This window comes from Winogradskyella sp. SM1960, assembly GCF_020179375.1.
In the GTDB taxonomy this organism is placed as follows: domain Bacteria; phylum Bacteroidota; class Bacteroidia; order Flavobacteriales; family Flavobacteriaceae; genus Winogradskyella; species Winogradskyella marina.
Genome location: NZ_JAICBG010000002.1, coordinates 188,374 through 246,044 on the forward strand (window position 1 = coordinate 188,374; position 57,671 = coordinate 246,044).

49 protein-coding genes (1 of these 49 running past the window's edge) are annotated in these 57,671 nt (G+C 34.0%); 29 read left to right on the forward strand and 20 right to left on the reverse strand.

The features are described 5' to 3' along the window. The first annotated feature begins 45 nt into the window (after positions 1-45). The 4 genes from K1X16_RS06775 (at position 46) to yidC (ending at position 4,860) form a co-directional block, all read left to right on the forward strand. Positions 46-588: a DUF922 domain-containing protein gene (locus K1X16_RS06775; protein ID WP_225035519.1), complete on the forward strand. Its 543-nt coding sequence runs from the start codon at positions 46-48 to the stop codon at positions 586-588. Between the two features lie 78 nt (positions 589-666). Further along, on the forward strand, positions 667-894 hold the full coding sequence (locus K1X16_RS06780) for a DUF3820 family protein (RefSeq protein WP_178984662.1): 228 nt from the start codon (positions 667-669) through the stop codon (positions 892-894). A 311-nt stretch (positions 895-1,205) separates the two neighbouring features. Beyond that, positions 1,206-2,831, forward strand: a complete 1,626-nt coding sequence (locus tag K1X16_RS06785; RefSeq protein WP_225035520.1) for a CTP synthase — start codon at positions 1,206-1,208, stop codon at positions 2,829-2,831. A gap of 115 nt (positions 2,832-2,946) precedes the next feature. Beyond that, a complete protein-coding gene (gene yidC, locus K1X16_RS06790) occupies positions 2,947-4,860 on the forward strand; it encodes a membrane protein insertase YidC (protein WP_225035521.1) in 1,914 nt (637 codons plus the stop codon). A 247-nt stretch (positions 4,861-5,107) separates the two neighbouring features. Here the strand turns inward: yidC and K1X16_RS06795 are convergent, their stop codons facing one another. After that, positions 5,108-6,097, reverse strand: coding sequence for a fasciclin domain-containing protein (locus tag K1X16_RS06795; RefSeq protein WP_225035522.1), 990 nt, complete (start codon positions 6,095-6,097; stop codon positions 5,108-5,110). 64 nt (positions 6,098-6,161) lie between these two features. On the opposite strand from K1X16_RS06795, the gene K1X16_RS06800 reads away from it, so the two are divergent. From K1X16_RS06800 to K1X16_RS06840, 9 genes are all read left to right on the forward strand, one after another. Continuing rightward, entirely contained in the window at positions 6,162-6,872 is a 711-nt protein-coding gene (locus K1X16_RS06800; RefSeq protein ID WP_225035523.1) for a toxin-antitoxin system YwqK family antitoxin, read from the forward strand. Between the two features lie 101 nt (positions 6,873-6,973). Further along, positions 6,974-8,272, forward strand: a complete 1,299-nt coding sequence (mnmA, locus tag K1X16_RS06805) for a tRNA 2-thiouridine(34) synthase MnmA (RefSeq protein WP_262902556.1) — start codon at positions 6,974-6,976, stop codon at positions 8,270-8,272. Positions 8,273-8,581: 309 nt separating this feature from the next. Next, the gene (locus K1X16_RS06810) at positions 8,582-10,195 is read left to right on the forward strand and encodes a S8 family serine peptidase (protein WP_225035524.1); all 1,614 of its coding nucleotides are present in this window, start codon (positions 8,582-8,584) and stop codon (positions 10,193-10,195) included. A 145-nt stretch (positions 10,196-10,340) separates the two neighbouring features. Continuing rightward, positions 10,341-11,282: an NAD(P)H-dependent flavin oxidoreductase gene (locus tag K1X16_RS06815; protein WP_225035525.1), complete on the forward strand. Its 942-nt coding sequence runs from the start codon at positions 10,341-10,343 to the stop codon at positions 11,280-11,282. 148 nt (positions 11,283-11,430) lie between these two features. Further along, positions 11,431-12,900, forward strand: coding sequence for a potassium/proton antiporter (locus K1X16_RS06820; protein ID WP_225035526.1), 1,470 nt, complete (start codon positions 11,431-11,433; stop codon positions 12,898-12,900). 141 nt (positions 12,901-13,041) lie between these two features. Further along, positions 13,042-13,551 (forward strand): DUF3124 domain-containing protein, encoded by a 510-nt coding sequence (locus K1X16_RS06825; RefSeq protein ID WP_225035527.1) that lies wholly within the window; start codon positions 13,042-13,044, stop codon positions 13,549-13,551. 100 nt (positions 13,552-13,651) lie between these two features. Further along, entirely contained in the window at positions 13,652-15,031 is a 1,380-nt protein-coding gene (locus tag K1X16_RS06830) for an MATE family efflux transporter (protein ID WP_195872201.1), read from the forward strand. 120 nt (positions 15,032-15,151) lie between these two features. Then, entirely contained in the window at positions 15,152-15,379 is a 228-nt protein-coding gene (locus K1X16_RS06835) for a hypothetical protein (RefSeq protein WP_195872202.1), read from the forward strand. Then, complete coding sequence (locus K1X16_RS06840) at positions 15,379-15,948, forward strand: phosphatase PAP2 family protein (RefSeq protein ID WP_225035528.1); 570 nt, start codon at positions 15,379-15,381, stop codon at positions 15,946-15,948. The genes K1X16_RS06835 and K1X16_RS06840 overlap by 1 nt, the downstream gene beginning before the upstream one ends. Here the strand turns inward: K1X16_RS06840 and K1X16_RS06845 are convergent. The 6 genes from K1X16_RS06845 to K1X16_RS06870 all read right to left on the reverse strand — a co-directional run bounded on the left by K1X16_RS06845 (position 15,935) and on the right by K1X16_RS06870 (position 21,236). Continuing rightward, positions 15,935-17,545 carry an ArnT family glycosyltransferase gene (locus tag K1X16_RS06845; protein ID WP_225035529.1) on the reverse strand — a complete coding sequence of 537 codons (1,611 nt, stop codon included), beginning with the start codon at positions 17,543-17,545 and terminating at the stop codon, positions 15,935-15,937. The two genes, K1X16_RS06840 and K1X16_RS06845, sit on opposite strands and share 14 nt — an antisense overlap. Then, entirely contained in the window at positions 17,538-18,161 is a 624-nt protein-coding gene (locus K1X16_RS06850; RefSeq protein ID WP_195872205.1) for a lipid-A-disaccharide synthase N-terminal domain-containing protein, read from the reverse strand. The genes K1X16_RS06845 and K1X16_RS06850 overlap by 8 nt, the downstream gene beginning before the upstream one ends. A gap of 1 nt (position 18,162) precedes the next feature. Next, entirely contained in the window at positions 18,163-18,888 is a 726-nt protein-coding gene (locus tag K1X16_RS06855) for a glycosyltransferase family 2 protein (protein WP_195872206.1), read from the reverse strand. Positions 18,889-18,966: 78 nt separating this feature from the next. Then, positions 18,967-19,557, reverse strand: a complete 591-nt coding sequence (locus K1X16_RS06860) for a hypothetical protein (RefSeq protein ID WP_225035530.1) — start codon at positions 19,555-19,557, stop codon at positions 18,967-18,969. Between the two features lie 23 nt (positions 19,558-19,580). Next, positions 19,581-20,627, reverse strand: coding sequence for a methylmalonyl Co-A mutase-associated GTPase MeaB (gene meaB, locus K1X16_RS06865; protein WP_262902561.1), 1,047 nt, complete (start codon positions 20,625-20,627; stop codon positions 19,581-19,583). A 45-nt stretch (positions 20,628-20,672) separates the two neighbouring features. Further along, on the reverse strand, positions 20,673-21,236 hold the full coding sequence (locus tag K1X16_RS06870) for a DUF2911 domain-containing protein (RefSeq protein WP_225035532.1): 564 nt from the start codon (positions 21,234-21,236) through the stop codon (positions 20,673-20,675). A 186-nt stretch (positions 21,237-21,422) separates the two neighbouring features. On the opposite strand from K1X16_RS06870, the gene K1X16_RS06875 reads away from it, so the two are divergent. Further along, the gene (locus K1X16_RS06875) at positions 21,423-22,139 is read left to right on the forward strand and encodes a peptidoglycan DD-metalloendopeptidase family protein (protein ID WP_317196423.1); all 717 of its coding nucleotides are present in this window, start codon (positions 21,423-21,425) and stop codon (positions 22,137-22,139) included. Between the two features lie 70 nt (positions 22,140-22,209). Here K1X16_RS06875 and K1X16_RS06880 read toward each other — a convergent pair whose 3' ends face one another. The 11 genes from K1X16_RS06880 to K1X16_RS06930 form a co-directional block, all read right to left on the reverse strand. Then, positions 22,210-22,617 (reverse strand): hypothetical protein, encoded by a 408-nt coding sequence (locus K1X16_RS06880; protein ID WP_225035533.1) that lies wholly within the window; start codon positions 22,615-22,617, stop codon positions 22,210-22,212. 46 nt (positions 22,618-22,663) lie between these two features. Then, positions 22,664-24,571, reverse strand: coding sequence for a S9 family peptidase (locus K1X16_RS06885; RefSeq protein WP_225035534.1), 1,908 nt, complete (start codon positions 24,569-24,571; stop codon positions 22,664-22,666). Between the two features lie 164 nt (positions 24,572-24,735). Then, a complete protein-coding gene (locus tag K1X16_RS06890) occupies positions 24,736-25,260 on the reverse strand; it encodes a hypothetical protein (RefSeq protein ID WP_225035535.1) in 525 nt (174 codons plus the stop codon). A gap of 350 nt (positions 25,261-25,610) precedes the next feature. Next, positions 25,611-28,358, reverse strand: coding sequence for a T9SS type A sorting domain-containing protein (locus tag K1X16_RS06895; protein WP_225035536.1), 2,748 nt, complete (start codon positions 28,356-28,358; stop codon positions 25,611-25,613). Positions 28,359-28,528: 170 nt separating this feature from the next. Further along, entirely contained in the window at positions 28,529-29,209 is a 681-nt protein-coding gene (locus tag K1X16_RS06900; protein ID WP_195872213.1) for a hypothetical protein, read from the reverse strand. Positions 29,210-29,700: 491 nt separating this feature from the next. Further along, positions 29,701-33,057: a preprotein translocase subunit SecA gene (gene secA, locus K1X16_RS06905; protein ID WP_225035537.1), complete on the reverse strand. Its 3,357-nt coding sequence runs from the start codon at positions 33,055-33,057 to the stop codon at positions 29,701-29,703. Positions 33,058-33,348: 291 nt separating this feature from the next. Next, a complete protein-coding gene (locus K1X16_RS06910; RefSeq protein WP_008272287.1) occupies positions 33,349-33,570 on the reverse strand; it encodes a DUF2795 domain-containing protein in 222 nt (73 codons plus the stop codon). A gap of 164 nt (positions 33,571-33,734) precedes the next feature. Beyond that, positions 33,735-34,310, reverse strand: a complete 576-nt coding sequence (locus K1X16_RS06915; RefSeq protein WP_225035538.1) for a cob(I)yrinic acid a,c-diamide adenosyltransferase — start codon at positions 34,308-34,310, stop codon at positions 33,735-33,737. Positions 34,311-35,200: 890 nt separating this feature from the next. Then, positions 35,201-35,896, reverse strand: a complete 696-nt coding sequence (locus tag K1X16_RS06920) for an ABC transporter ATP-binding protein (protein ID WP_225035539.1) — start codon at positions 35,894-35,896, stop codon at positions 35,201-35,203. Between the two features lie 275 nt (positions 35,897-36,171). Continuing rightward, entirely contained in the window at positions 36,172-36,942 is a 771-nt protein-coding gene (locus K1X16_RS06925) for an O-methyltransferase (protein ID WP_225035540.1), read from the reverse strand. 658 nt (positions 36,943-37,600) lie between these two features. Then, positions 37,601-39,463 carry an ABC-F family ATP-binding cassette domain-containing protein gene (locus K1X16_RS06930; protein WP_195872218.1) on the reverse strand — a complete coding sequence of 621 codons (1,863 nt, stop codon included), beginning with the start codon at positions 39,461-39,463 and terminating at the stop codon, positions 37,601-37,603. Positions 39,464-39,574: 111 nt separating this feature from the next. Here K1X16_RS06930 and K1X16_RS06935 point away from each other — a divergent pair, with 111 nt between their 5' ends. From K1X16_RS06935 to K1X16_RS06955, 5 genes are all read left to right on the forward strand, one after another. Continuing rightward, the gene (locus K1X16_RS06935; protein ID WP_317196424.1) at positions 39,575-40,366 is read left to right on the forward strand and encodes a polysaccharide biosynthesis/export family protein; all 792 of its coding nucleotides are present in this window, start codon (positions 39,575-39,577) and stop codon (positions 40,364-40,366) included. Between the two features lie 175 nt (positions 40,367-40,541). Further along, complete coding sequence (locus tag K1X16_RS06940) at positions 40,542-42,851, forward strand: polysaccharide biosynthesis tyrosine autokinase (RefSeq protein ID WP_225035541.1); 2,310 nt, start codon at positions 40,542-40,544, stop codon at positions 42,849-42,851. A 241-nt stretch (positions 42,852-43,092) separates the two neighbouring features. Further along, positions 43,093-43,683 carry a sugar transferase gene (locus tag K1X16_RS06945; protein ID WP_225035542.1) on the forward strand — a complete coding sequence of 197 codons (591 nt, stop codon included), beginning with the start codon at positions 43,093-43,095 and terminating at the stop codon, positions 43,681-43,683. Further along, the gene (locus K1X16_RS06950; protein WP_225035543.1) at positions 43,680-44,975 is read left to right on the forward strand and encodes a nucleotide sugar dehydrogenase; all 1,296 of its coding nucleotides are present in this window, start codon (positions 43,680-43,682) and stop codon (positions 44,973-44,975) included. The genes K1X16_RS06945 and K1X16_RS06950 overlap by 4 nt, the downstream gene beginning before the upstream one ends. Beyond that, entirely contained in the window at positions 44,975-45,955 is a 981-nt protein-coding gene (locus tag K1X16_RS06955; RefSeq protein ID WP_225035544.1) for an SDR family oxidoreductase, read from the forward strand. The genes K1X16_RS06950 and K1X16_RS06955 overlap by 1 nt, the downstream gene beginning before the upstream one ends. 262 nt (positions 45,956-46,217) lie before the next feature. Here K1X16_RS06955 and K1X16_RS06960 read toward each other — a convergent pair whose 3' ends face one another. Continuing rightward, the gene (locus K1X16_RS06960; RefSeq protein WP_225035545.1) at positions 46,218-46,583 is read right to left on the reverse strand and encodes an endonuclease domain-containing protein; all 366 of its coding nucleotides are present in this window, start codon (positions 46,581-46,583) and stop codon (positions 46,218-46,220) included. 252 nt (positions 46,584-46,835) lie between these two features. After that, on the reverse strand, positions 46,836-47,321 hold the full coding sequence (locus K1X16_RS06965; RefSeq protein WP_225035546.1) for a hypothetical protein: 486 nt from the start codon (positions 47,319-47,321) through the stop codon (positions 46,836-46,838). A 797-nt stretch (positions 47,322-48,118) separates the two neighbouring features. Here K1X16_RS06965 and K1X16_RS06970 point away from each other — a divergent pair. From K1X16_RS06970 to K1X16_RS07015, 10 genes are all read left to right on the forward strand, one after another. Then, positions 48,119-48,496: a hypothetical protein gene (locus tag K1X16_RS06970; protein ID WP_225035547.1), complete on the forward strand. Its 378-nt coding sequence runs from the start codon at positions 48,119-48,121 to the stop codon at positions 48,494-48,496. 968 nt (positions 48,497-49,464) lie between these two features. Continuing rightward, positions 49,465-50,310 (forward strand): ABC transporter permease, encoded by an 846-nt coding sequence (locus K1X16_RS06975; RefSeq protein ID WP_225035548.1) that lies wholly within the window; start codon positions 49,465-49,467, stop codon positions 50,308-50,310. A 354-nt stretch (positions 50,311-50,664) separates the two neighbouring features. After that, complete coding sequence (locus K1X16_RS06980; RefSeq protein WP_225035549.1) at positions 50,665-51,894, forward strand: polysaccharide ABC transporter ATP-binding protein; 1,230 nt, start codon at positions 50,665-50,667, stop codon at positions 51,892-51,894. Position 51,895: 1 nt separating this feature from the next. Next, a complete protein-coding gene (locus tag K1X16_RS06985) occupies positions 51,896-52,717 on the forward strand; it encodes a sulfotransferase family 2 domain-containing protein (protein WP_225035550.1) in 822 nt (273 codons plus the stop codon). A 13-nt stretch (positions 52,718-52,730) separates the two neighbouring features. Continuing rightward, positions 52,731-53,378, forward strand: coding sequence for a sulfotransferase (locus tag K1X16_RS06990; protein ID WP_225035551.1), 648 nt, complete (start codon positions 52,731-52,733; stop codon positions 53,376-53,378). Further along, the gene (locus K1X16_RS06995; RefSeq protein WP_225035552.1) at positions 53,375-54,451 is read left to right on the forward strand and encodes a DegT/DnrJ/EryC1/StrS family aminotransferase; all 1,077 of its coding nucleotides are present in this window, start codon (positions 53,375-53,377) and stop codon (positions 54,449-54,451) included. The genes K1X16_RS06990 and K1X16_RS06995 overlap by 4 nt, the downstream gene beginning before the upstream one ends. Continuing rightward, positions 54,448-55,080, forward strand: a complete 633-nt coding sequence (locus K1X16_RS07000; RefSeq protein ID WP_225035553.1) for an acetyltransferase — start codon at positions 54,448-54,450, stop codon at positions 55,078-55,080. The genes K1X16_RS06995 and K1X16_RS07000 overlap by 4 nt, the downstream gene beginning before the upstream one ends. Before the next feature lie 2 nt (positions 55,081-55,082). Next, positions 55,083-56,108, forward strand: a complete 1,026-nt coding sequence (locus K1X16_RS07005) for a glycosyltransferase family 2 protein (protein ID WP_225035554.1) — start codon at positions 55,083-55,085, stop codon at positions 56,106-56,108. Between the two features lie 3 nt (positions 56,109-56,111). Further along, positions 56,112-57,104: a hypothetical protein gene (locus tag K1X16_RS07010; RefSeq protein ID WP_225035555.1), complete on the forward strand. Its 993-nt coding sequence runs from the start codon at positions 56,112-56,114 to the stop codon at positions 57,102-57,104. A 6-nt stretch (positions 57,105-57,110) separates the two neighbouring features. Then, a protein-coding gene (locus tag K1X16_RS07015) for a glycosyltransferase (protein ID WP_225035556.1) crosses the window boundary here: on the forward strand, positions 57,111-57,671 show its 5' portion. It continues 435 nt past the right edge of the window; 561 of the gene's 996 nt are visible here — the first part of the coding sequence; its start codon is at positions 57,111-57,113; the stop codon falls past the right edge of the window.

Consider the following 57,671-nt stretch of genomic DNA (forward strand, 5'->3'; position numbering starts at 1 on the left):
CCTAATATTGAAAAAGATATTATTTTTAATTCGAAATAATAACGCTTGAAAAATTTACTTATAATTATAACCCTACTTTTTCTTGGAGTACCTTCCAATGAAGAAGCCTCCGTGACTTGGAATGAAACCACCAAGCTTACATGGTCCGATTTTAAAGCATCTCCTGATTTAAAGTCAGGTGCTGTTGCAGTTACGGCTTCAGGGATTACTTTTGGATATTCTGTAAAAACGTCTGATGAAAGAATTGTTGACTTTTCTACAACTGTTCAAGCCCATTTTTACCCTAACAAATCTTGGTATGTAAAAGAAAAAGGAAATGCATACATTTTAGCGCACGAGCAGTTGCATTTTGACATTACAGAACTATACGCACGTAAGTTTAGAGCGCAAATAACCAAGTTAATTGTTAACCAGAATGTAAAAGAACAGATGAAGAGGTTGCACGCTACAATTAATGAAGCCGTAAATGAAACTCAAAAACGCTACGATGAGCAAACCAAGCATTCTATGAATAGAGAAATGCAAAAACAATGGGAAGTAACAATTCAGAATGAACTTAGTAAATATGAAGATTTCAAGTCATTGTAGTTTAACTATGTTTCTCAATTTAATGATGTCTTTTCCGATCCACAATCCTCTTTTTATTGATACTAAAATTCACTTAAAATGGAATTAGACGGCACAGTTTTAATTGAGTTAGCCCATTACAAAATGCCATTTGGCAAATACAAAAACCAATACCTAATCGATATTCCAGAATATTACTATATCTGGTATCAGCAAAAAGGATTTCCTGATGGAAAACTTGGACGTATGATGGCTCAGATGTGCGAAATAAAAATTAATGGATTAGAAGAGTTAATTTATACGATCCGAAGGGATTTTAGAAAGTAGGTTTAATAGTTTAAACAATGTCTCTCGGAGTATAAGTGCTTTATATCTTTGGTTAAATAATATGAGTTACTAACGCTACCAGGCAAACGAGGTATACGCTTCAGATATAAAATCTATACTATAAATTTAAAAACGACGTCATCATTTTTTGAAGAGCTAAAGGTGTTTGTTTGTAATGATATGTATATCAATAGGTAAGACTGTCTTTTTTAAATTTTCATCCATAGAAATAATAACATATTAACAAACCATAAACAAATACAAAATAACCCATTAAATTTTGTAATTTTGCCTGCGTTTAAAAGCGTATCATGACTACAAACCCTAAATATATTTTTGTAACTGGAGGCGTGTCTTCTTCTCTCGGGAAAGGCATTATAGCTGCATCTTTAGCAAAACTCCTACAAGCACAAGGTTACAGAGCAACCATTCAAAAATTAGATCCATATATTAATATCGATCCAGGTACTTTAAATCCTTACGAGCATGGAGAATGCTATGTTACGGACGATGGTGCAGAAACCGATTTAGACTTAGGACATTACGAGCGTTTTTTAAACGTTCCAACATCACAAGCTAATAACGTTACAACAGGTAGAATATACCAAAGTGTTATTAATAAAGAAAGACGTGGTGAGTTTTTAGGGAAAACAGTTCAAGTTATCCCTCACATTACTGACGAAATCAAACGAAGAATCCAAATTTTAGGTAACTCTGGTGAGTATGATATTGTTATTACTGAAATCGGAGGAACTGTAGGAGATATTGAATCTTTACCATACATTGAAGCTGTAAGACAGTTGGAGTGGGATCTAGGTGAGCATAATACCTGTGTAATCCATCTAACATTAGTACCATTTTTATCTGCTGCTGGAGAATTAAAAACAAAGCCAACGCAACACAGTGTAAAAACCTTGATGGAAAGTGGAGTGCAAGCAGACATTTTGGTGTGTAGAACAGAGCATAAACTTAACGATAGTATAAAAACAAAATTAGCGCGTTTTTGTAATGTGAAAAAGGAAGCGGTAATTGAATCTATTGATGCTTCTACTATATACGATGTACCAAATTTAATGCTAGAAGAAGGTTTAGATAAAGTGGTTTTAAATCAGTTGCAACTAAAAAATGATGTGCCAGATTTAAAACGATGGAATGAATTTTTAGACCGTTTAAATCATCCTAAAAGTGAAGTTACTATAGGTTTAATTGGTAAATATGTAGAGCTTCAAGATTCTTATAAATCGATTCTAGAATCCTTTATACATGCTGGTGCAGAGAATGAAGTAAAAGTAAATGTAGAACCAATTCATTCTGAATATTTATCAGAAAATAATATCGAATTTAAGTTCGGTCATTTAGATGGCGTTTTAGTAGCTCCAGGTTTTGGTGAACGTGGTATTGAAGGTAAAATTGATGCCGTTCGTTTTGTCAGGGAAAATAATATTCCGTTTTTAGGAATTTGCTTAGGAATGCAAATGGCAGTTATAGAATATGCCAGAAATGTACTTAACCTTAAAGATGCGAATTCTGTAGAAATGGATGAGCGCACTCCAAATCCTGTTATTAATTTAATGGAATCGCAAAAAGGGGTCGTAAACAAAGGAGGAACAATGCGATTAGGAACTTGGGATTGTAATCTTGAAAAAGATAGCATTGCCTATAAAGTTTATAATTCAGAAACGATTACTGAAAGACATAGACACCGTTTTGAGTTTAATAACGATTATAAGGCTCAATTTGAAGATGCCGGTATGAAAGCTACAGGTCATAACCCTGAAACAGGTTTAGTAGAAATTGTAGAAATACCTAAGAACGATTGGTTTGTTGGTGTACAATACCATCCGGAATATAAGAGCACAGTGAAAAATCCGCATCCTTTATTTGTTGCGTTTGTAGCTGCTGCCTTAAAATATAAAAACAAAAGAAAGAAAAAATAACTATGCCACTTTGGCGAAAATAAAAATTTGGACAGTTTTTTGGATTGTTCAATCGTTACCATATAAGACCTGTCAAGATGAATATACATGACAGGTCTAAAACTGAAAATTAACCATGGAAGAAAAGAAATTCGACGTTAAATCTATTATAGGCTTTGTCCTCATTTTTGGTATTTTGTTATACATAATGTATCAAAATCAACCAAGCCCAGAAGAGCTTGAAGCACAAAAACTAGCAGAACAAGAGCAGGTTGAAGCTGAGAAAGCAGACAGTAAACAAAATGAGAGTTTAGTTACAACATCGTCAGACTATACAACTAATACTCAGGTTTTAGATTCTACACAAAAAGTTGCTCTTCAAAATAAAGTAGGTTCTTTTGCTTATGCATTAACCTTGCCATCTGCTACAAACGATCAAACTACAGTTGAAACTGATGTTTTTGAACTTAAGTTTAACAATAAAGGTGGTCACTTAGCCGAAGTGAAATTAAGAAACTTTGTCGATTATGATTCTGTACCAATTTATATGGTAAAGGATGATAATAGTGCCTTTAATATCAAATTTGGAACCTCTGATAATAGAACGTTAAATACACAAGATTTTCCGTTTGAACCTTCTGTTTCTCAAAGTGGTGAGAATACAGTTGTGTCCATGAAACTTAAAGTTTCTGAAACAGCGTTTTTAGAATACCGTTACGAGTTAAAACCTGACGATTATATGATTGATTTTTCAATTAAATCTCAAGGTTTAAGTGGTGTATTTAATACATCGCAACCAATTGAGTTAGATTGGAAACAAAAAAGTATTCGACATTCTAAAAGTATCAGTTACGAAAACCGCTATACAAGGTTAACGTATATGTATGATGATGGCAAGGTTGATAAGTTATCGCAAGCAAGTGATGACGACGAAATTGCTGATGACGTAGAATGGTTATCTTACAGACAACACTTTTTTAGTTCTATTTTAGTGGCTAATAATAGTCCGTTTAAAAAAGTAGAATTAACATCATTAGATTTAGTAGAAGATGAAGAAATAGATACGCTATATACTAAATTATACACATCAAAAATGCCTTTAGCCTTTAATGGTGGAGAAATAAGCGAAAACTTAGGGCTGTATTATGGACCAACAGATAACGCCACATTAAAAGATTACGATAAAGGACTAGAGGAAAGTATTCCTTTTGGTTGGGGAATTTTTGGATGGATAAATAAAGTGTTATTCATTCCATTGTTTGGGTTCTTAAGTGGTTTCTTACCTTACGGATTTGCTATTATTGTAATGACTATTTTGGTGAAAATTGTATTGTCTTTTGTACAGTATAAGCAGTTCTTGTCTCAGGCAAAGATGAAAATCTTAAAGCCAGAATTAGATGCTGTAAGAGAAAAGTATAAAGACAATAAGTTAAAAGCACAGCAAGAAACGATGGCTATTCAAAGCCGAGCAGGAGCAAGTCCATTAAGTGGTTGTTTACCAGGTTTAATGCAAATCCCTGTGTTTTATGCCTTATTTATGTTTTTCCCAACAGCTTTTGAGCTAAGACAAAAAGGATTCCTTTGGGCAGACGATTTAAGTTCTTATGATTCTATTTACGACATACCTTTCCATATTCCATTGTACGGAGATCACGTTGCATTATTCCCAATTTTAGCGGCAATAGCAATTTTCTTTTATATGAAAATGACAACTGGTCAGCAAATGGCAACACAGCCAACGCAAGAAGGAATGCCAGATATGGCAAAAATGATGAAGTACATGATTTACTTCTCACCAATTTTAATGTTGGTATTCTTCAACAACTATGCGTCAGGATTAAGTTTGTATTACTTTATATCTAACTTAATTAGTATTGGTATTATGTTAGTGATTAAAAACTACATTATTGATGAAGATAAAGTATTGGCTAAAATTGAGGTCAATAAAAAGAAGCCTAAGAAGCAAAACAAATTTCAGAAGAAAATGGCTGAAATGATGGAGCAAGCTGAAGCACAAAAACAAGCGCAGCAAAAAGGCAAGAAGAAATAAATGATCTTCACTTAATTAATTGATAAAGAAACTATAGCCTCAACATTTTTGTTGAGGCTATTTTTATATAATGATATTTAATTACTCTTGAAGCTATTAACGAAGCTTACATTTTTAAAACGACGACTAATGGCTATGTTTAGGAATACTGTTAGGAGAATAAAAGCCCAAACGTTTTACTGTTTGAGCCTTTACCTAACTAATCAATCAACCTAATATTAATGAGGTGGTATCCCTCTGTTTGTTTTTATTGCATTGGTAAAAGTACTTTATCAATAACATGAACTACGCCATTAATAGACTGTATATCTACTAAACTTGTAACAATATTACTAACACGTGCGTTTGGATCTGTTAACGTAAATGCTGAATTATCAGCAGTAATATCTCCACCTAAAGTTGCTACAGTTCCGTTTGGCAAACTACTAGACTGAACATTTCCACTTACAATATGATAGGTTAAAACAGCATCAACAGTTGCTGGATCTAAATCACCAAGCGATGTGTTTCCAGAAGGGTCTAATTCTAGTAATAAATCTGCAAACGCATCGTTAGATGGTGCAAATACTGTAAACGGTCCAGCTGAAGAGTCAGATACTGTAGAAATATATGGCACTGTTGGTGTACCAGAATCAGCTAATTGTAATGCAGCTACTAAATTAGATAAAGCCGGATTTGTTGTCGCAAAAGTGGCGATAGTTGGTAGTCCAATCACTTCGTCAACAATATGCACAACACCGTTGCTAGCAACGTTATCTGCATTTGTAACAGTTGAAGACCCGTTTAACATAACTCCAGTAGACGTTGTAAAGTATAAACTTAAATTCGCTTGGTTTGGACCTGTTGCTGCTGTATTGGTATAACCAGAACCAGCATTAACCAAATCTGTAGAGCTTGTAACCGAACCAATAATGACATGGTTCAAAAGAATATTCTTTACTAAGGCTTCTTCAGCTGTAGATAAATTTTCTAAATCTAAACCAGTGTCAGTTAATAGTTGTGTGAATGCATCGTTTGAAGGTGCAAAAACGGTAAATGGTCCATCACCTTGTAAAGTAGATGTTAAATCAGTGGCCTCTAAAGCAGCTGCTAAAGATGTTAAATTGTTAGCTAGAGCTACATCCACAACGGTTGTCCGTGTTGGAGTAATTGTGTCGTCATCATCACTACAAGCAGTAGTTCCTATCACTAATAGAAATACTGAAAGTAATTTGAAGGTTTTTAAAATAATTTTCATTGTTTTGAGTTTTTATATTGTTCAACATTCAAACCTCGACTGGTTTGTTTAACAAAATTACAAAATGATTAAACAAAAGATTTGTATAATTTTTACTTTAACACTATTTTTAACATCTACCTATGCGCAAAATCCAGTAAATCAGTTCGATAAAGATGGACTACGACATGGTTTTTGGACTAAGAACTATCACAAAACCAATGAGATACGTTACGAAGGGGTGTTTAATCATGGTAAAGAAATCGACTCCTTTAAATTTTACACCTTGTCTGGCGGAAAAAGTGTTTTAAGTGCTATAAAAGTGTTTAATGAGAAGGACAGTATTGCAGATGTGACATTTTTGGCTTCAACAAAGAAAGTGATTAGTGAAGGTAAAATGAATGGCAAACGCTTTATTGGTAAATGGACGTTTTATCATAAGAATTCTGATATCAAAATGATTGAAGAAAACTATAATAACGAAGGTTTACTTGAAGGCGAACGCTTTGTATATTTCAAAAATGGAACGATTGCAGAAAGTGCCTATTATAAAAATGGAGTCTTAGATGGTGAATCTAAATGGTTTTCTGAGAAAGGTGTTTTGTTAAGGCACACACATTATAAAGAAGGTGAACTCGATGGTAAAACCATTAATTACGATGCACTTGGAAACATTACGTCAGAAGGAAACTATAGTAATAGTCAGAAAACAGGTGTTTGGAACTATTACAAGGATGGTGAACTAACAAAAGAAATAAACCATACGACACAAGAAATTATTTCAAAAAAGGAATAGTTTTAGACTATTAATATTATAGAATTTCAGAATGGCAATCGTAATAGGATTGCCTTTTTTATTTTGTAATTTTGCTGCGGTTTTTTCGAACAAAGACCATAATGTATTCAAATGTTGAATACTTAAATTGTCCTCTTGAGGGGACTTTAGGGGTGTTTTTAGTAACATCTAAATTATTAACTAAAAAGATTTCTGCTGTGGCAGGAAATGTTATGAAAAGAGTCATTGTAGGACTGTCAGGAGGAGTAGATTCTAGCGTTGCAGCTTATCTTTTAAAAGAGCAAGGCTACGAGGTTATTGGGTTATTTATGAAAAATTGGCACGATGATTCTGTGACTATTTCAGATGAATGTCCTTGGTTAGAAGATAGTAATGATGCCATGCTAGTGGCAGATAAATTAGGGATCCCATTTCAAACCGTAGATTTAAGTGTGCAGTACAAAGAGCGTATTGTAGATTATATGTTTAACGAATACGAAAAAGGACGCACACCTAACCCTGATGTACTTTGTAATCGCGAAATTAAATTTGATGTCTTTATGGATATCGCTTTAGAATTAGGTGCAGATTACGTTGCTACAGGTCATTATTGTAGAAAAGCTACTATTGAAAAAGATGGAAAGGAAATTCATCAGCTATTAGCTGGTGCAGACCCAAATAAAGATCAATCGTATTTTTTGTGTCAATTATCGCAATCACAATTGGCAAAAGCGCTTTTCCCTGTAGGCGAATTGTTAAAACCAGAAGTTAGAGAAATCGCTAAAGCACAAGATTTAATTACCGCAGAAAAGAAAGATTCTCAAGGCTTGTGTTTTATTGGTAAAGTAAGATTACCAGAATTTTTACAGCAACAATTAAAACCAAAAGAAGGAGCTATCGTTGAGGTTGATGATGCTTTTGAGGCTTATAATCAAACGCTGCCAAAGTTCGATTCTAAAGAAGAGGAGCTCCAATTTTTATCCAAAAAACCAGTTTATAATCTTAACGATGGAAAAGTAGTTGGGAAACATCAAGGTGCACATTATTTTACTAAAGGACAGCGAAAAGGTCTTGGAGTAGGAGGAACCGTTGAACCATTATTTGTTATTGACACTGATGTCAATGCGAATGTAATTTACACAGGACAAGGAAAGAACCATCCAGGCTTATATAGAAATGTGTTGTTTGTGAGCAACGAGGAATTACATTGGGTCAGAGCAGATTTGGCTTTGTCAGAAGGAGAAACCATGTCAGTTATGGCAAGAATTCGTTATAGACAGGCTTTAGAAGCGGCAATATTACATAAAGTTGCTTCAGGTTTGTATGTAGAGTTTAAGAACCCACAATCAGCAATAACCGAAGGTCAGTTTGTGGCTTGGTATTTAGAAGACGAATTGTTAGGTTCGGGTGTAATTTCTTAACTTGCCTTTTAAGTGATAAGTTATTAAATATTGAGTTTTTAGGGTTTTTCCTAAATGATTCTTGCTGAGAATTGTCCCCTTGAGGGGACTTTAGGGGCGTATAGAACAATAAATTGGAAGGCTATTACTTTCGAACACGGTTGTTTCATAAATGCGATAGGTCTTAGCAGTAAAAACCCAATGTCCGTTTGAGGGCAGTAGGGCACTATTCGATGACTTAAAAAGATTTCGACGGCGTTCAACAACCACTAAGTTAAGTGTGATGCATCGTTATAGGCATACATATACTAATTTTTGAAAGTTAATTCCATGAAAAGAACGTTTACACTACTTCTATTTTTTGCAGTTACATTAGTTTTTGCGCAAGAAGACGCATGGATTTCCCTCACAGACAAGCCGAACGTTGCAGCCTCCATTGCAAATCCTATAAGTATTCTCACACAAAAGGCTATCGATAGAAAACAAAATCACAGTGTAGCGATTGATGAGCGCGATGTGCCTGTCAATGAAATCTATATTTCAAATTTAAAAAGCCAAACCGGCATCACCGTCTTGGCAAAATCTAAATGGTTTAATGCCGTACATGTTAGAGGTACAGAAGACAATATTAATGCACTTAGCAATTTGTCGTTTGTTGAAAACATTGATTTTGCAAATCAGAATTTGAATACGTCTTCTAGAGGTACAGAAAGATTAGACAAAACAGCTATCGAAAACGAAACAATAGCTTTTACGTATGGTGACACCCAAAATCAGGTAGAAATGATTAATGTTGACCAACTTCATCTGTCAGATTTTACAGGAGAAGGTATGACAATTGCCGTAATGGATGCAGGATTTCCAAATGTGAATACTATGGCGGCATTTCAACGACTGCGAGATAATAATGATTTACTGGGTGGTTATGATTTTGTCGATAGAACTTCAGCTATTTATGCTTTCGCAGGAAGTAATCATGGTACAAAGGTGTTAAGTACAATGGCTGGCTTTATTCAAGATCAGTATGTTGGCACTGCACCTGATGCATCTTATTATTTGTTTAGAACCGAAGACCCAGGAAGTGAAAATCCGGTTGAAGAAAGCTATTGGGTTGAGGCTGCAGAACGAGCAGATAGTTTAGGTGTAGATATGATTAACACTTCATTAGGTTATACGGTTTATGATAATTCTAATTACAGTTACACGCCAGATGATATGAATGGGCAAACGACCTATATTTCTAAAGGTGCTTCCATTGCTGCTGAAAAAGGAATTTTGGTCGTCGTGAGTGCAGGTAATTCAGGAGCAACAGAATGGCAGACGGTTGGTTCACCTGCAGATTCGCCAAACGTGTTGAGTATTGGAGCGGTTAATGCAAATGAAGGCTATGTGTCATTTAGCTCGCAAGGTAGTGCAGCGCAAGTGGGTTATCAAAAACCAGATGTGGTGGCTAGAGGTGGAGCTGCTTATGTAATAGACGAGTTTAATAATATCGTTCAGAATAATGGTACATCGTTTAGTGGCCCAATTATGTGTGGTGGTATTGCGAGTTTATGGCAAGCTATTCCTAATGCGTTACCAACTGAAGTTATGAATTTAGTAAGGCAATCCGCCTCACAATTTACAACACCAGACGATTTTTTAGGCTATGGTATTTCAGATTTAGATGTCGCAAGAACTATGGCTCTATCTCTTGATGAATATGAGCTGGAACGGATTCAGTTGTTTCCAAATCCTGTAAAATCTTATTTACATATCGAGATACCTTCAAACTTTAATCAAGTGGAAGTTTCAATTTATAACCAATTAGGTCGAGAAATTTTTAATCAAATAGTGACTAAACATTCAAAAACGATTGATGTTTCAAATTATACATCGGGATTTTACATGATGAAAGTTTCTACTGAAAACAATTCAAAAACATTCAAAATTATAAAAATTTGAAGTTAAGCCACAGCGTGGCGAAATATTAATTTAAACATGTCACTCCTCAGGAGTTTAATCAAACAAATGTATCTTGACTATTATTAATATAAAGCTTCAATAAAAACTTAATTATAAAACTCAAGACTAAAAAACCAATTCAGAAATGGCAAATAGAATCACATCACTTTTCAATATAAAATATCCAATTATACAAGCAGGCATGATTTGGAACTCTGGCTGGAGATTAGCCTCAGCAGCAAGTAACTCAGGCATTCTAGGCTTAATAGGTGCAGGTTCTATGTATCCTGATGTGTTGCGTGAGCACATTCAAAAATGTAAAGCGGCGACTGATCAACCTTTTGGTGTTAATGTACCTATGTTGTATCCGAATATTGAAGAAATCATGAATATTCTTGTTGAAGAAGATGTGAAAATTGTGTTTACTTCTGCCGGAAATCCAAAAACCTGGACCAAATGGTTACAAGATAAAGGCATAACGGTTGTGCATGTGGTAAGTAGTGTAAAGTTCGCCTTAAAAGCACAAGCTGCAGGTGTCGATGCTATTGTAGCCGAAGGTTTTGAAGCCGGAGGACATAACGGACGCGATGAAACCACGACCTTAACGTTGATTCCAATGGTAAAGGAACAACTTCAAATTCCATTAATCGCAGCAGGTGGCATCGCAACCGGAAAAGCCATGCTAGCCTGTATGATTTTAGGAGCAGATGGAGTACAGGTTGGAAGCCGATTTGTAGCCAGTGAAGAGTCTTCTGCGCACCAAGCATTTAAGCAAGTGGTTATCGATGCCAAAGAAGGGGATACCCAATTAACCTTAAAAGAATTAGCACCAGTACGATTGGTGAAAAACAAATTTTTTAATGACATCCAAGACTTATATAAAACTAGTCCAACACCTGACCAACTGAAAGAATTACTTGGAAGAGCCAGAGCCAAACGTGGTATGTTTGAAGGCGATTTAGAAGATGGTGAGCTTGAGATTGGACAAATTGCAGGTTTGATTCATGATGTAAAACCAGTTGCTGAGATTGTGGCAGATATGGTTAATGAGTTTGAGGACGCTAAGAAAACCATGAGTTTATTTTAAAATAACCGTAAACGCCTATGAATATGATAAATAATGCGGTTTTATTTTTTGTATAATTCAATATTCTACCTTTTTTTAACGATTATTACACCAACTACTAGTAAGAAAAAAGTTAATTTTGCGCTTACTAAATTTCAGCTACTAACGGATGAATTTAACCACCGAGAATATACTTTTAATTGGCTCACTATTACTTTTTATAAGTATTGTTGTAGGTAAAACATCATATAAATTTGGTGTACCAACATTAATACTTTTCTTAGCTATTGGAATGCTTGCAGGCTCTGATGGTATTGGAGGTATTCGCTTTGATGATCCTAAAATGGCCCAGTTAATTGGTATTATTTCTTTAAATTTCATCTTGTTTTCGGGTGGTTTAGATACCAATTTTAAGGCTATAAAACCCATACTTAAAGAAGGACTCATCTTATCAACACTTGGTGTTTTTCTTACTGCAGCAACATTGGGAACATTTGTCTGGTATGTCACAGATTTTACAATCTATGAAAGTATGTTATTGGGTTCTATTGTGTCTTCTACTGATGCTGCCGCTGTATTTTCTATTTTACGATCAAAGAATTTAGCTTTAAAAACAAATTTAAGACCGACATTAGAGTTAGAAAGTGGAAGTAATGATCCTATGGCTTATGTTTTAACATTGGCGTGTTTAAGTTTGGTTATTAATCAGGATCAGTCTTTTCTCAATATGATTTTTATGTTTTTCCAGCAAATGATCTTAGGTGGTATTGCAGGTTTTGCTTTTGGGAAATTGAGTGAGATGATTATTAATAGAATTAAATTGGGTTTTGAAGGCCTTTACCCTGTTTTAGTTATTGCCTTAATGTTTATTACATTTTCAGCAACGGATTTTGTGGGAGGAAATGGGTTTCTCGCTATTTATATATGTGCGGTTTACTTAGGAAATCAAGATTTAATACATAAATCTACCATTTTAAAAATGTTTGATGGAATAGCATGGTTAATGCAAATCGTTTTATTCTTAACCCTAGGTTTACTCGTTTTTCCTTCACAAATAATACCTTATATGGGAATTGGCTTACTCATTTCTGTATTCCTAATTTTAGTGGCAAGACCAATAAGTGTATTTATAAGTTTAATGTTTTTTAAAATGAAACTTAAAAGGAGGTTCTACATTTCGTGGGTTGGATTACGTGGTGCTGTTCCTATTGTATTTGCAACGTATCCACTTTTAGCGGGAATTGATAAAGCCCCTATGATTTTTAATATTGTATTTTTTATCTCGGTGACTTCTGTACTAATTCAAGGTACAACCTTATCTCTTTTTGCAAAATGGTTAAATGTTGCACTACCAGAAAAGATAAAGCCTATTGCAGAAAATGATCGCTACATTCTTAATCTACCGAAATCTGCAATGGAAGAAATTTTAGTGACAGAGAATAGTTTCGCTGTAGACAAACGTATTATTGATTTACATTTTCCAAATTCTGCATTTATTATAATGATTAAACGGAATGATAAATTTGTGCGTCCAGGTGGATCTACAGTTATTGAAGCTAACGACACCTTAGTTTTACTCTTGGATAATGAAGATAGTTTAGCTGAAGTGAAGGACATATTAAAAGTAACTAATGGTTAATTACTAGTTCAATAGCTTATTTATTGCGCTTAATATTCTTTGTTTTTTTATTTGCAGTTTTAAAATTAATCTGTATAATTAAGTGCTTAAATAAATTATATCTGTCGTTTATCTATGAATCATAAATCAAAATTTCACAGAATGAAAAGAGCCTTAGTTTTATTTGTTGTGGTTTTTGGTTTGTATTCTTGTAATGAAATTTTAGGTAAGGTTGAATTTGAAAAAGTTAAATGGGATGATCGTGAAGCGACTATAAAAAATGTAGACACGTTAACGTCTGGTCAGTCGTATTTATCTATTTATTCTCAAATTAACAGTTATTCGCATAAAAAGATTTATAATCTTACAGCTATGGTAAGTCTTAGAAATACGAGTATAAAAGATAGTATTTACCTTTTTAAAATAGACTATTTCGATAGTGATGGCTCCTTGTTTAAATCTTATATTGATAACCCTATTTTTATAAGACCTATGGAAACTGTTGATATTGTCATTGGTGAAGTAGAAGTTGCGGGCGGCACAGGACCTAATTTTATTTTGGATTGGAAAACACCAGAAAACTGTCCTGAACCTATTTTTGAAGGTGTTATGACTTCCACTTCTGGTCAGCAAGGCCTATCATTTATCACTCAGGCCAAAAGAATAAAGTAAATATTCATATTGTTTATAGGTTATTTTAAGGCCTATCATCTTCTTAATTATTTAGCAAATAATTCACTTTTAAAACTAAAAGGAGTAGTACTTTTGCTGCATGGTTTTAAGCAACTACACTAAGGAATTTAGATACAACCTGAAGCTCGCATCCCCTGTGATGCTGGGTATGCTTGGTCATACTTTTGTGAGTTTTATAGATAATATAATGGTTGGTCAATTAGGTGCAGCAGAGTTAGCAGCTGTATCTCTAGGAAACAGTTTTATTTTTATTGCCATGTCCATTGGTATTGGGTTTTCTACAGCCATTACACCTTTAGTAGCTGAGGCTGATTCTGAAGGAAATTTTGAAAAAGGAAAATCAGTATTTAAGCATGGACTGTTTTTGTGTACGGTATTAGGCTTGGTGCTATTTGGGATTTTATTATTCGCAAAGCCATTAATGTATATAATGGATCAGCCAGAAGAGGTGGTGAATTTAGCAATACCTTATTTAGATTTGGTTGCGTTTTCATTAGTTCCATTAATAGTTTTTCAGGCATTTAAGCAATTTAGTGATGGTTTGTCATTAACTAAATATCCTATGTATGCGACAATTCTTGCCAACCTTCTCAATGTTGCCATTAACTATGTTTTAATTTTTGGAAAGTTCGGTTTTCCTCAAATGGGAATTGTAGGCGCAGCAGTCGGAACCTTAGTATCTCGTTTTGTAATGGTGGCGTATTTATGGTGGTTATTAGCAAAACGCGAAAAATCGAAATCCTATGTTACTAATATTAAATTCTTTCAACTAAGCAAACAACCCATTAGAAAGTTGAGCAATTTAGGCTTACCAAGTGCGATGCAAATGTTTTTTGAAGTTGGAATTTTTACAGCTGCCATTTGGTTAAGCGGTACATTAGGAGCTAATGCGCAAGCGGCAAATCAAATTGCATTAAATCTATCTTCCATGACCTTTATGGTCGCAACAGGATTAAGTGTTGCGGCAATGATTAGAGTAGGAAACCAAAAAGGCTTAAAAGACTTTACGGCATTAAAACGTATTGCAGAATCCATATTTCTTGTCGGTTTTATATTTGCTGTGATTTTTGCACTGTTTTTTGTAGCGTTTCATCAGTTCCTTCCAGATTTGTATGTGGATTTAGACGATCCTGAAAATGCATTAGATACAGCAGAAGTTGTAAGTATTGCTGCAACTTTACTTTTAGCAGCAGCCGTTTTTCAAATTTCAGATAGCCTGCAGGTTATTGCTTTGGGTGCTTTACGTGGACTTCAAGATGTTAAAATGCCGACTTTAATTACCTTTATTTCGTATTGGGTTGTTGGTTTTCCTATCAGTTATTATTTAGGAAAAGCAGACGCTTATGGTAGCTTAGGAATTTGGATTGGACTTATTGCAGGACTAACTGTAGCTGCTATTCTTTTATTTATACGATTCAATTTACTGACTAAAAAATTAATAGCTAAATCAATACAATAAGAACAGAGTTTTATGAGGTTTTGATATTGTAATATTTATCGAGTAGCTCATTCAAAATCTATATATTTGTAACTTAAGTTGAAAAGCTTCGGATTTTTCAAACATAAAATTCAAACAGAAATGGAACTACCAAAATTTATATTAGGAGACAATACAGATTATCCTGATGCCATATTCATTATACATACTGAATTCCCGCGTTTTATCATTAATCTTGAAGATGATGAAGTAGAATGGTTTGAAGAATTTGATCAGCACGACGAAAAGGAATTAGAAACTGAAACAGAAAATTACATTCAGCAAGCTACAGACTTTTACGATAGAGAAATTGCTAGATACGACGATTGATGCTAGAACAACTAATAGAGTACGATAAAGAACTTTTTATATATCTCAATAATTTAGGCTCTGAAACTTGGGATAACCTATGGTTGGTAATTACAAATAAGTTCACCTCAATTCCGTTATATGCTGCATTATTGTTTTTAATTTATAAGAAATTTGGGTGGAAGGCTTTGTTATTAATGGTTGTCGTAATCGCAGGTATGATTACGTTTACAGATCAAATGACCAATCTTTTTAAGGATACGTTTCAACGCCCAAGACCATGTAGAGCAGAAGGTGTTATGGATTTAATGCGTTACATTGCTCCGCGTTGCGGTAAATATGGTTTTTTCTCTGGCCATGCATCTAACTCAATGTCAACTGCAATTTTTGCTGGCTTGTTATTAAGGCCGTATTTAAAAAACCTTATCTACCTACTAATTATTTGGAGCTTAATTGTTACTTATAGTCGTATTTATGTTGGAGTACATTATCCATTAGATGTAATCTGTGGAATCACCTTTGGTGCGATTGCTGGTTTTGGCTTTTATAAGTTGAACCAATATCTTTTAAATAAATTTATTTCAAAGTAAGCTTATAAAGTTGGTTTACTAATCTGGATTTGTGGTCTCTATCAGAAAAATTTAAATCATAAGTGCCTATAAATTCAATAGTATAAAGTTGTGCTAATGCTTCAATGTCTTCAGGTTTAGATGTTGTAGTTAACAGTCTGAATTGTTTTTCAGAAGGAAGTATTAGTCCTTCGCTTAACTTAATACGCGGAATCTTGTCTCCATAATTATAAATGGCTTCAGGAGCTACACCATCTAAAGTATAAAGTGATATTTTGTCTGATGCTAACTCAGAAAGGGGTTTGTAATTTTCTTGTGGTTGTACCTTTGCCAACGGCAACACCAAAACACCTATACTAAGCATAAAGGCAATGGTTAGATAGAATGTGTTTTTTATATTTTTAGCTTTTAAATGCTTCAAGATATAGAAGCCTATTATGGCTAAAACAATACTAGCAAGTATAAATCTTACCCAAACCATTCCGGTAAATGAAGGTGCTAAAAAGAAACCAAGTATCCAAAATAGTATGGCTATAGTTCCTATTAAACCAAATTGAAAATATACAGGAATCGTTTCTTTTTTAATGTTTATGGTCTTGAATTCACGAATTAAGTAATCGATATAAAATCCAATATTTAATGCTAGCGGAATTAAAACAGGCATTAAATAACGCGATTTCTTTTCAGGAATTAACGATAATAAAATCACAGCAAAGAGGGTCCAAAAGAAACTAAAACGATAGGCTTTTAGATCTGTCACTCTTGTTTTTAAATAAGGATATAATAAACTAATAAACGCAGGAATTGTCCATAAACCACTCTGAATAAAGAAACTCCAGTAATAATAAAATGGTCTTACATTGTAACTGTGCCAATTAGAGGTTTCGCGTTCTGCAATGGCTATAAAAGTTTCAGGATCTGCAAGGCGAACATGAAAATACCACCAACCTCCTAATACTATTCCAAAAACCAAAAGACTAAATAATTTTAAATAATGAAGTGTTCGGCCTTTAAATTTGAAAGCGAATCCGTATGCCAATACAAAAGGTAAGAAAAGTACATAAAGTGATACAGGCCCTTTTGATAATACTGAACCAGCTAAAAACAGTACAAACAACAAACTTCTGAGAAGTGTTGTTTCTTTATTTTGAAACATTAGAAATAATTGATACAATGCCATTAGCATAAAACCATGTGTGTAAATATCCCAAGGGGCTTCAATAGTAATTCCGATGATATAAAAAGAGGATAACGCAATAAAGCCATTAATGACACTATGGGATTTAGATAACTCTAATTTTTTCGATAATAAGTAGATGCCAATTCCAATACTCGCTACAAAAATCAGTGTAGGCCAACGTAAAGCTAAAACAGATTTAATACCAAATAGGTATCCAAAAACAGCTGTAATCCATGTTGGTAATGGAGGTTTTTCATATCGCGCCTCTCCATTCATTGTGGTTAAAATCCAGTTATTATCAGTGAGCATTTCTCGTGCAGAAATAAAGTTTCGTGCCTCCATGATGGTTACAGGAATAGAATCTATAGTAAAACCTAACATCACAATTACAAAAAGTAAAAGGCTGAGTATAGGATATTTTTCAATGTGTTTAATCATTAGTTTGTCTTATTAAATAAGCGTTACGAGCATAAATCACTAAACCGAATAAATGACCTACAAACAGTACAGGGTCTTCTCGTATAATAGCATAGGTTAATATTAGCCCAGCTCCTATTAAACTCAATACCCAAAACCCCATAGGCAATGTAGATTCTTTATGACGCTCAGAATGTATCCATTGGTATACAAATCGAAGTGTAAAAACTACTTGTGCTACAATTCCTAAAACTAACAACCAAAATGGAATGTTATCGTTTTGAAATAATAATTCGAGATCTATTTTATTGTTGTTATAGTAGAATACTACAATTATAATCGGAACAATAAAAAGTAAATACTGTACGATTATTGGGAATTTTCGCCACTGACCTTGCAGTTGTAAGTTTCTAATATAAATATAATAGGTTAAACTCTGACCTAACATAATAGCAAAGTCTAATCGTAAGTATCCATATATAAATAATAGAAAAGACGCCATTAAACTAAGTGTCCAAAATGTTTTTGGAGTGATAACTTTACGTTGCTTTTCTGAAGTTATCCATTGAATGATAAGCCGAGAAGAAAATAAAATCTGAGCTAAAAATCCGATGCTGTAAATAATCCAGTCTTTCAAATTATAGATGTTGTTTACTAGATTTTTCTATGTCGTAATTAATGTATTTTTTCTTCATCCATAAATAGGCAAAACAATCCATTAATGGTCCCAGTAGCCGATTCCATAATCCAAATTTTGCGGTGCCAGCGATTCTAGGAAAATGCTGAACAGGGATTTGTGTCACACGTCCGTTTTGCAGCATAATCATGGCAGGTAAAAAACGATGTAAGCCTCTAAACATTGGAATGCGTTTCGCATAATCAGTTTTTATAATTTTAAGAGGGCAGCCTGTATCATCCATGCCATCGTGTGTAAAGGCACGTCGTATGCCATTGGCAATTTTAGATGACATATTTTTAACAAAAGAATCTTTTCTGTTAGAGCGCACACCTGTAACCAACTCATAAGAATTAATGTGTTCTAAAAGCTTATTAAAATCTTCTGGTGAAGTTTGTAAATCAGAATCTATGTAGCCTACCAATTCAGAATCTACATGTTCAAATCCTGCTTTTATAGCAGCGCTTAAGCCTCTGTTTTGTTTAAATAAAATGAATTCAAAAGCATCGTTCCGTTCACAAATAGTTTCAATTATGGCTTGACTGTTGTCTACAGACCCATCATTAACAAAGAGAACAGATGTTGAAACTGTAGCAATCTTAAGGTATTTTAAAAGCTCTGATTCTACACGTTGTAAATTTTCCTCTTCATTATAAACAGGAACTATGATAGTGAATTGGTACGTCATTTGCTTTATGGCTTAGTCAGAACAAAAGTATAGTTTTTTTATACGTTCGCAAGGTCTTATAATGTAATTCAAGCTGTATTATCTTGCTGCATCCATTTTTAGCCGCACTTCATTTGTTATTTGTCGCAACTCTAAATTATCTGGATCTTTCATTTCATTTTTTACAGCGTCAATATATTCTGGAAAATCTCTATATGTCATTTCTAAAATAGTTTCAGATTTTGTAAAATACAAAAGTAAACCCATTGCAAAAATTATAGAAAGTCGAACGAGAAGCGCGCTATACATCTTGTTTTTATGTTGAATGTACTTTATAATAACAACCGCAATAATTGGTACGATACTCACTAACCCTATCAACAAATTGATACTACCATAAGGCCACCTTTGAAACTTAAATAAAATACTGATGCTTATTATAGATAAAACAAACCCAGTACCAATTGTTCCGATGAGTCTTAAGGTACTGATACCTTTGTACGATTCCTTTTTTAATAGATTTCTAAATCGAATTTGATTTAAAAGCCCGAAACTAAATACTGAATATAACATAGCCAACACTAGAGTGAGTATTGTAATTAGTAGAGATGCGTACGGATACATAACGTTTAATCGTACCACCATAAGAAGTACTATGCCGATGCCAATAATTAATTCCGTTTGTTTCATGTTTTAGTTGTTTAGTCTAATCGCTACAGCGAAAGTAAGTATTCTGCAGCTGCAAAAGGTGTTGTTTTTCCAGCTTCAACTAATAGAATTTGTTTTGGCAATTCTAATTTAATTTTAGGCGCATTGTAGAAGTTAGATTTTAAACGATCTTCTATGGTTTGTAGTAGCCAAAATTTATTTTGATTATTTCTATTGGTTTCAAAATAGTGATTTGCTATTGTCACTTTGGTGTAATCTTCAATCATATTCCAAATTTCAGAAATACCTTCTCGCTTAAGAGCGCTACACAAGGACACTTTTGGCGACCACTCAGAGGCTTTGGCAGGATATAAATGTAAAGCTCTATTAAATTCTACTTTAGCTGTTTTTGCAGCTTTTATATTTTCTCCATCAGCCTTGTTGATCACAATAGCATCTGCCATTTCAATAATACCACGCTTAATACCTTGCAATTCATCACCAGCTCCAGCCAGTTTTAACAACAAAAAGAAATCTACCATACCATGTACAGCAGTTTCACTTTGGCCAACACCAACCGTTTCAATAATTATGGTATCAAAGCCAGCAGCTTCACATAAAATTATGGTTTCACGCGTTTTTCTAGCGACACCTCCTAACGAATTTCCAGAAGGAGACGGTCTAATAAAAGCGTTGTCGTTTTTTACCAAATCTTCCATTCGAGTTTTATCTCCTAAAATACTACCTTGACTTAGGCTACTACTAGGATCTACGGCTAATACTGCAACCTTTTTTTGTAAGGATGTAAGATGAATTCCAAACGCTTCTATAAACGTACTTTTACCAACTCCAGGAACACCAGTAATTCCAATTCTTGTAGATGTATTGGCGTGTGGTAAACATTTAGAAATAATGTCGTTTGCTTTTTTAGAATGCGAAGGATTGGTGCTCTCAATTAAAGTAATCGCTCTACTTAAAGCTGTAATATTTCCGGCTAAAATACCAGACACCAATTCAGTAACCGAAATGGTTTTTTTTCGATTTGCTTTTATGATTTTGGCAACATTAGGACTTAAACTCTTTGACGATTCTACGCCATCTTTTTCTTGCATAGCAGATTTGTATGTCTTCTTTTTCTTAGCCACTCTGCAAACAATTTATTGTTGTGTTTCTTTTAGTTCAATTGGGACTTCAATTAAGGTGTTATCCCAAGCCATGGTTAATTTTAAATGACCTGTTTTATTATCAAAAGCAATCGTAAATTTTTCAACGGTAACATCTAATTCTTGCGTAGGCACCTGAAATTCTAGAACATCGAAGTTTGGATCCCACATTGGCTCCATTCTTTCATTAACTCCCCAATCATACTGTTTAGAGTTAAACATAACTTTCCAAGTGTCTTTCATTGGGACTGTCCATATGGTATATTTTCCTTTGTTCAACACTATATCATCAATCAATAACTGCCGATTAGTCTCAAAAGTTGTCGCTTCATTTGCGCCTGTTCTCCAAACTTTGTCAAATGGGACTAATGCACCAAAAATGTCACGATCTCGTTTTGATGGCCTGTTGTATTCTACTTTTAATGTTAAATCGTTAAGGGAAATTTCTGCCTTATCTTTTGGACTTAATGGAGGTGAAAAAATATTCTCGACAAAAACAGAATATAATAGCAAGCCTAATGCTAAAATAGATAGGAAAATAAGGAGGCGTTTTAACATGATTTTTACTCTTAAAATAAATAGGTTCTAGTTAATATGCAAATTTATGCATTCAAGAATTAAAGATAATTGAAATCCCTAGATTTAAGAGTGTAAAGGTTGAATTTTATGTTAATCTTATAAATTTAAAATTAAATTGAAGATTTCTGCAATACTTCAAAATTTATTTCGACTTTATCACTTAATTTGGGACATAAATACTATACGATGCTACTTTCGTCTTTTGAAGCCTTTCTAAAATCACTAAAAACAAAATCACTGTTTGATGTTGCTATGTCAATGCGTGATTTTACTCCAATAGATTTATCAACGCACAATTCCGAATTGAATAAAATCAATGTATCATCACCTGAAGATTTAGAACAATTTATCTGGAATGCCCTAAGAACTCATAATGCCAATGTAGCGTTTGGTGGTTATCTCGAAAAACGAGCAATTTACCAACGTAGCACGTATTTTAATCAAACAAATCCTGAAACAGAACGTAATATTCATTTAGGATTAGACCTTTGGATAGAAGCCAATACGGCAATTTTTGCACCGTTATCAGGAACCATTCATAGTTTTAAAAACAATACCAATTATGGTGATTACGGACCAACTATTGTTTTGAAACATCACATTGAAGAATTTGAATTTTATACCCTCTATGGTCATCTTAGTTTAGAATCTATTGAAGACTTAGAAGTTGGAGTAGAAGTGAACCAAGGCGAGCAAATAGCAACATTAGGAACGGCAGGTGTTAATGGAGATTATCCGCCACATTTACATTTTCAAATTATAAAAGATATTCAGGGTTTTGTAGGCGATTATCCAGGTGTTTGTTCACAAAAGGATTTAGAATTTTATAGAGAAAATTGTCCGGATCCTAACTATCTATTAAAAATTAATAGAGGTCAGTAGTTGAGAACTATTCGTTTACTAAAGGAAGGTTTCGACTGCGCTCAATCAGAGATTTGGGTTAAAAATAATACTAATTAGTAATCAATTGCTTATTAGACCTTGTTTTGCCTAAATAGAATCCAATAATAGCAAATAATCCATCTGAAATATTGAACCATAGTTCTTTAGGTAACATCACAATATTATAAAATGTAGCTGCAAGCATTAAAATACCAACAATATAACTTGGTATCATACTTTTTTTAGAAATCTTGGCTGCCACGAGCATTCCAATAATTATGCCTACAAAATGTGCAATAACGACACAGATTTTCATACCTACAGGAATCATATTCATGTTATTACTTAACCATTCCATGTTCAAAGGGTCAGCTCCATCTGGTAACGGAAATAAATTATGACCAATAAGGTTTTCAACTAAGTAAACAGTTAAAGATGCAGCGATAAAGCCAATAATAGTTGCTAGTATATTTCGCATAATTAGATAAGTTCGTTTTTAGTTAATTTATTTAAAAAATAGCGCACTACAAGGTGTCCTTAAGCCATTTAAAAAATTCGTGTTGCCAAACTAAAGCATTCTGCGGATTTAGAATCCAATGATTTTCTTCAGGGAAATAAAGTAGTTTACTTTTAATATCTAACATTTGTGCGGCTTGGTACGCACTTAAACCTTGTTCAATGGGAACACGGTAATCTTTTCCTCCTTGAATAATTAAAATAGGTGTATTCCATTCTGAAACTTTAGTAATAGGATTAAACTCATTATATGTTTTTTGAGCGGCTTCGTTGTTTATATCCCAATAGGAGCCACCAAAATCATGATTAACAAAAAATAACTCTTCGGTTGTACCATACATAGATCTCGTATCAAAAACACCATCGTGAGAGATAAATGTTTTAAAACGATTATTATGAATTCCGGCTAAATAAAAAACAGAATAACCACCAAAACTGGCACCAACAGCTCCAAGACGATCGTTATCTACATAAGGTTCTTTGGCGAGTTCGTCAATGGCAGAAAGGTAATCGTCCATAACTTGGCCTCCCCAATCTTTACTAATATCCTCGTTCCATTCTACGCCATGACCTGGCATACCTCGACGGTTAGGCGCAACAACAATGTAGCCTTGCGATGCCATAAGTTGAAAATTCCAACGGTAAGAATAGAACTGTGACAATGGTGATTGTGGTCCACCTTGTGCATATAATAAGGTTGGGTATTTTTTAGACGCATCAAAGTTTGGTGGCAAAATGACCCAAACCAACATTTGTTTACCGTCTGTTGTGGTAACGTATCGTTGTTCTACTTTAGGTAAATCGACACTATCGTACAAATCTTTATTGATATTAGTTAGTTGCTTAAAATTATGGTCCTTTAAATTGAAACTATAAATATCAGCTGCATGATTCATATCTGTTCTGGTCACTAACAACGTATTATCTTTTTGAGCGATAATACTAGTGACGTCAAACTGGCCTTCAGACAATTGTTTTACTACAGGAGCTATTCGTTTTTTACCGGGATAATTCACTTTAAAAATTTGAATGGTGCCATCTACAGGAGCCGTAAAATAGGCGTGATTTCCATCGTTACTCCATATGAAACTTCTAACTGTGCCATCCCATTGCTGCGTAAGATTTTGTTTTATTCCGTTATCTAAAACTACAATATCGTTTTTATCACTTTCGTAGCCATCAGTTTTCATTTGTAACCAAGCTAAAGCACCATTTGAAGAAAACGCAGGACTTGTATCGTAACCTTCGTTGTCATCTGTTATATTTTCAGTGGTTTTAGACGCTAGATTGTATTTATAAATATCTGAGTTCGTACTATTAGCGTATGCTTTGCCTTGTAATTTTTTACTTACGTAGTATATGTTTTTGCTATCTGGTGACCAAATGTAATCTTCATCACCACCAAAGGGTTGTTGAGGTGAGTGGTATGGTTCGTTAGGCATAATGTCAATGCCTGCGTTATCCTCAGCATCTGCTTTTTTATAAAATACATGGCTAAAACCACCATCGCTCCACGTATCCCAATGACGAATATCCAAATCTGAGTATATATAAACGTCAGATTTATCTAAATTTTTATAGTTGTCTGTGCCTTTAATGTTTTCAATATGAACATCTTTATTAAATAGTTTGTACATACCATCTCCTGAAACATTTTTGTCTACTGCTGCTACATCTTCCTTTTTTATTTCAATAATATCACCACCATTTACAGGCATTTTAAAGTAGGCATAATCATAACTGTTTTCTTTAATATTCGGAGTGTTTACAGCGAAATAGAGCGTAGTTCCTTCGCTATTTAAACCCATAACACTTAGACGTTCTACTTGCCATAAAAGCTCTGGAGTCATGGTTTGCTGAGCTGTTAACAAGTTGGTCGTAAGGAGTAAACCGATAAAAAGGAAGATGTTTTTCATAATGGATGAATTAAAAAAATATAATTGATCTTTGCTTAATTGCAGGTATTGTGATAGAGAAAAACTAATCGTTGTAGGTTTTAATTTTTCAAAAATACACAGATGTAAAGTTAAGAAGATTTTTTTATAGCATCCAATAGTTTAGAAAGACTTAAGGTGTAATTTTAAGGTGCGTAATAATTGCCATCATAACGGCCTGTAATGACGTCTCCATCATTTCTAGTAAAGGTAAAAGTGAAAACAATATTATAGGGTGTAAAATTTGTAATTGATAGAGAACCTGATTCCGCATAGCTATCTAATTCAGGATTATCACTAGCCAAAAGTATAGTACCTGAATTAAATTCACTGTCTATAACAGATCCATTAATTGAAACATTATAATCTTCAAAGTTATTGTAAGTTGTATTTTGTAAGCTTTCTGTATGAATATTAAAGTGCACAAAATCAACATCAGTTAAATCACTATTGCTCGTGATGTCTGAACTTGTTTTATTAAAGAGTCTAATCTCAGTAGTATTAGACGAATTATCGTTGCTAATTATAGCTGATAAAAGTGGATAAGAATTACCATTAAATACAAATTCATTTATGTCTTCAGGTGCAGTATTAGTGTTGTCTTCTGGAGAACAGGCTATGAAAATAAATATAAGGACAAGTGTGAGAAGTTGGAATCTTTGGGATTTCATAACGATTAAGTGTTTAATTAATAAGTAGGTATTGGAAGTAAATATAGTATATATAATTCATTACGTCAGTTCGAGTGATATGCGAGACATGAGTAAATTGTATCGAGAGCAATTCTCTCTATAACCGAAAACTGTACTCCCTTATACTCAGTCTGTGTGGATTTATTTTTCCACTGTATCCAATGTTCTTCAAAGTCGTCTTTAGTAGTTTTTAAATCGCTATTAATTAATTGTTGATTTGATAACAATACAACTTTTAACTGTGCTTTACGTTGTAAAAGAGCAATTTTAGGATTCTAAACACCTAAATGGTAAAAAGGGATTTAAGCTTAGACTTCTTTGAAGTTATCTTAATTTTTAATAATTTTCTTGTTTATAATATCTTTTGAGGCTGTAATAATTTTTATAAAGTATATACCTGATTTAAAATCTTCCAAATCAATAATGCTATTATTAAATATTTTTAATTGCTTGCCTGCAGTGTCAAACAAAATTACTGTTTCAACAATTTTATTACTAATTTTTATATTCAAAATACTGGAAGTGGGATTTGGATACAAAGTAACTATGTTATAATTACTTGTTTCAAATTCTTCAATCGTCAATAAGTTTTCTATTGTACCAAATTTATGAATGAAACCTCTTGCCCATCCATATTCATTAAATGTCGATATTCTATTCCCATTTTGCCCAACCATAATTACATCTCCTTGATTATCAAACTTTGAATACCAGTTGTGTAAGTAACCAGATTGCAAATACAAATGTTTTACAACGGAGCCATTGTTATCAATTATTCTAATATTATTATCATAATAAGTGCCAAGTAATATATAATCACCATGAGTCATCAAATATATATTTGAAACGTCTAAATCGTCTCCGTTTGATAGTAAATTAAGGTCATCATCTAAGACAAGTGTATTATCATTGTTTAGAAATAAAAACATGTTTCCATTACTAAATTTTTTCAAGCCATAAATTTGGTCTGCAGTTAGATAATATGAGTAATTATTGTAGATGTCTAGTTTATTGAGTCTTCTTTCTGGTGGATTTCTTGTACTAAAAAACAATGTGCCATTTTCATCGATTTCATAAGGGAAAATCCCGTAATTATTATCTAAGCTTCTTGTAAATTGTTTTACACCGTTTTTATATAGGTAAATAAAGTCTGGTGTATTGTTTGTAATACTTTCATAAGTGTAGAAATAATAATCTTCACCTATTGTAAAAATTTCTAAAAATTCTTCATGTCCAACTTCAATTTCATTTATTAAATTTCCCGTAACCTTATCTAATATATAAATCTTGCTTGTGTCATCATACATGAAATAATCTTCTGCCATTAAAATATAATTTTCATTTGCATGAAACATCTTAGCGACATAAGTGTCATTCACATATTCTATATTTCCATTAGGCGTAACTTTATACAAACTGTAACCTAGACCATAATTATTACCTGCCCTTGGTAGATTTAAAAAGAGGTTATTATCTGCATCAAAAAAGAAATCGATATCTTTACCTCCATGATTTACAAGGTTAAATATGTTATTAGGAATTTCTACTTCCCAAAGCATTTCTAAATCAGAATCATATTTAATAATTCGTTTATTTAATGGAGGGTTTACACCTCCAATTCCTAAATATTCTGGTCCCATTTTTTCTGTTACTAATACCAGATAATTATTGTCGTTATCAATAATAACGCGTTGCTGAAATGCTTTAGACGTGCCTATACCAGAGTAAGAATAATTGTTAATTACTTCGGTAGAGTTGATTTTCTCTACTTCAATATCTAATTGTGTATAGTAATCCGATGTAGGAAACATTTTGCTATAACTAGTTCCAATTACATTTATGGTTTCATTATTTATTTTTGAAAAATCTATTAACTCAAAAGAATCTGAAGTGTTAAAAACAGTTAGTTCAGTTAGTGTATTAGAAAATAAACGAATATTTGAATTACTTGTCGTTATAAAAAAGGAACCATCCGTGTTTTTTTTGAAACCAGTCGCTACAGTGTTTTCAACATTAGATAATGATTGAATGGTGTTGTTGGCATCAACAAACAGGTATTGAAGCGTGTTGTCATCATTTTTATTTACAACCGAAATATTTTCATTTTCGTTATTTATAAAAGTATCTATTAATGTATAATTATTTGAAATATTGGTTGTTGTTGAATAGGAGACTGAATTGTTAGAACCTATTTTTGTCAAATTAATTTTTCCTATAGCGTCGTTATCATATATGTTATTAAACGCTATGTAAAAATTGGAGTTGTTGTCTATAGTTAATTTAACCTGATCAGATAGTCCTGAATTGTTGTAATAGCTTAGGAATTCAGAATTAGTAATTTGAAAACTATCTTGATTATTTTCGTCCTGAATCTTATGAAAGTTATATGTCAAAGAATAATCAATATCATTTAACTCTTGAGTTAAGAAATAAAATGTCTCATTGTTAATTTTTCCTATGATGCCATTTTCTGGTATTTCTTGAGTAAATGAATTGATAATATCACCATTATTATTTACTTTTAAAAATACAAAATCATCAAGGTTTTCAGAATCGAATTCAATAGGATTATAAACAAGACTCAGTGTGCCATCATTATTTAAATCGACATCCATGTAACTATAATCTCTATAGTCAGATGCATCAGTATTTCCAATTGTTATATTATAAATAATATCACCATTCTCATTAAGTTTTATAATAAAGATTAGACCATTAGATAAAGATTGATTAAAAGAGCTTCTGCCAATCACGTAAGTTTCATTATTTGTATTTACAAACGACTTAACAGGTATATCATAAGATAAATTGGTGTCTTGCGATACACGTTTCTGCCATACAAGATTAAAATTAGCATCAATTTTAGTTACTAAAACATCTGTAAAGGTTGAGTCTTTTTCTGTTGTAGCTATAATAATTGTATTTTCATTACTATCTACATGCGAGAAATAGGATACATCTCTATTTGTGTGATTGTTTAAGCCAAACGTCTCACTGGTTATTGGAGAAAACAATTCTTGGGAGAAAATTTTAAAACAAGAAATAAAGAGAATTATAAAAAGTAGTTTATGTTTCATATGACGTAAGTAGGCTTAGAAATAGTTGATCGGTTCGATTATAAAAGTAATAATTGAAAATTAATTGCACACAATTATTCTAAAGAATTTATGCACGCTCGGTTTTTGTGGATTCGTTTTTCCACGGTATCCAATGTTATTTTAAACTGACTTTAGTTATTTTTATAATACTAATTACTTTCATCTGCTAAAGGCGAAATCATAATATGTGCTCTATGTGTTCCAGGATTCATTATCCAAGGATGGTTAGACGCAACTGGCTTTTCTGGTAATCCTGTAGATTCGGCTGTAGCCCAAGGTAAATAGACCACGTAACGTAGCTTTGCTTCATCTACTTTAGACGTTTCTGGGTCGAACTCAGCTTTTGGTCCAGAATACACATGTAACGTAGCTCCTGTAGGAATTTTAAATTTACCTGCTTTTGCTTCAATTTCTCTGATATCAAAAATTTCTTGGTGTTTTTTGCCTTCTGCTTTTAAGGCTCTTCCTCTTGCCATAAAAGGTTCTAGATCTTTATGATAACAAGCAGCATTAAACCCTTTTTTATTCGGGTCATCGGCAAGTACAATAAATTCATTATCACCTTCTTTTAAGGTTACAAATTCGCCTGCCATATTATAACCAATCACTTTGCTTCCCGCTCTGCTTTCTTCAGGAGCAGCCATTAATGCGGTTGCGATTAAGTCTTCATCAGTTGTAATAGCTTTTAACTGTGTCTTTGATTCTGTTGATTCGCTAACTTCTGTCGTTTCAATGTCAGCAGTGGTTTCTGTTGTCGTTTTTGTTTTGTCTGAAGAATTACAAGACATTAGAATGCCAGAAAAAATAAATGCGGTGATGATGTGTTTCATATTGTATACGTTTCTTTTAGATTATTAATTAGTCTATTGATTGTTGTTTTTAAAGTTACTAAAATCTGTTTACATATAATTAGTTTAAAGAAAGATAAGGGGAAATTAGGTGTGTTTTTCATGAGAATGCCATAGGTCTTCTGTTGCATTTAGACTGCGCTTAGCGTACCTCTTCTCGATACAAAATTTTCTAAAAAGCGAAAACTTCACTCGAAGTGACGTTTTGGGTTTATTTGTGTTGTGTCATAATGCGATTACTATATCGTCCGTTCGAGTGGTTTTCGAAGGATGTAAAAATTGTATTGAGAACCTTGATTACTTCTGTTGCATTCAGACTATGCTCAACGTACAACTTTTCGATACAAAATTCCGAAAAGCAATTTCACGTGAAGTGATGGAATAATTTGTAACAAAAAAATCCTAATGGGTTACATTAGGATTTTAAAATTCTATTAATAGACACTTCGACTGCGCTCAGTGTGACAGTGGTTTTATTCAACAAGTACCCATTCTCCTTTTTCAATTAAAGGAATGGCTTGCTTGTATTTTACTTCTTTTGCATCACCACTCATAACGTGTTTAATTGTAACCTTATCATTACGGCCAATTTTTGGTTGGTCTCTAACAATGGTTTCAACAACTTGCTGTTGTTGGCGCGATGCACCTTCGCCAGCTTGTCTATTTTGTGCAGCACGTTCGTCCATGTTTGGAATGTCGTCTTTCTGCGTTTCTAACTTTTCTTGTTTACGCGTTCTTGCTTCTTGAATTGTATTTGCAGTTTCTTGCGGGATTTCTCCTTTAAATAAGAATGAAATGACATCTTTATTGACTTGGTCAATCATTAATTTAAATAACTCAAAAGACTCAAACTTATAAATTAATAATGGATCTTTTTGTTCGTGTACTGCTAATTGAACAGACTGCTTAAGTTCATCCATTTTACGTAAATGTACTTTCCAAGCGTCATCTACAATAGCTAATGTAATGTTCTTTTCAAAATCATTGATTAACTGTGTTCCTTTAGTTTCGTATGCTTTTTCAAGGTCTGTTACAACTTGAAGATTTTTTACACCATCTGTAAACGGTACAACGATTCTTTTAAATTTATCGCGTTGTGTATTATATACATTTTCAATAACAGGAAATGCTAAATCTGCAGCACGTTGCATTTTTTCTCTGTAGTGCTTAAAAGCCGCTTTATAAATGATACCCGAAATTTCAGTCGCACTCTTCTTACCAAATTCAGCTTCAGTAATAGGCGATTCCATTGAGAAATAACGAATCAATTCGAATTCAAAATTCTTATAATCGTTAGCGTTTTTATTCGTTTCAGCAATACCTTCAGAGGTGTCAAAAATCATGTTAGCTAAATCCACTCTCAAACGTTCACCATGTAAAGCATTACGACGGCGTTTGTAAATGACTTCACGTTGTGCGTTCATGACATCATCATATTCTAACAAACGCTTACGAACACCAAAGTTATTTTCTTCCACTTTTTTCTGTGCACGCTCAATAGATTTTGAAATCATACCATGTTGAATAACTTCTCCTTCTTTTAAGCCCATTCTATCCATCATCTTGGCAATACGCTCAGAACCAAATAAACGCATCAAGTTATCTTCAAGAGACACATAAAACTGTGAACTTCCTGGATCTCCTTGACGACCAGCTCTACCACGCAACTGTCTATCAACACGACGCGAATCGTGACGCTCTGTACCAACAATGGCCAAACCACCTGCGGCTTTTACTTCGTCACTTAATTTAATATCTGTACCACGACCAGCCATGTTGGTAGCAATGGTTACTTGACCTGCATTACCAGCTTGTGCTACAATGTCGGCTTCTTTTTTGTGTTGTTTCGCGTTTAAGACGTTATGATTTATTTTACGAATGCTTAACATCTTACCTAAAAGCTCTGAAATCTCAACGTTGGTTGTACCAATTAAAACTGGACGTCCTGCTTTTGCTAATTCCGTGACTTCATCGATAACAGCATTGTATTTTTCACGCTTCGTTTTGTAAACTAAATCGTCTCTATCATCTCTAGCGATTGGTCTGTTGGTTGGAATTTCAACCACATCTAATTTGTAGATTTCCCAAAGCTCACCTGCTTCTGTAACCGCAGTACCTGTCATACCAGACAGCTTACGATACATTCTAAAGTAATTTTGAAGGGTTACAGTTGCGAACGTTTGTGTAGCTGCTTCAATTTTTACGTTTTCCTTGGCTTCAATCGCTTGGTGTAGTCCATCCGAATAACGACGACCATCCATAATACGACCGGTTTGCTCATCGACGATCATTACCTTGTTGTCCATAACAACATATTGATTGTCTTTTTCGAAAAGTGCGTAGGCTTTTAGTAATTGATTCAACGTATGAATACGTTCTGACTTAATGCCGAAGTCTCTAAATAACTCCTCTTTAAGGTTGGCTTCATCTTCGGTTGACAAGCCTTGCTTTTCAATTTTAGCGATTTCAGTACCCATTTCTGGCATAACAAAGAAATCTGGATCGTCTTTACCGGATAAGAATTCAACACCCTTATCAGATAATTCAACTTGATTATTTTTTTCATCAATAACATAATAGAGTTCTGCATCTACTAAAGGCATTTCTCTATTGTTGTCTTGCATGTAATAATTTTCGGTTTTTTGAAGCAATTGCTTAATACCTTCCTCACTTAAATATTTGATTAAGGCTTTATTTTTAGGAATACCTCTATAAGCTCTTAATAATTGGAAACCACCTTCCTTAGTGTCACCTGCAGCAATTAATTTCTTCGCTTCAGCTAAAACACCAACTAAATATTTACGTTGTACTTCTTCAATTTGTTGCACTTTTGGTTTAAGCGCGTCAAACTCGTGTTCGTCTCCTCTTGGTACAGGACCAGAAATGATTAATGGTGTACGTGCATCATCGACTAATACAGAATCGACCTCATCGACAATTGCATAATGATGTGGACGTTGTACTAAATCGTCTGGCGAATGTGCCATGTTATCACGTAAATAATCGAAACCAAATTCGTTGTTAGTTCCGTATGTAATATCTGCGTTGTAAGCTTTACGACGTGCATCAGAGTTAGGTTGGTGGTAATCGATACAATCGATACTCATACCGTGAAACTGAAAGATTGGTGCCATCCATGCGCTATCTCGTTTTGCTAAGTAATCGTTCACTGTGACAAGGTGAACTCCTTTTTCGGCTAGTGCATTTAAATACACAGGAAGTGTTGCAACTAAGGTTTTACCTTCACCAGTTTGCATCTCTGCAATTTTTCCTTGGTGCATTGCTACACCACCGATAAGTTGCACATCGTAGTGAATCATGTCCCAAGTAATTGGCTTACCGGCTGCATCCCATGAATTTGCCCAAATGGCTTGATCACCCTCTAAAGTGACGTAATCGTGCTCTCCAGAAACTTCACGGTCAAATGCATTTGCCGTTACCTGAATTTGTGTGTTATGAACAAAACGTTTTGCTGTTTCTTTTACGACAGCGAAAGCCTCAGGAAGAATGTCGTTTAAAACCCCTTCGGTTACCTCGTAGATTTCATCATCTATTTTATCGACTTCGAGATATATGTCTTCACGTTCATCGATATCTTCAGTAACTTTTGCTTTTTCTAAAAGGGCTTCTTTTTTGGTTTGAAACGGTTGCCTAGCTTCAGCAATTTTTGCTTTAAATTCAATGGTTTTGGCTCTAAGTTCATCGTGAGAAAGGGCTTCTAAAGCACTTTCGAACGTTTTTATTTTTTCAACAATAGGTTTAATTGAACCTACGTCTTGTTTGGATTTATCTCCAACAAAAACTTTAAGGACTTTATCTAAAAAGGTCATATTGTATGTTTTGTAATCGATTGAATGGTTTCAATCTTGTTTTTTGTTTCAGTTAGTTTGAAAATATTAACTTGAATAATCAAGTTGATGTTGTATAATATATTTCAAATTTTAGACGTGTTTTTAGATTATAAGAACACCTCTAAGGTCCCCTCAAGGGGACAATCTTTCAATTGTTAATTCTTTTAAATCGGAGTCCGTTTTAATTTCAAATTAAAAAAGCATCCGAAAATAAAAAAAGTCTCTTAGTTATAGTAACGCAAGAGACTTTTTTTATGATAATTTTATATGTTAGTATTCATCCTCATTCCAGAGGTAATCTTCGTCCGTTGGATAGTCTGGCCAAATTTCTTCAATAGAGTCGTAAGAATCTCCTTCATCTTCTATCGCTTGTAAATTTTCAACGACCTCTAATGGCGCTCCTGTTCTAATTGCGTAGTCAATAAGCTCATCTTTGGTTGCTGGCCAAGGCGCATCACTTAAATAAGATGCTAATTCTAATGTCCAATACATAGTTGCGTGTGTAATTTAATTTTTGCAAAAATAATTTTTTAGTTGAACAATCCAAGAAAAAATCAAATTAAATAATCATTATTAAAAAGAACGTGTAATCTTCAACTTTTGTTTTTGGACCACCTTTTGCAATTTGTAATCCTATTCTGATTTCGAAACCTGTATTAAGATTCCTTTTTTGGAATCCACTTTATTTCGTCAGCGTTTAAATCATGTGACAACTTCCGTGCCAACACAAAAAGGTAGTCAGATAGTCTATTAATATACATTAATGTTTCGGGTTGAAAAGGTTCTAAGTCATTAAGATGCGACGCTAAACGTTCTGCTCTACGGCAAACTGTACGTGCTATATGACAGAATGACACGGTTTGATGACCTCCTGGTAATACAAAATGCGTCATTGGAGGCAGGCTGTCTTCCATAAGATCCATTTCCTTTTCTAACTTTTCAATGTCTTCGTTGGATATTTTTGGAATGTTTAAACGGTCTTTTCCACTTTTTAATGTTGCTTTTTCAGGATCAGTCGCTAAGATGGCTCCAACCGTAAATAAGCGATCTTGAATATCCATCAAGGTGTTTTTGTACAACTGGTTAATATCTTGATCTCTGATTAAGCCAATATGAGCGTTTAGCTCGTCTATAGTGCCGTAGCTTTCTATTCTTATATGATGTTTAGGAACTCTAGTGCCACCGAAAAGTGCGGTTGTACCTTTGTCTCCTGTTTTTGTGTATACTTTCAAGGTTTGAAGTTTATGGTTTTGTATTCAAAGTTAAGGAATAAGGTTGGAAGTTGGAAGTTGGTGGCATGAAGTTTTCTCGCTGAGGAGCAGAGTTGAAAAGTGCTTGTTACGCAGAGATTCGTGGAGGTTGCACAGAGATTCACGGAGGTTTTATTCTTAAAGATATAGGTGCTTCATAATTTTATTACTGAGATTTGTGGTCTCGCGAGAATGCGCCAAGTCGAGAAGTTTCATTTACACAGAGGTTTGCGGAGTTTGCACGGAGATTCGCGGAGGGTTTTTTTTAGAGAAACAGATGCACTATAATTGTTTTGCTTGGTTTTGAAGTTTCGCGCAAAGATACTGAGTCGTAAAGTGCAGGTTACGCAGAGGTTCGTGGAGGTTGCACAGGGCTACACGGAGGGTTATTCTTGGTCGTAAGGTTTTATGTTTCACGCAGAGGCGCAGAGTCGCAAAGAAAAAATAAGGAATGTGTTTTATTATGAATTTACCTGTCAATTAATACGGACTTAGTTCAAGAAAGCTTATTTTCTATTTATCTGTTCATTTTGTCTTGATACAAACCCCTTCGACTACGCTCAGGATAAACCTAGCCAAAAAATCACAATCAATTTAAAGAAATTACTCTCGTTTTTTATTCTTTAATAAGGATTTTATGAATGCTAAACATTTGCCTAGGCATCATTCTCTTTCGTAATTTCGTGCTTAAAGCTTCGCTTTGTACCTACATTCCTTCGATCATTATTTCTGCAAATTGATGTTTTCGACGCTCTCGAAATTTAGGACTTGAATATTAGCTAATATCATTTTATGGCCCTTTTGACTCTAATCTTATATTACATGCTACTGTAAACCAAAAACTGCAACCAAAAACTGCAACTGAAAACTGCCTACTGAGGACTATTAAATGTATCACTTTCAATAATACCATCACGTAAACGGATAACGCGTTTGGCGTGTGCTGCAATGTCTTCTTCATGAGTGACCATAATTACGGTGTTTCCTGCGGCATGAATGTCATCAAAGAGCTTCATGATTTCTACACCTGTTTTAGAGTCTAAGTTTCCTGTTGGCTCATCAGCTAGAATAATAGAGGGTTTATTAACTAAAGCTCTACCGACGGCCACACGTTGACGTTGCCCTCCAGAAAGTTGATTGGGTTTGTGATCCATTCGGTCTGCTAAGCCTACATCTGTTAAAACTTCCGTAGCACGTTCTACGCGTTCTTTTTTTGATGCTCCTGCATAGACCATTGGTAAGGCGACATTATCTAAAGCCGTGGTTCTAGGTAGTAAGTTGAAGGTTTGAAACACGAAACCGATTTCCGTATTTCTAATGTCTGCGAGTTCGTCATCTGACATTTGACTCACATCATTTCCATTTAAATTATATGAACCTGCTGTTGGGGTATCTAAACAACCTAATAAATTCATTAATGTTGATTTACCAGAACCTGAAGGTCCCATTATGGCGACATATTCTCCACGTTTAATGTCTAAATCAATGCCTTTTAGTACATGAACAATTTCTTGTCCAAGTTTAAAATCTCTAATAATGTTTCTAATTTCAATGACATTGCTACTCATATATAAAAGATATAGTTGCTTAAACCTTTTGCAAGATAAAAGAATTTAAAAGTCGGTTCAAACAATAAGACGTTAAAGTTGTTGGGTTGTTACATACTAATATGAATTATTATAATTTGGGATGGTTTTGATAGACCCTTCGACTGCGCTCAGGGTGACATTTAAGTTGTATAATTTAAGAGACCTTTCGACTGCGCTCAAGGTGACGATGTTTGTAAATTTAGATTTAGGTGCTATTTAGTGATCCTTCGGCTGCGCTCAGGATGACATTGTGGTTACAATCTGATTTTAAAATGTTCTTTGACTTGCTCTCTTCTGAAAAATACGAAGCCTAAATGGAAGGTGTCAACAGTTACAGTTACGGACTTATGGTTTTTAATGAATTCCCAGGCCTCTGTCATGCCTTTAGACCAATAGATATCATCGAAAATAAAAATAGTATCATTGTGAACTTTAGGTAATAGGGCTTCAAAATACTTTATGGTTGCTAGCTTGTTGTGGTGCCCATCGAAATAGATGACATCATAGTTGTCTTGTTTTAAAGCCGGAATGGTATCTGAAAAATTACCGATTATGAATTCGACGTTCTTTATGTTTTTGCCTGTAAGTTTGGACTGTGCAAAAGCTGATGTGTTTGGGCAACCTTCAATGGTTGTAATTTGTGAGTTTGTGTTTGCTAAAGCGAATGCATAAGTGCCCATACCTAGAGACGTCCCTAATTCTAGACAGGTTTTAAATTTGAAGTATTTTGAAAGCCTAAATAATAGTTCTGCATCTTTTTTAGAACTGCTTGAGGTTTTTGCCATTTTGCTAACTTGTCTTTGGTTAGCGTCTAAGGTTTTTGAGCCTTCTCCTAAATCTGTAATTTCAAGAACGGCTTTAGAGGTTTGTAATTCTTGTTTATACTGTTTAAGTTTTGTGTAAGCTTGATGTTTTGTTTTACTATAAAGGCATTTGGTGACGAAGTTGTATATAAAAGGGGAGTGGACTCCGTGTTGGTTGGTGGAGGTGATTAGAAATTTTATGTATGATTTTAATTGGTACATGTTGTTCTCTCAATTTATTGTCTCGTAGAGGTACGGTGGTGTTAAGTGTTGTGGAAGCTAGAAGCTAGAAGCTAGAAGTTGGAAGTTGGAAGTTGGAAGCACGAAGTTGGAAAAATAACTTCAATAGGAGTGTTGATTAAAACCCTTGGTGCTTGAAGTTATATTTTTAGCTTTTTTTACTTTACACTTTTTACTAACCACTAATTTTTAAGCTTCTCAGCCAACTCAAACTAGTGCCTTTCTTTTTCTTCGATAGTGTTGCTTAAGACTTGTAATTTTTCTGATAGTTTATTAGTTTGGATTTGCTATAAAGTACAAAGAAACTATATTTTTTTGTTTTCTTTGTTCATTTTGTCTTGATACAAAACCCTTCGACTACGCTCAGGATAAACCTAGCCAAAAAATCACAATCAATTTGAGGAAATTACTCTCGTTTTTCATTTCTTAATAAGGATTTCGTGAATGCTAAACATTTGCCTAGGCACCATTCTCTTTCGGAATTTCGTGCTTAAAGCTTCGCTTTGCATCTACATTCCTTCGTTCATTATTTCTGCAAATTGATGTTTTCGACGCTGTCGAAATTTGGGACTTTCATATTTGCAAATGCTTATTTTATTCCTAATCACTAGTTACTTGTATCTGAACACTGCGACAAACTCTATCCTTCTAATTTCTCAGCCAACTCGAACCAGCGCATTTCTTTTTCTTCAATAGTGTCGATTATAACTTGTAATTTTTCAGATAGTTCATTGATTTGGTCTTGAGATAAATCAGGGTTAAGGAACTTGGCTTCCATAGCTGTTTTATCTAATTCTAATGCTCTAATTTTTGATTCTAAATTCTTATATTCTTTTTGTTCGTTATAATCTAATTTATTGGCTTCGTTTTGTTTTACGGCTTTAGTGTTATCAACTTTTTCAACGGCTTCTGTCTGTTTGGGTTGACTTTCATCATAGGCTCTGAAATCGGAATAATTACCAGGGAAATCATCCACAACACCATCTCCTCTAAATACAAACATGTGGTCGACAATCTTATCCATAAAATAACGGTCGTGCGACACCACTAATAATACGCCAGGGAAATCCATTAAGAAATCTTCCAACACATTTAAAGTAACGATATCTAGGTCGTTTGTTGGCTCATCGAGGATTAATACATTTGGATTCTGAATTAAAACCGTACACAAATAGAGGCGTTTTTGTTCGCCACCACTTAGTTTTTCAACAAAGTCCCATTGTTTTTTTCGGTCGAATAGAAAGCGTTCTAGTAATTGCTGCGCGCTAATTTGACGGCCTTTTGATAAGGGAATATAATCGCCAAACTCTTTAATGACATCAATGACTTTTTGATTGGGTTTTGCGGTTATGCCTCCTTGTGTATAATAACCGATTTTTACGGTTTCTCCAATGACCACTTTTCCGGCATCTGGTTGTAAGGTTTGGGTTAATATGTTGAGAAAGCTTGATTTTCCGGTTCCGTTTTTACCGATAATGCCGATACGCTCCCCTTTTTTGAAGGTGTATTCAAAACCATCTAAAATTGTTTTGTCTTTAAAGGCTTTAGAGACGTTGTGAAATTCTATGATTTTGCTGCCTAGGCGTTCCATATTAATTTCTAATTGCACTTTATGATCGTTACGACGTTTATGTGCTTTCGATTTTATTTCATGAAAATCATCAATCCTACTTTTAGATTTTGTCGTACGTGCTTTGGGTTGGCGACGCATCCAATCGAGCTCTTTTTTGAAGAGTTGTTTGGCTTTGCCGACTTCGGTAGCCTGGTTTTCGATTCGGGCTTCTTTCTTTTCTAAATAATAGGAATAATTGCCTTTATAGGTGTGTAATTCACCTTCATCTAATTCAATAATTTCATTACAAACACGCTCTAAGAAATAACGGTCGTGCGTGACCATAAATAAGGTCTGTTGAGTTTTGGCGAAGTACTCTTCTAACCATTCAATCATTTCTAAATCGAGATGGTTAGTAGGCTCATCTAGAATTAAAATATCGGGTTTACTTAGTAAAGCTTGTGCTAAGGCTAGTCGTTTTTTTTGTCCCCCAGATAGTGCTTTTACCTTAATAGAAAGATCATCGAGTTTTAATTGCGACAAGGTTTGTTGGTATTGTGTTTCAAACTCCCAAGCGTTGTTTCTATCCATGCCTTCAAATGCCTTTTGATAGGCTTCGGTATCTTCTGGATGTTTTAAAGCTTTCTCATACGCTTCAATAACTTTTATTATCGGAATATCGGAAGCAAAAATCGTTTCTTCGAGTGTAAGATTAGGGTCGAGATCGGGTTCTTGGTCTAAGAATGCAAGCCGAAGTCCTTTTCTTACGACTATTTGTCCTTCATCTGGGGCATCTTTTCCTGCTAAAATATTAAGGATAGAGGTTTTTCCACTTCCATTTTTAGCGACAAACGCAATCTTCTGATCTTTATGAATGCTAAAGGATAAGTCTTTGAAAAGTACTAGCTCTCCAAACGATTTTGATATGTTTTCAACATTGAGGTAATTCAAACTCTTTTTTTTACAAAGAACGGAAATAAACCAAAAATAAACGTATTAGTTTTGATATTAGTGTTGATAGATTATATTTGTCCATTAAGATCCATAGTCCTTATGCTGCGTATGAAGCTTTTAATCATTTTTTTGAGTTGTGTTGTTGTGTCCTCATGTATTCCTCATAAAGATACTATATATCTCCAGAATAAAGGGAATGCTACACACGATAGTATACCATATAATCTTACAGAAATACAAAAACCATATCGGGTTCAAGTTAACGATATTTTGAATGTACGGGTTAAAGCTTTGGACCAAGAAACGGTATCAATATTAAACCCAGCAGGAGAAGAGAATTTAAATGCTAGTAGTGCAGAACGTGCCTTCTTTGATGGATTTACGGTAGATGTTCACGGCAACATACGAATGCCTACTTTAGGTTATATTAATGTTTTAGGGTTTACTACTGAAGACATTGAAAAGAAAATTGAGAAACAACTTCTAGAAGAGCAATTTAAGGAAACCGCAAACATATTTGTTACTGTGAAATTGGCAGGATTACGCTATACAGCGAATGGTGAAGTAGGTAACCCGGGAAGTCAAGTATTGTTTACAGAACGTGTTAATATTTTTGAAGCCATTGCTAACGTTGGAGAAATTCCTGTGACTGGTAATAAAAAAGATGTTAAAATAATACGCCAATATCCACACGGACAGAAAATACATAGTCTGGATTTAACGGATGTAAGGGTGATGGAATCTCCATATTACTATATACAACCCAATGATATTATTTATGTAGAACCTTTAAAACAGAAGTCACTAGGAACTGGGGAGACAGCGTTGTCTAGCCTCACTGCAATAGCTTCTATAATTTCTTTGATTTCTACAGGAGTGTTACTATATACCAGACTATAATAATCTTATGAAAGACTATGTTGAGATAGAAGACCAGGATTCACAGAATATTAGTTTTGATTTTAAAGGCTATCTTTTTAAAGTCTTAAACTTATGGAAATTTGTGTTGATTTGCATAGGGACCGCTCTTCTAATTGCTTATTTTATCAATGTAAGAAAGCAAAATGTTTACCGTTTGGATTCCCTAATTTCTGTAGATAACGATCAGAACCCTTTTTTTACAGCAAATACAAGTATATCTTTTAATTGGGGTGGGGTTTCAGGTAAAGTAGGGAAGATTATGACCGCTATTAAAACGCGGACGCACAATGAAAAGGTAGTGGATTCGCTCCAATACTATATGGATTATTTGGAGGAAGGGAAGTATCGTAAGGTAGATATTTATAAAAAAGCTCCCTTTGAGTTTATTATCGATAAGTCTAAAGCACAGGTTCTTAATTACCCTGTAGGTATACGATTTGTAAGTGATAGTGAGTTTGAAGTATTTACGGCATTTGAAGGGGCAAGTGCATCGGCTCAAATCTACGGAGATAAATCTAGATCTCGAATTCAAGTGCCTACTGGAGAATTTTCTAAACCGTTTAAAAGTGGAGAGACTATAGACTTGCCCTTTTTAAATGGTCAGGTGGTTGTAAAGCCTTCTCAAAACATTACGTCAGGATCAGAATATTTTATTAAGTTTAGTGATTTTGATGGTGTTGTTAATTCCTATAAATCAAATATTCAAATCGGTACGGTTTCTGCAGCTTCAGCTTCTATATTAAAACTAGAATTGACAGGAAATAATAAAGACAAGATTGTAGATTATCTGAACACTACAGCTGCAGTTTTAAGTGAGACAGAGTTAGAGCGGAAGAACTTATACGCGACCAATACCATTAAGTTTATTGATAGTAGTCTCGCTGCCACTAATGTTAACCTAAAAGACGTTACGGATGAGATGAATCAATTCCGAAAAGATAATAAGGTTTTTGATGTTAGTGCCGAAATTACTCAAATATCCAATGAACTACGGCAGTTTGAACAAGCCAAACAAGCAGAAGAGTCTAAATTGGATTACTTAAATAGTCTTGAAACGTATTTAAATACCAAAACGGATTATACAGGTATTGCTGCTCCTACAAGTGTTGGGATAGAAGAAGGTAATATTCAAAGAAGTGTTTCAAACATTATAGCCTTGGCTGCTGAACGCCAAAACTTAGAGTACACCACTAAAGAAGGTTCAGGGCTTTTTAAAGAATTAGACCGTCGTATAGACTCTGAAAAGAATGTGCTTCTTGAGACTATTGATGCCACAGAGCGCACTATTACAATTCAATTAAACACCTTACAACGGAATATTGCGAATTTAGAAGCTGAGTTGAGTGGTTTGCCTGAGGATGAACAGGAGTTTTTAAAGATTCAACGACAATTAGATATGAGCCAAGAGGCTTACGACATTTATTTAGCAAAACGTAGCGAAGCTGCCATTGTTAAAGCGGCTAATATTTCTGACCTTAGTATTGTAGATGAAGCCAAAGATATAGGTGGAGGTTTAATAGGACCTAATAAGAGTCTTAATTATATGATGGGCTTAATGCTTGGGTTTTTCATTCCGATGTTATTAATCTTCTTTGTGTATTTGTTAGATAACACGATTCATGGATCCGATGAGATAACGCGAATGTCTACTATTCCCATATTGGGCTTGGTAGGGAAATACCGCTATAAAAATAACCTGGTATCTTATGAGAAACCAAAATCTGCAGTAGCCGAATCCTTTAGAGCTATTCGGTCTAGCTTGCAGTTTATTTTTAAAAAGACAGGGGCTAATACTCGAGCTAATACTTTAATGGTAACTTCTTCTGTTAGTGGTGAAGGAAAAACATTTACGTCTATAAACATTGCTACCGTTTATGCACTTTCTGGTAAAAAGACGATTTTATTAGGATTGGATTTACGTAAACCTAAAATCTTTGATGATTTTAATATCACCAACGAAAAAGGTGTGGTAAATTACCTCATTGGTGATGATACTTTTGAGGATATTGTGACGCATACGCATATTGAAAATTTGGATGTTGTTCCTTCTGGACCAGTACCTCCAAATCCTTCAGAGTTATTAATGAGTGATAATTTAAAGGCACTTATAGATTCGCTTAAGGAGACGTATGATATGATTATATTAGATACACCTCCATTAGGTTTGGTAACTGATGCTTTAGAATTAACACAATATGCTGATGCGACAATATTCATGGTCCGCTTAGATTATACTAAGAAAGGAATGTTGCAATTGGTGAATGCAAAATACCGTTCAGGTGAACTTAAAAATGTGAGCTTTGTTCTCAATTTCTATAGGCATAAAAACAATAGTAATTATGGCTATGGCTACGGTTATGGCTACGGTTATGGCTATGGCTATGGAGTTTATGGGAATTCTTATCATGAAAAGGATAGACAGTCTGTTTTTGAGAAGGTGAAGGGGTTTTTGCGGAGGATTTGATGAGGAAGTTGGAAGTTGGAAGCATGGAGTATGAAGCTTGAAGTTGGAAGTTGGAAGTTGGAAGTTTGAAGCATGGAGTTGGAAGCTTGAAGCTTGGAGTTGGGAGCTTGAAGTGAGAAGTGTAAAGTGAAGCTAGTAAAGTGTTTTTATTTTGGATACTATACACACGATTAAAGATTACTACTCTTCTTTCTGGTTGTAATAAAAACTTTTTGAATCACTTATATTAAATTAGACCTTCATGATCAGTAAAACGCAACTTAAAGTCAAACGTATTTTTGATGTTGCCGTTGTGTTGGTGTTTTTGCCATTACTAATTATTCCTATTCTATTATTAATGCTTATTGCGACTATAGATACAAAACAATGGGGCATATATTCTCAGCTTCGGGTTGGTCAGTATGGCAAACTATTCAGAATTTATAAACTAAGAACGTTAGCAGACGGTGCACATCAATTAGGACAGTTAGATCACCTTGCGTCTTCAATGGGGAGGTTTTTGAGACAATCGAAATTAAACGAACTTCCTCAGCTTTTTAATGTGTTAATAGGTGATATGAGTTTGGTAGGGCCGCGACCTGATTTGCAGGGTTTTGCAGATGAATTGAAAGGCGAAGATCGGATTATTTTAAAGGTGAAACCCGGTATAACAGGTCCGGCAAGCTTAAAATACAGGCATGAAGAACAGCTTTTAGCAGTTCGCAAAGACCCTGAACACTACAATAGAACGATTATTTGGGCTGATAAAGTGAAAATTAATAAAAATTACGTTCAGAATTACAGTTTTTACTTAGATTTGACACTTATTTTAAAATCTATTTTAAATAAATGAATCATTCAGAAGATAAAATTGCCATTATAGGATTAGGTTATGTTGGTTTACCGCTTGCCGTAGAATTTGCTAAACAATTTTTTGTTGTTGGTTTCGATATTAATAAACAACGTATCAGTGAATTAAATTCAGGGCTCGATAAAACTCTGGAAGTTGAAAATGAGCACTTAAAATCTGTATTAACTACAGACTTAAACGCGGATAAGGGACTTTATATTACAGATGATTTAGACGCTTTAGCCGTGACTAATTATTATATCATTACTGTACCTACACCTACAGATGCTTTAAATAAACCTGTGTTTACACCTTTAATTAAGGCGAGTGAAACTGTTGGTAAGGTGTTGTCTAAAGGTGATATTGTGGTTTATGAATCAACAGTTTACCCTGGAGCGACCGAAGATATTTGTATTCCTGTTTTAGAAGCATCCTCTGGATTCGTTTATAATACTGATTTTTACGCTGGTTATTCTCCAGAACGAATTAACCCAGGAGATAAACTTCATACGGTGACCAAAATATTAAAAGTAACCTCTGGTTCTACACCAGAAGTTGCGATAAAAGTTGATGAACTTTATAAAAAAGTAATTACTGCAGGTACGCATTTAGCTCCTTCGATAAAGGTGGCTGAAGCGGCTAAAGTGATTGAGAATTCGCAACGCGATATCAATATTGCCTTTGTTAATGAATTGTCTAAAATATTTAGGCTGCTCGATATTGATACTAAGGCTGTTTTAGAGGCTGCTGGAACGAAGTGGAATTTCTTGAAATTTTCACCAGGATTAGTTGGAGGTCATTGTATCGGAGTTGACCCTTATTATTTAGCACAAAAAGCTATTGAATCGGGTTATAATCCAGAGATTATTTTAGCAGGTCGTAAGATGAATGACAGTATGGGAAGCTATGTAGCAACCGAAACTGTAAAGATGATGATTAAAAAAGGAGCGACGATAAAAGGTGCAAAAGCCCTTGTTTTAGGGATTACCTTTAAAGAGAATTGTCCGGATATCAGAAACTCTAGAGTCATTGATATTATTGAAGAATTAGAAACCTATCACGTTAATGTAGATGTTTTTGATCCTTGGGCATCTAAAGAAGAAGTAAAGCATGAGTATAAATTGGACTTAATTAGTGATTTTGATAAATTAAGTACGGATTATGATGCTGTTATTTTAGCCGTTTCTCATAACGAATTCTTAGAAATAGATATCGCCAAATTAAAATCACAAACCGGTGTTGTATTCGATGTAAAATCATTATTGCCAATAAACACTGTAGACGCCAGATTATAATGTACGAAAACCCACATCACAACACAGACTTATCACAGTTCAGTTTTTTAATTACTGGAGGTGGCGGCTTTATTGGCTCTAACCTGGCTGAATATTTACTAAAATATAAGGCGAAAAAAGTCCGTGTTTTAGATAACTTCTCTAATGGTCACCGTGAGAACTTAACGGAGTTTATGGATCATCCTGCCTTTGAATTGATTGAAGGAGATATTCGAGATTTAGAGACTTGTAAAAAAGCTGTGGATGGTATGGATTTTGTGTCGCACCAAGCGGCCTTAGGTTCTGTACCACGTTCAATAAACGATCCAGCAACGACTAATGCCGTAAATATCTCTGGGTTTTTAAATATGATGATTGCCCTTAAGGATAGTCCAACTGTGAAACGTATGGTGTATGCAGCGTCTAGTTCAACTTATGGTGATAGTAAAGCGTTGCCTAAAGTAGAAGGTACTATTGGTAAACCTTTATCTCCTTATGCGGTAACCAAGTACGTCAACGAATTGTATGCTGATGTTTTTGGAACCACTTATGATACGGATGTTATTGGTTTACGTTACTTTAATGTGTTTGGGCCAAAACAAAGTCCGGATGGTGCTTATGCAGCAGTAATTCCTTTATTTATGCAAGCGCTTAAAGATAATACCTCTCCAAAAATAAATGGGGATGGAGAACAAACCAGAGATTTTACCTTTATAGACAACGTGGTGCAAGCCAATGTTAAAGGCTTTTTTGCTTCAAAAGACGCTAAGAATGAGGTTTTTAATGTGGCTTGTGGTGAGCGAATTACCATTAATTATTTATGGGAGTCGTTGCGACTTGCAGCAGATTCTGATTTGAAAGCTGTTTACGGGCCTAATCGACAAGGTGATGTTAGAGATTCTTTAGCGGATATTTCTAAAGCACGAGATTTGTTAGGGTATGAGCCGCGGTTTACTGTACGGGAAGGGTTGGGGATTACTTGGGATAGTTTTGATTCTTGAACTCCCCTTTCAAACACCCCTTTCTTCCCTCGTTCCTCGCGAATTCATTCCCCTCTTTGCAAAAGAGGGGAGTAGGCTTGGTAGGTTTTAATTGAAATTCTTTTGTAGCTTGTTATCTTCCTTATTTACTTTTTGGCCTAATAACACAGAAAGCTTGTTGTTTAATATAGCTTTCTATGGTCTCCACTATGTGCACCTCCCTTTAGAAAAGGGAGGTGGCTAAACCGCCGAAGAAGGTTTAGACGGTGGGTTTGATTTTAATTTACTTTGTGAAACTATCACTTATTTCCCCTAAAACAGATGGGAGATTTTCAAAAACCATTTTGTTTTCAAAACGGATGACTTTGTAACCTAAATTTTCTAAGTATAAGGTTCGTTTATTATCATAGTCTTGAGTTTTATGATTATTATGGACTTCTCCATCTAATTCTATGATGAGTTTTTCCGCGGCACAGTAGAAATCAACGATATAATAGCCTATACTATGTTGTCTTTGAAATTTTCTATTGCTAAGCTGTCTTGATTTTAAATGTTTCCATAAAAAAGCTTCTGCAGGTGTTAAGTTTTTTCGCAGTACTCTTCTGTATTCTTTTAATTCTTTTTTGGTGTGTAGTTTTTGTTTTGGCATGAATTAAAGGTATAGAATATATTTGACTTCGTAGGAACACCCGTTTCTTTAGCTTGTTCCTCGGTAAATTTGCCCCTCACTGGATCGCCCCGTCGCTAAAATAGTTTACTGGACTATTTTTATACGCTCGGTCGTTCTCTGTAAAAAAGAGGGGAATGGGTTAGGTTATGCTTTTTGGAATTGTTTATTTTAAATTTTATGGCAAAAAAAAAGCTGCCTTTTTAGGGCAGCTTTTAAAATGGGTGATTGTGTTTACAGCACCTCTATTAACTGAAGCGCATTGAAGGCTCCGTTGTTTAAGGGGTATTGTATGCTGTTTACTTCTTGAAAGAATGCTACTTTTAGGAAGTAAAACTGATTTCCAGTACCTGATGGAACAGTTGGAGGTGTTAAGGTTACTGTGGATGCGATACCGTTAATTGGTAAATTAACGATAGGGCTCACTTGCAACTCCTTGTCACCGGAACTGAAATCGAGATTTAGAAATCCTGCACTGAAACTTACATGTGTTGCTCCTCCGGGAATCCCTAAGTCGTGATTTGGGGTTAGATCTACAATGTTTACTTCTCCGGTAGTGCTATCTAATGTAAAATCAGATCGCAGCACGGAGCTTAATTGTGCATTGTTATTGAAGTCGAAGCCTACTAAATGTGCTCTTCCTTCTGGTGTTGCTAGGCCAATGGCTACTTGTCGTTGACCACGTACGGACGTAATGTCCGAATTCTTAACTTTACTCATCGCTTGAGTTAAACGTGATGTGACACGATTGTCTTTAGCATCAGCTATTAAGTTAATGATTGCACGACGCAGTATTTTACCACTGGTTGCACAATGTCCAAATTCTGAACCATTTTCTCTAGTTCTTGCAAATGCAGGGTCACTTTTAATGCGATTTGCACTTACACCACCTTTGGTTCTTACTAAATACCCTTCTTTGCCCTTGTAAAAGGTAAGATCGTCCAGGGTTCCTTCGACCTTTATTAGGCTTCTTAATTTTGCCATTTGAAATGGGGTTTAAAGTTATTATTAAAAATTTATACCACTACTCATTGTAAGAACTTCGATTATCATTGGCGCCTTATTGAACACGAGGTTGATACCTTGACTACTGATATGACAAATTTAGGTGGAAGCTAAGGGCGTTTATTCTGAGATTTCCGAAAAGGCACTTGATTTGTTTTTATTGCCGTTATTGTCTTTTATTGCTGATTTTACAATGGGTTGATTTAGTTGTATTTGGGGTTTAATACACTTCTCATACACTATCCATACACCATCTATACTCTAGATATATATATATTATTAAGTTGCCAAGTTGACTTAAATTGTTGTATAATCATACGTTGAATTATAAGGTTTTTGTTTTTGGTCTAAATATGTATCGTATTCGATGAAATGCATTAGTTATATATGTGTAATGTATTTTCTTACTTGTAATTGCGTTTTGTCGAAAATCAATGTTTTTAATGGTCTGAAGTTCAGTCGGTTTTATAAATTGTAGTTAATTAATTTTATTGAACTTTAAACAGCCCCAAATGGAAAAGAAAAAATTATTTTTAACCTCAACAGATGTGCAGCAAATCACTGGTTTAAGTATGCGTACTGCTCGAAACATTATGCAATTTATACGTGATGAACGCCAATTAGGAACTCGCCAATACATTCATATTTATGATTTTTGTTCCGTATTTAACCTTCCTGTAAATGTTTTATTTGATTATTTGAATACAAACATTTATCATAAAGGACCAATTGATGATGAAGCTTTAAGACGTGATTATCAAAAAAAATCTTTAGAAGATGGTTATACAAGTTATTTACAACATAAAGATTTTGAGATTTGTATGACTGCTAAAGATTTGAAGAAGTATTTAGGTTCGGATGAATTGGATGATGAGAGTGAGGTTGCTTGATTTGTAGTTTCTTTTTTGAACTCTAGTTTCTTCGCCTTGCAGAACTCCCCTTTCTTCACCTCGTGCCTCGGTGAATTCATTCCCCTCTTTGAAAAAAAGAGGGGAGCGGTATTAGGTTGTTCTATTGATCATTTTTTTGGGATTTTCCTTTTTTTTATTGTTTAAACTTTTCTTTAAAAAAAAAGAAGATAGTTGTGGTAGGTGGTTTACTTTATGTTTTTCTTATAAATGGAACGATAAGGTGTCTTGTTTTATATAACTTTATTTGGACTCCTTTATGAGCTCCTCCTTTTAGAAAAAGGGAGTTGGATGAACCGCTGTAGAAGATTTAGACGGTGGGTTTGAGTTTATTTAATTTACAAGTCTTCACCTCGTTCCTCGGTGAATTCATTCCCCTCTTTGAAAAAAGAGGGGAGTGGGTTGAGGTACTACCTTTTATCTTTATTTTTATAGGTGAATTTTGCCTATGCGCCAGCTCGTTCCTTTGCTGAAATAGTCCATAGAAATAATTTTGATTGATAGATCTGGTTTGAACTCCCCTTTCTTTACCTCGTTCCTTGGCAAATTCATTCCCCTCTTTGAAAAAAAAGAGGGGAGCGGGATACGGTTGTCATTTTTGAGATTGGTTTTTGCGATTTTGCTTTTTGAATGGTTTATACTTTCTTAAAAAAAAAGGTGAGCTCTAGTAGGTGGTTTGTTCTTTGCTACAACTCTTTCCACTATACCACAAACCCCGAAGTTTGTCGTTTTTATTAATTATTTTGGTTTTCAACTTGCGCATCTCCTTTTGTCAATAAGAGGTGGTTGATCAATCGAAGAAAGTTAGGACGGTGAGTTTGATTTTTGCTCTGAATCACAACTGGTTAAATACTTGTTTTATTCTATTAACCATCTTTCAATTTTTAAATGGAATTAGTATATTAGCCCGATTGAAAAAAGGATTTTTTCCTTAGTATTTGTAACTGTACATGGCCTTAGAAACTCGAGTTTACCAGAAAGAAAGAACCATTAGATTTGGTGCGCTTTTAAAAGCGAGCTTAAGCGATATGTTTCGGTCACGGTTTTTAGCGCGGCAATTGGCAGAACGCGATATTAAAGCGATGTACCGCCAATCTTATTTAGGGATTATATGGGCTTTTATTATGCCTATTACTACGGCTGCTGTATGGGTTTTCTTAAATAGTAGTGGTACCATTAAATTATCTGATACTGGAATTCCATACCCTGTTTATGCCTTTTCTGGAACTTTGATTTGGTCTATTATTGTGGCGTCTATTAATTCGCCAATGACCAGTACGCAAGCTGCCAAAGGAATATTGACTAAAATTAATTTCCCAAAAGAAGCCTTGTTACTCTCAGGTATTTATAAATTATTATTTGATACATGTATTAAAATACTCATATTAGTAGCATTTGTACTTCTTTATGGTGTGGGTTTACAATGGAGCTTACTGTTGTTTCCTGTCGCTATTTTGGGTGCTATTATTTTTGGAACTACCGTAGGCTTGTTTTTAACTCCATTAGGCCTTTTGTATAAAGATATTGGTAAAGTCATCACCTTTAGCATGCAGTTTTTAATGTATGTAACTCCTGTAGTGTATGCCATTCCTAAAACAGGTATTATGAAAACAATAATGACCTATAATCCTATTACTCCGATTCTGTTAACCGCTAGAGATTTGGTTGTTGGCTTTACACCAGTCCACCTCAATTATTTTTTTATGGTTTTGGCTGTTTGTATCCCATTTTTATTTTTAGGATTGATTATTTATCGTATTTCAATTCCAATTATTGTGGAACGGTTGAGTGCGTAGATGGGTGTTGAGCTGTTTGTTGTTGAGTTGGAGAAGTTTGAAGTTGGAAGTGGGAAGTTTGAAGTTGGAAGCACGAAGAAAAACCTATCCATCTGCCTGTATGGTAGACAAGTTTTTGACTTCTTTACATCTAAATCAAATCCACCTTCCTAGTGAAACGGATGAGATGTTGGAATATAGGGTTTGAAGTGGAATTGGAGTTGGGAATAGAAAACCCTTCCGTCTTTGTTTTTTTTAAAGGGAAAACAAATCCACCTTCCCTTGGAAAAAGGGAAGGAGCTTGGGAAGAGTTGGGGAGAGCTAGGGAGAGGTTTTAAATTATGGTATGTAGATAGAAAAGATTAATAGATTTAGATGTCTGATAAAAATGAAATAGTAGCAGATGATGCTGTCCTTGTTAAGGTTGAGGGTTTGAGCAAAAAGTTTTGCAAAGATCTTAAAACTAGCCTTTGGTATGGATTAAAGGATTTGGTGAGTGGTATCTCTGGTTCTAATGAAGACCGCTTGTTGCGTCCTAAAGAGTTTTGGGCGGTTAAGGATATTAGTTTTGAGCTGAGACGTGGAGAATGTTTGGGGTTAATTGGGCATAATGGAGCAGGGAAAAGTACCCTTTTAAAAATACTTAATGGGCTTATCAACCCAGACGCAGGTAAGGTTACCATGAAAGGCCGTATTGGTGCGCTTATAGAATTAGGCGCTGGTTTTAACCCTATACTTAGTGGTCGTGAAAATATTTATAATAATGGTGCTATATTAGGCTTTAGCCGTAAAGAGATTGATAACAAATTAGAGGCTATTATTGCCTTTGCAGAATTAGAAGACTTTATAGATATGCCGGTACAACATTATAGTTCTGGTATGAAGGTACGTTTAGGCTTTGCTGTAGCCGCACAAATGGAACCAGACGTATTGATTATTGATGAGGTATTAGCCGTTGGTGATTTAGGTTTTATATTGAAATGTTTTAAGACTATTGATACTATTTTACCCAACACGGCAATCATTTTTGTGTCTCATAGTATGCCTATGATATCGCGTATTTGTTCTCAGATTATTTTAATGGAACATGGTTGTGCTCAATTTCAAGGGGAAGATGTAGGGAAAGCTATTGATTTGTATTATAGACGATTTGCTGATAATGAAAGTAATGTAGTTTTTACAGACCATTCTATTCAGCTTGAAGAAGTAGAGTTGTTAAATACTGCGGGCGGTAGTGAGGAATTACCTCAATTAAATTGGGGAGATAATCTTCTAGTAAGCTTTAAGTTTAAATCGATCAACTATGATGAGATTCCAACATTTAATATTTCTATTTATGATAAAGAACAACGACCAGTAGCTTTATTGCATGCAAATACTTTAGATACAGATATTAATAAAAAAAATAACTCTATCAGTTTTATTATAGAGCATAAAAAGTTACAATTGTCAAAAGGTATATATTCTTTAAATATATCTGTAACTAAAAAAAATAGTAGTGAACCAATTTTAAGGGTGAACAGTATTTTGGTTTTTCAAATTATTCATAAAGATGAAATTTGGCCATCGTTTTTATTGGAGACTAATTATATTAAAACAATATAAAATGATAATTACTGAAAAGTTTGTACTATTAAATTTACCTAAAACAGGGAGTACTTTTGTAAGGTCTGTTTTAAAGAAAATATATAAAAACAGATTTGAAAGAAACAGGTTTTTTAAAATTGCTAAAAAATTAAAAATAATGAAACCTCCTTATGAGGAGTTGATTTTGCCTAATATAAAATTTAAACAAGGGGTTGTAAATCATTCAGATCAACATGGTGTTTATTCTCAAATACCTGAAAAAGATAAAAATAAAACAATTGTATCTGTAGTTAGAAATCCTTATAATAGATTGATATCCGCTTATGAATTCCAGTTTTGGAAAGGAAGACCAGCACTAGAGAAAAACATCCTTGAGAAAAACTTCCCTAATTTTCCAAATTTAAGTATTGATGAATATATTGATTATTTAGTTTTAGTAGGAGAGAATTCATATGAAAAGAAACCTAAAGATATCAAGATAGGGGTATTTTCATTGCAATTTATTTATTTTTTCTTTAAAGAACCAAAATGTGTAATTAAAAAATTAAATAAGGAGTATTTAGAAAATGAAACTCTTTTTAAAGAAGATTTAGCTGAAGTTACTTTCTTAAAACAAGAATCACTAAGTAAGGATTTGATTGATTTTTTAATTCATCAAGGGTTTAGTAAAAAAGAATTAGAGTTCATCCATACGGAAGATAAAATTAATGTAACAGAAAATAAAACCGAAAATAGAAATGAGCTGATAACTCCTAAAGTTATTGATTATATTGAGAACTATGAACAGTTTTATATGAAAGTTCTTAAAAGTAAAGGGATAGATTATGTAAATCCATTTTAATATTAATCTTTTTATGAATTTTTATTTAAAAAATAAACCAAAAATATTCTGTATAGGTTTTAATAAAACTGGAACAACTACCATTGCAAAGGTTCTTAATGATTTTAATTTTGGATTAGGTAATCAAGAGGATGCTGAGGTGCTAATGCCTAATTGGTGTAATAGAGACTTTAAAACAATTATAAATTACGCTAAAAGTGCTACTGCTTTTCAAGATATTCCTTTTTCATTACCCTATACTTTTATAGTGTTAGAACAAAAGTTTCCTAATGCAAAATTCGTACTTACAGTTAGGGATAATGATGAACAATGGTATAATTCAATGGTTAATTTTCATTCAAAGTTATGGTCCGATGGAGAAAAACCACCTGGCCTTAGAGAACTTAAAAATGCGACTTACCGTTATAAAGGTTTAGCGTATGATTATATAAAGCAAGTTTTTAATACACCTGATGATGATTTGTATAACAAGGCTACTTTAATAAAAAAGTATAATGACCATAATAGTTTTGTGAAAGATTATTTTAGAGCACAACCCGAAAAACTAATTGTTATTAATACTTCAAATCAAAAAGATTATTTTAAACTGTGTGAATTTTTGAAAAAAGAGCCTAAACATGATAATTTTCCGTGGGAAAATAAAACTAGTGATATTAAATGATAAACGTCACTAAAACATTTTTACCATCACAAACCGAGTACCAAGCTATTTTGAAAAAAGCTTGGGATACGGGATGGATGACTAACAGAGGGGTTTTGGTTCAAGAACTTGAAGCTAAACTACAATCGTATTTAGGGACGTCTAACATTATTGCCATGACTAATGGTACGTTACCATTACAAATAGCCATTAAAGCTTTACAGTTAAAAGGTGAAGTTATAACCACGCCTTTTAGTTATGTTGCCACCACGTCTAGTATTGTTTGGGAGGGGTGCACACCTGTTTTTGTGGATATACATCCTGAATATTTAACTATAGATGAAACCAAAATAGAAGCAGTAATAACACCAAATACTTCCGCTATTTTAGCTACCCATGTTTTTGGGAATCCTTGCGCTATAGAGGCTATTGAAACTATTGCAAAAAAGCATGGACTGAAAGTAATTTATGATGCGGCACATTGTTTTGGCGTTAACTACAAAGACGAGTCTATTTTTAATTATGGCGATGTAAGTACCTGTAGTTTTCATGCAACTAAATTGTTCCATACAGGAGAAGGAGGCGCCTTATTTGCTAAAGATGAGGCATTACATAATACGTTATTTTATCATCATAATTTTGGGCATGATGGTCCAGAAGTTTTTCAGGGTATAGGTATTAATGCTAAGATGAGTGAGCCACAAGCTGCTATGGGTTTGGCTGTGTTACCTTATATGGGTGAAATTTTAGAAGAACGAAAACATATTGTTGAGACTTATAATGCTGCCTTTAAAGAATCAGAGTTACAATTACTTAAAATTAGAAAAGACACTAAGTGGAATTATAGTTATTACCCTGTTATTTTTAAAGATGAAACTGAGCTGTTGCGCGTAACAGCCGCTTTAAATCAAGCGTCTATTTTTCCTAGACGTTATTTTTACCCTTCTTTAAATAGATTACCATATATTGAGCAACAACATTTGGTAATTTCAGAATCAATATCATCAAGAATTTTGTGTTTACCATTATATGTTGGGTTAGAAGATGCGCATTTGAGTCAAATTATTACTGTTATCAAAAAACAATTGTTATGATTATTGTTGGTGCTAAAGGTTTTGCAAAAGAGTTATTACAAATTGTATCTGTAGATATGGATTTGCCCGATAATGATATTGTCTTTTTTGACAATGTTAGCACTGATTTACCCTTAAAAATTTATGATAGGTTTAGGGTATTAACTTCTTTTGAAGCGGTAACTGCTTATTTATCAAAATCTAAAGATAAATCTTTTGTATTAGGATTGGGGCAACCCAAGTATAGAAAGGATTTATATCAGAAATTTATAGAATTAGGAGCACAACCTGTTTCCGTTATTTCTAAAAATGCAGAAGTTGGTAGTTTTGATGTTAATATAAATAAAGGGGTGTCTGTTTTATCAGGTTCTAAAATATCTAATTCCGTAGACATAGGTAAAGGTTGTTTAATTTATTACAATACCATTATTACACATGATTGTAATATTGGTGACTTCGTAGAAGTATCCCCCAACGTAACTATACTTGGCAGATGTAGAATTGGAAAATACACTACATTAGGGGCGTCGTCTGTAATTTTACCCGATGTTACTGTAGGGAGTAATGTGACTGTTGGCGCAGGAAGTGTTGTATTAAACGATGTTCCTGATTATAGTACCATTGTTGGAGTGCCAGGTAGAATTATTTAAATATGAGATATAGTATGATGATTTCTGTCTGTATGATTACTTATGGTCATGAAAAATACATAAAAGAAGCCATAGAAGGTGTCTTAATGCAAGATTGTAATTTTGAAGTAGAATTACTTATTGCTGATGATTGTTCGCCTGATAATACGGATAAAATTGTAGCAGATATCCAACAAAACCATATGAATGGTTCTTGGATAAACTATACTAAGCATACTGAAAATAAAGGGATGATGCCTAATTTTGTATGGGCTTTAGAAAACTGTCAAGGCAAATATATAGCCTTATGTGAAGGCGATGATTATTGGACAGACCCTTTAAAATTACAAAAACAGGTAGATTTTTTGGAAGCTAATGAGGATTACGCTTTAGTGTTTACTAATGGAAAAATTGATTACTCAGATTCAAACCATGAGAAACATTTAATATATAGTGACGAAAAAGAGACTAATACTATTTATTCGATATTTGATTTACCAAAAGAAACAACAGATATTTTTAAACTAGCAAAAGGAAATTATATTCATACTGCTGGTGTATTGTTTAGAAATTGGATAAAAGATGAAGGTGTACCTAAATATATGCAAGAAGTTACTATTGGTGATTGGCCTTTACATATTCGTACAGCAACTAAAGGGCTAATTAAATTTATAGATGAAGATACGTTTTGTTATCGTGTAAGTAATTCTGGAATCTATTCTAAGAAGTCGAGAATAGATAAAATAAAAATGAGTTTAGGTCAATTTGCACCAATCCTAAATAGTACCTATTTTGAAGACGATGTTAGAAATGTAATTACTAATTATTGTATTAAGTGTTCTGAAACATATATTAACGTTTGTAACAATGAATCTGATTATAATTTCTTTAAAAATTTGATAGCATCCTTTAATAGTTCAAATGACTCTTTGAAAACTAAATTGATTCAAATTTTAGATAATAAAAATAAAAGGAAACAAAAAAAGAATTTGTTTCAGAGCATTTATTACCGTCTAAAAAGAAAAATAAAAAACATATTAAATAAATAACTAATGACAGCAGCATTTACCATATGCGCCAATAACTATTTGGCACATGCCAAAACTTTAGCGGTATCTTTTAAAAAACAGCATCCAGATAAAAGTTTTGTTATCGCGATTTTAGATGCGCCAAGTGATGCTATAGATTATAATGATTTAGGCGCTGATTCTGTTCTATGGATTCCAACACTTTTTAAAGATTTAGTAGAGGGTTTAAAAAACACCTATGGTATTGCGGAGTTATGTACGGTAGTTAAACCAGAATTATTTCAGTATTTATTTAAAGAAGGTCATGAAACCGTACTTTATATAGATCCAGATATTAAAGTGTTTTCGCCTTTAGAAGAAGTGTTTACGGCATTAGAAACTAATCAGATGGTACTAACGCCTCATATTTGTAGTCCAACAGGTGATGTTGGCCATCCGTTAGATAAAGATCTTATGCGCACAGGTATTTATAATTTAGGTTTTTTAGCTGTAAATAATACTCCTGAAATTATAGAATTTGTGTCTTGGTGGGACAAACGTGTGAAGGCCTATGGCTATCACGATTTAAAGAAAGGTTTTTTCTACGATCAAATTTGGTTAGGTTATGGCCCTGCGTTTTTAGACAAGGTATATGTGTTACGACATTTGGGATATAATATGGCCAATTGGAATTTACATGAACGTCATATCATAAACGAAAACGAAACGTATTATGTGAATACAAAGAACACACCACTTCGCTTTTTTCATTATAGCCATTATAAAATGGAAAATGAACCACAAATAGCGTCTTACAATAAAAATTTTAATTTAGAAAATAGATTAGATATTGTTTCTGTATTTGATTTATATAAATCGTTATTACTGGCTCATAATTATACCGCATTAAAAAAAATAAATTATGTTTTTGGAAAACAGCCAGAAGGAAAAGAAGCTGCAAATACATCTAAAGAAAATAGATTTAAAAGCGCATATAAAGCCTTTAAAAAGGTTGTGAAAATTCTATTAGGTAAATAAAATTTTATGCTTACAAAAGGAGTATCTATAGTATTATGTACCTATAACGGAAAGCAAAGGTTAGAAGCTACTTTAAACCACCTAACATCCCAAAAACTGAACGTGGCTTGTGAACTCATTTTTGTAGATAATGCTTCAACAGATGGTACAAAGGAGTTTGCTGATGCTTGGTGGGAAACCCATGGTAATGCGGCTATCTCTTATTTGTCGTATGAACAACCTATTCCGGGAAAATCCTATGCACAAGATTTAGGCTATGAAAAAGCAAATTATAAATACCTGTTAGTTTGCGACGACGACAATTGGTTATGTGACACTTATATACAAACGGCTTTTGAAGTGATGGAAGCTAATCCTAACATTGGAGCTTTAGGCGGTTGGTGTGATGCTGAATTTGAAGGTAATAAGCCGGCTTGGTTCGATCAACAAGCAAAGTATTTTGCGGTGTCTAAGCAAGGAACTTCTAGTGGAGATATTACGCTTAAAAAAGGGTGTTTATATGGTGCAGGTATGGTTCTGAATAAATATCACTGGTTAGAATTAAAAAGATTAGGGTTTGAACATTTG

Excerpts from the sequence above, each read along its gene's own strand:
- K1X16_RS06835 (WP_195872202.1), top strand. The coding sequence starts at position 15,152 with ATGGAACTACCAAAATTTATATTAGGAGACAATACAGATTATCCTGAT.
- K1X16_RS06860 (WP_225035530.1), bottom strand. The coding sequence starts at position 19,557 with ATGAAACAAACGGAATTAATTATTGGCATCGGCATAGTACTTCTTATG.
- secA (WP_225035537.1), bottom strand. The coding sequence starts at position 33,057 with ATGACCTTTTTAGATAAAGTCCTTAAAGTTTTTGTTGGAGATAAATCC.
- K1X16_RS06810 (WP_225035524.1), top strand. The coding sequence starts at position 8,582 with ATGAAAAGAACGTTTACACTACTTCTATTTTTTGCAGTTACATTAGTT.
- K1X16_RS06785 (WP_225035520.1), top strand. The coding sequence starts at position 1,206 with ATGACTACAAACCCTAAATATATTTTTGTAACTGGAGGCGTGTCTTCT.
- K1X16_RS06820 (WP_225035526.1), top strand. The coding sequence starts at position 11,431 with ATGAATTTAACCACCGAGAATATACTTTTAATTGGCTCACTATTACTT.
- K1X16_RS06890 (WP_225035535.1), bottom strand. The coding sequence starts at position 25,260 with ATGAAATCCCAAAGATTCCAACTTCTCACACTTGTCCTTATATTTATT.
- K1X16_RS06990 (WP_225035551.1), top strand. The coding sequence starts at position 52,731 with ATGAATTTTTATTTAAAAAATAAACCAAAAATATTCTGTATAGGTTTT.
- K1X16_RS06985 (WP_225035550.1), top strand. The coding sequence starts at position 51,896 with ATGATAATTACTGAAAAGTTTGTACTATTAAATTTACCTAAAACAGGG.
- K1X16_RS06895 (WP_225035536.1), bottom strand. The coding sequence starts at position 28,358 with ATGAAACATAAACTACTTTTTATAATTCTCTTTATTTCTTGTTTTAAA.
- K1X16_RS07010 (WP_225035555.1), top strand. The coding sequence starts at position 56,112 with ATGACAGCAGCATTTACCATATGCGCCAATAACTATTTGGCACATGCC.
- K1X16_RS06840 (WP_225035528.1), top strand. The coding sequence starts at position 15,379 with ATGCTAGAACAACTAATAGAGTACGATAAAGAACTTTTTATATATCTC.
- K1X16_RS06795 (WP_225035522.1), bottom strand. The coding sequence starts at position 6,097 with ATGAAAATTATTTTAAAAACCTTCAAATTACTTTCAGTATTTCTATTA.
- K1X16_RS06935 (WP_317196424.1), top strand. The coding sequence starts at position 39,575 with ATGAAGCTTTTAATCATTTTTTTGAGTTGTGTTGTTGTGTCCTCATGT.
- K1X16_RS06830 (WP_195872201.1), top strand. The coding sequence starts at position 13,652 with ATGGTTTTAAGCAACTACACTAAGGAATTTAGATACAACCTGAAGCTC.
- yidC (WP_225035521.1), top strand. The coding sequence starts at position 2,947 with ATGGAAGAAAAGAAATTCGACGTTAAATCTATTATAGGCTTTGTCCTC.
- K1X16_RS06885 (WP_225035534.1), bottom strand. The coding sequence starts at position 24,571 with ATGAAAAACATCTTCCTTTTTATCGGTTTACTCCTTACGACCAACTTG.
- K1X16_RS06950 (WP_225035543.1), top strand. The coding sequence starts at position 43,680 with ATGAATCATTCAGAAGATAAAATTGCCATTATAGGATTAGGTTATGTT.
- K1X16_RS06800 (WP_225035523.1), top strand. The coding sequence starts at position 6,162 with ATGATTAAACAAAAGATTTGTATAATTTTTACTTTAACACTATTTTTA.
- K1X16_RS06825 (WP_225035527.1), top strand. The coding sequence starts at position 13,042 with ATGAAAAGAGCCTTAGTTTTATTTGTTGTGGTTTTTGGTTTGTATTCT.
- K1X16_RS06965 (WP_225035546.1), bottom strand. The coding sequence starts at position 47,321 with ATGAGTAAAGTTAAGAATTCGGACATTACGTCCGTACGTGGTCAACGA.
- K1X16_RS06910 (WP_008272287.1), bottom strand. The coding sequence starts at position 33,570 with ATGTATTGGACATTAGAATTAGCATCTTATTTAAGTGATGCGCCTTGG.
- K1X16_RS06980 (WP_225035549.1), top strand. The coding sequence starts at position 50,665 with ATGTCTGATAAAAATGAAATAGTAGCAGATGATGCTGTCCTTGTTAAG.
- K1X16_RS07005 (WP_225035554.1), top strand. The coding sequence starts at position 55,083 with ATGAGATATAGTATGATGATTTCTGTCTGTATGATTACTTATGGTCAT.
- K1X16_RS06975 (WP_225035548.1), top strand. The coding sequence starts at position 49,465 with ATGGCCTTAGAAACTCGAGTTTACCAGAAAGAAAGAACCATTAGATTT.
- meaB (WP_262902561.1), bottom strand. The coding sequence starts at position 20,627 with ATGCAAGAAAAAGATGGCGTAGAATCGTCAAAGAGTTTAAGTCCTAAT.
- K1X16_RS06870 (WP_225035532.1), bottom strand. The coding sequence starts at position 21,236 with ATGTTAAAACGCCTCCTTATTTTCCTATCTATTTTAGCATTAGGCTTG.
- K1X16_RS06995 (WP_225035552.1), top strand. The coding sequence starts at position 53,375 with ATGATAAACGTCACTAAAACATTTTTACCATCACAAACCGAGTACCAA.
- K1X16_RS06845 (WP_225035529.1), bottom strand. The coding sequence starts at position 17,545 with ATGATTAAACACATTGAAAAATATCCTATACTCAGCCTTTTACTTTTT.
- K1X16_RS06960 (WP_225035545.1), bottom strand. The coding sequence starts at position 46,583 with ATGCCAAAACAAAAACTACACACCAAAAAAGAATTAAAAGAATACAGA.
- K1X16_RS06945 (WP_225035542.1), top strand. The coding sequence starts at position 43,093 with ATGATCAGTAAAACGCAACTTAAAGTCAAACGTATTTTTGATGTTGCC.
- K1X16_RS06880 (WP_225035533.1), bottom strand. The coding sequence starts at position 22,617 with ATGCGAAATATACTAGCAACTATTATTGGCTTTATCGCTGCATCTTTA.
- K1X16_RS06970 (WP_225035547.1), top strand. The coding sequence starts at position 48,119 with ATGGAAAAGAAAAAATTATTTTTAACCTCAACAGATGTGCAGCAAATC.
- K1X16_RS06815 (WP_225035525.1), top strand. The coding sequence starts at position 10,341 with ATGGCAAATAGAATCACATCACTTTTCAATATAAAATATCCAATTATA.
- K1X16_RS06920 (WP_225035539.1), bottom strand. The coding sequence starts at position 35,896 with ATGAGTAGCAATGTCATTGAAATTAGAAACATTATTAGAGATTTTAAA.
- K1X16_RS07000 (WP_225035553.1), top strand. The coding sequence starts at position 54,448 with ATGATTATTGTTGGTGCTAAAGGTTTTGCAAAAGAGTTATTACAAATT.
- mnmA (WP_262902556.1), top strand. The coding sequence starts at position 6,974 with ATGTATTCAAATGTTGAATACTTAAATTGTCCTCTTGAGGGGACTTTA.
- K1X16_RS06855 (WP_195872206.1), bottom strand. The coding sequence starts at position 18,888 with ATGACGTACCAATTCACTATCATAGTTCCTGTTTATAATGAAGAGGAA.
- K1X16_RS06780 (WP_178984662.1), top strand. The coding sequence starts at position 667 with ATGGAATTAGACGGCACAGTTTTAATTGAGTTAGCCCATTACAAAATG.
- K1X16_RS06955 (WP_225035544.1), top strand. The coding sequence starts at position 44,975 with ATGTACGAAAACCCACATCACAACACAGACTTATCACAGTTCAGTTTT.
- K1X16_RS06925 (WP_225035540.1), bottom strand. The coding sequence starts at position 36,942 with ATGTACCAATTAAAATCATACATAAAATTTCTAATCACCTCCACCAAC.
- K1X16_RS06900 (WP_195872213.1), bottom strand. The coding sequence starts at position 29,209 with ATGAAACACATCATCACCGCATTTATTTTTTCTGGCATTCTAATGTCT.